This window comes from Pantoea cypripedii (assembly GCF_011395035.1).
GTDB classification, from domain to species: domain Bacteria; phylum Pseudomonadota; class Gammaproteobacteria; order Enterobacterales; family Enterobacteriaceae; genus Pantoea; species Pantoea cypripedii_A.
Map to the genome: position 1 here is coordinate 546487 of NZ_CP024770.1, position 56677 is coordinate 603163.

The window sequence follows — 56677 nt, forward strand, 5'->3', positions numbered from 1 at the left end:
TCACGGTGAGGCACCTCATATTCCGCTGGCCAGTCTCTCTCCGGCAATAAGGCAGAATACGGTTACCTGCACTTCACCATCCAAAGGCTTTAACCTTGCCGGGTTGCAAGTGGCCAATATTTTCTGCGCAAATTCGGCGCTAAGAAAGGACATCAACCGGTATATCAATATTCATGAAGTCTGCGATCTCAACAGTTTTGCAATTGAGGGGCTGATTGCCGCCTATACGGAACCGGAAAGCAGCCAGTGGCTTGAGGAGGTAAAAATATATATCCGTGACAATTACGCTTTTCTGGCAGAGACCCTGCGACGTATTTTCCCAGGGTTACATATCCTGCCTCTGGAGGCCACATACCTGGCGTGGATTGACTGTACTGCGACCGGACTCAGCGCTGATGAACTCACCAACCAACTGTACAGGGAAACCGGTGTACTGCTGAGCAGTGGCCATGAGTTTGGAGAGAATGGACGGCACTTTATTCGTGTCAATCTTGCCTGTCCCCGCAGCCAGTTATCAGATGGGCTGCAGAGAATGTCTGCATTTTTCTCTGCCCTGAACGGAAAAATCCTCACCTGCTAAGGCTGCACATTATTTTTGGGAGTGAAGTATGAAGTGGAACAGGTATTTTTCCCCGGCCCGTGCATTCCTGCCCGTCGTGATAGCCGCGTTATCCGTGTGTTTTTCCGGTCTGGCTCTTTCGCAGACGATGGAAAAGCCAGCCGTAGCCCCTATGAGGACACAAAAAATGACAGCACAGACAAAAATTAATATCGCGATCGCCGGACAGAATGTACATGTTGCTTTGGATGATACTCCTGCCGCCCGTGCGTTTATTGCGCAGTTACCCCTGACTCTGCGTTTTGAAGATTACGGCACCACAGAAAAGATCAGCTATCTGCCGAATAAACTGACAACGGAAGGAGAACCGCCCGGCTATACGCCGGTCACTGGCGATTTTTCATATTATGCGCCCTGGGGGAATATCGCTGTTTTTCTCAAAGATTTCAGTTATTCCCGTGGTCTGGTCAGGCTGGGGCACATTGAGTCCGGTCTGGAGGTGATGAACCAGAAAGGAGAGCACGAAGGCATCGTCACGTTGCTCAAATAATGAGGAGCCGCCGGATTCAGGTCGGTTCTACAGGCAATCCAGGTGCGATATCCTCTCCTCGGGTATCGCCGTTAATACTCTCTGACACTGGCCATACTAATGAAAAAAATGACAGGATTAAAAATGATGGTGCTGGGGCTGATGGCAGCAGGTGCCATGACTGCAACGGCCTCAGCCCAGACCGGTGAGTCACAACCGGAAAAAGTGAGTCCACTGATAGTTCTCGGAACATCGCAGGTCAGTAATGCAACGTTTGGCACATTCCTGCCAGTGTTGATGAATGACATCATTCACAGTCGGGATGAAAAAAACAATATTTCCTTTGAGCTTTTCACACCTGAAGATGGTACGCCTGATATGCTTTCAGTCGAACGGTGGACAGACCGTGCCGGTTTTGATGCTCATCTTGCCTATCCGTATGTACAAACCTTTATTGAAAAAGTACCCTCAGCCCTGAGAAAGGGGGGAACTCAGTCGGCATTGTTCATGAGAGACTTGTCTCCGGTTCCGGAGCAGGCTATTCCGTCGCCGCAGACAACCCGTAACAGTCTTACCGTTTTTATGATAAAACCGACAGCACTGGCCAGTGTGATAGATGCCACACTTAAAACCGCTGAAGCGGCCAGAGCCACGCACGGGAATCTCCGATATGACGTTTTCCAGGATATTTCACAACCGCGACGCCTGGCAATATTCCAGCGATGGGTATCATCTGATGCGCTTGAGGCATGGAACCTTCAGGATGCAGCGAAATCCTATGAGGCATTCCTGGCTGATTCGCGAGAAACGCCCGCCAGTCCACAACTTTGGCGCCCGGTGAAAGATATCGGCAGATAATAAGATCAATGTTAAACAAGAACCGGCTATGGGTCATATTACTATGGCAACATCGCCGGTTGACCTTAATGTTCAGCTCCCCTTATAGCGAAGGGTATTAACAAAAGCCATAAAGGCCGGTGAGCCCTGCCGTCTGTGAGGGTAGTACAGATGAAACCCCTGAAAGGTAGGGCTCCAGTCAGCCAGTACTTCCACCAGTTTACCGCTGATGAGATGGGGTTCGACCAGATAATCAGGAAGATACGCAATACCAATACCATCCAGCGCAGCATTCAACTGATGGATAGTGCTATTGGCTGTAAACTGCCCGGTCGTTTTCACGGTAAAATGACGATCGCCTTGTTCAAACTCCCAGGCATAAACTCCGCTGGACGCCGAGTGGCGTATGTTAATACAGTTATGCCGAATAAGATCCTGAGGTGTGTCAGGCGCAGGATGTTGTGCAAAATAAGCCGGTGTGGCGACAGCAGACAGCCTCCAGTCGCGGCTAATCCTGACAGCGATCATATCCTTGTCCACCGATTCTCCCAGTCGGATGCCGGCATCAATACGTTCACGAACAATATCCGTAAATCCGTAGTCAATGCTGACCTCCACCTGGATATCTGGATATGTTTCCAGAAACTGAGCGAGAATAGGCCGGATGAGATACTCGACAACATCATCTGAGCAGGTGAGGCGAATGGTTCCTGTGGGTTTCCCCCTGAGCGCACTCATTTTATCCAGTTCATAATGGATCTGTTCGTAAAGTGGTCCGATGGCATTCAGGAGTGTTTCACCCTCTTCAGTCAGGGCAACACTACGGGTTGTCCTCGTTAGCAGGCGGTAGCCGAGTTTCTCTTCCAGCGACTTGATGGTATGGCTCAGAGCAGAAGGCGTGACGCCAATGTCTGCGGCGGCACGGGTAAAGCTGAGTTGCCTGGCTACGCTCAGAAATGACTGGAGATCATCCATTTTGTTTTAACCTTTCATAACGGTGAGTCAGGTATGTTAAGGTAATTCCTGTACATACGCTATTTATCCGCATGATGAAATATTGACCGCCTTGTCACATATTAGAAAATTTTCCGATTACTGATTTTCTCTCATAAAGGAATCAACTTTTCTGCTATTAATGTTTCCCACTCCGGCCATTATAGTTATTCTCAACAAATATCTCTTTTTATATATTACTCTGGGAATTAAATATGTTGAGCAAGCTTACTGTCCTTTTCACACTGCTTTCATCCTTCTCTTTGCCGGCAATGGCTGCCAAAAACTCTGATATTTCTGCGGCATCACAGGAGAAGGGAGTGGTCAGCGTCAGCGGCGCCTCTACCCTGGAAGAGTTGACTCAGGCACTGGCCAGAAAAGCAGCAGCTGCCGGTGCCTCAGATTATCGTATTACCTCGGCTGGCGGAAAAAATAAACTTTACGGTACTGCCGTCATTTACTAATTAATGCAATAACAGGAACAATTTCCTGATGAATAATTTTAGTTTTTATAACCCAGTTCGTATTCATTTCGGGCGCGATCAGATTGACCAGATTGCTACGGAAATTCCGGCGAGCCAGCGCGTCATGATTGTCTATGGTGGCGGAAGCGTGAAAGCAAATGGAGTACTGAACCGGGTCAGGAGCACGCTGAGAAATGTGACGGTATTTGAATTCGGGGGAATAGAACCGAATCCTCATTATGAAACACTGCTCCGTGCAGTTGATGTAGTCAAAAGCGAAAACATTGATTATCTGTTGGCAGTAGGTGGTGGATCGGTGATTGATGGTACTAAATTCATTGCCGCTGCCTCCTGCTATAAGGGGAATGCCTGGGACATAATTGAGACTCAGGGGGTAATTATTGAAAAGGCCCTACCGTTGGGATGCGTCCTGACCCTGGCCGCAACCGGTTCTGAGATGAATGCCGGGGCATCAATCATGAAGGCTGCCACGGGAGACAAAATGTCATTTCATTCAGAGCATGTGCTCCCTCGTTTCTCTGTGCTGGATCCTACAATTACTTACAGCCTACCCCGTCGGCAGACAGCAAATGGCGTGGTGGATGCGTTTGTACATGTGCTTGAGCAGTATATTACCTGGCCCGTCAATGCAAAGTTGCAGGACAAAATGGCAGAAGGGATCCTCTGTACCCTGAAAGAAGAGGGACCAAAGGTACTGGTCACGCCGGAGGATTATAATGCCCGCGCCAATATTATGTGGTCTGCCACGATGGCGCTTAATGGGTTACTGGGTACTGGGGTTCCCGAGGACTGGTCAGCTCATACCATTGGGATGGAGCTGACGGCGCTTTACGGCTTGGATCACGCACAGACACTGGCGGTTCTCGTTCCGTCAATCTGGAAATACAAAATATCTGAAAAACAGCAAAAATTGGCTCAGTATGCTGAAAAGGTCTGGGGACTTTCTGGTGGAAACGACTCTGATATGGCCTCTGCCGCTATTGAAGCCACGGAGCGATTTTTTGCGTTAATGGGTGTAAAAACCCGCCTGGCCGATTATGGTCTCGGGAAGGAGGTGATACCGCCAGTGATAGCCAGGTTACGTGAGCACGGTAATATCGCGCTGGGTGAACACCACAATATCACACCAGAAGACGTCACAAAGATTCTGGAATTGGCACTTTAACCACCATGGCTATTTTTCGGCTCTCTATATAGCGACTGATAATAGGCCCGGTTAGCGCTGTTACTCCAACACTTTCGTTTTCCTTTAAACTCCGAACGGTGCCATGTCATTTGTCGATGCATATCCAGAAAGCTTGTCAGAGGTAATTTACTTCATGAACATCAAACAAAAAACAAAAGCCATTTTTATGGCGTTAATATTAACTTCAACGATATCCGGAGTCAAAGCTATGGCACAGAGCGCGATACCTTTCCCGACAGGCTATGCTAATTTTTATCACAGTCAAAATGTGGAAATTAAAAAAGTCCGCTTCAGGAACCCTTATGGCATTGAGATTGTAGGTAATCTGGTGTTACCAAAGGGGCATAAAACAGGTGAAAGATTACCGGCAATTATCATTGGTCATCCGATGGGGGCCGTGAAAGAACAGTCATCGATGCTTTATGCACAAGTACTGGCTGAACATGGTTTTGCTACCCTGGCTTTTGATATGCCGTTCTGGGGGGAAAGCGGTGGAACTCCTCGTCAGGCAGTAGAGCCTACGATGTTTGAAGACGCATTCAGTTCTGCAGTTGACTTTTTGAGCTCTCGCCCAGACGTCGATAAGAATAAAATTGGTGTACTCGGTATCTGTGCAAGTGGTGGCTACTCAATAGGTGCAATGAAAATCGATCCACGTATCAAAGCATTAGCTACCTCAGCCATGGTTGAAATGGGCACGGCATCCCGCACGATGCTGCTTGACGAAGCAGCAATCAAGGCAGGAGCGGCTCAGCGTGAAGTGGAGTTTGAAGGTGGCAAGCCGGTATACTCAGGCGGGACAGTGACAAAACTGACTGCTGATAGCAATCCGATGCAACGTGAATTCTATGAGTTTTATCGCACTAAACGTGGCGAGTATACTCCCGCAGGGGCAGATAAGAATCACACTACGATGCCATTATTAAGCCAAAATGCGAAGTTGCTTAATTTCTATCCCTTTAATGGCATTGAAAATATCAAGCGTCCAATGTTATTTATTACTGGCGATATTTCAATGTCGCGCGGATTCAGCGAGGAAGCCTACAAACTGGCTTCAGAGCCTAAAGAACTCTATCTCGTTAAAGGGGCTAATCATACTGATATGTATGATAATGCTGACAAAATTCCGTTTGCAAAATTGATTGCTTTTTTCCAGAGTAACCTGAAATAAAGAAAGCAGAGCAAGCAGACAACGGACCTCACCCATAAAGTTGGATTGTTTATATTAAGTGACTTTTCAGGGCCAGAGTCTGGTATTTAACCAGACCCTGGCTATCTCCTGGTTATCAAACACCGGGCGAATGGGTCGAGGTATAAGCCGCTGCGGGCACTTAAAAAAAATATAGCGAAATAATAAAGGGTATTTCATCGTTAAGTTGAATGTTGATTGCTATTTGATCTATATCTCATCTGTTGGGTTTGAATTTTTCAGAAAACTAAACGATTGTTGAATTTACCTCATTACGTTATGAAATATAATGTGGTAACAGGTATTGATATTTTAATATATGCTCACTTACCTGAGCGTATATATGCTCTTTACGACTAACTATCTTATCACCTTTCAACAGCAGTAGCAGTTTCCTCATTATGTTCAATTACAGCACCAAAAGGTAAAATTGTGCAAGACAAGATATTGACTTCCACCTATAACAATAGAAAAACATTGTCGAACTGGGGAGGCGTATTTGCGCTGTCTCTTGGGGCGTTCGCGCTAGTCGCATCGGAGTTTATGCCGGTGAGTCTGCTGACACCGATAGCTGCGGATCTTGGTATTACTGAAGGGCAGGCCGGGCAGACGATCTCTGTTTCCGGAGCGTTTGCAGTATTAACCAGCCTCTTTATTTCGGCCCTCGCAGGAAAGCTTGATCGTAAAATTCTGTTATCTGTATTAACAGTATTAATGATTGTATCTGGGACTATTGTTTCTCTGGCACCGAATTACGAAATATTTATGCTGGGTCGTGCACTAATCGGTATCGCTATTGGCGGCTTCTGGTCTATGTCTGGTGCTGCGGCGATGCGGTTGGTTAAAGATGCCCACGTTCCGCGAGCATTAGCTATTTTTCAGGGGGGGAATGCCCTGGCAACGGTTATTGCTGCGCCTTTAGGAAGCTTTCTCGGCGGCCTTATAGGCTGGCGCGGGGCTTTTTTCTTTGTGGTGCCGGTTGCCATTATCGTATTGCTATGGCAACTAATTAGCCTGCCGTCAATGAAGGCTGAAGAACGCAGCAGTGTCAGTGTAATTTTCAAGGTATTATCCCGACCCGTTGTTACCCTCGGTATGGCAGCCGCCAGCTTATCGTTCATGGGACAGTTCGCATTATTTACATATTTGAGGCCTTACCTTGAAAAAATAGTGCATGCCGACGTTTCAATGTTGTCGTTTATGTTATTGATAATGGGAACTAGTGGATTTGTAGGTACGGTAATAATTGGTGGATTCCTGAAAAACAATTTTAATCGCACTCTTGTGGCAATTCCACTCTTCATGGGTGTTGTGGCCGTCTTTATGATCCTCTGCGGTGGTAGCTTTATCTCGATATTCTCATTATTAGGTTTATGGGGACTGCTTGGCGCTGCTTCCCCTGTCGCCTGGTGGACATGGGTTGCCCGGACGCTGCCAAATGACGCGGAGGCTGGTGGTGGTTTGTTGGTTGCAGTTGTACAGCTTGCCATTACAACGGGAGCAGTTATAGGGGGGATTCTTTATGATTCAAGTGGTTATCAGGCAACTTTTGGGGTCAGTGCTGCTTTGCTTCTTACCGCGGGTTTGATGGCGTGGATGACGGCACGGAGCGCTCACTCGAACATTCGTTCAGCCTAAAAGGCAAACATATTGATGAATTTTTTCATCGTGAAAATCAACCCAGCTTTAATGAGGTAATAGCATGTCGATTCAGGCAATTGATGGTGTTCTGCAGCAGCTCCAACTGATATCGTCGCAGGCAAGCGGTCTGCAGAGTAGTGCAACGCAGCAGATGGATTTTGGTGCAACACTTAAAGCGTCACTGGATAAAATCAGCGCCAGGATGGACACCGCGGCTAGCCAGATTAAAGATTTCGACTTAGGTAAACCTGGCATCGGGCTTAATGATGTGATGGTTGATATGCAGAAAGCAGGGATTTCGATGCAAATGGGAATTCAGGTGAGAAACAAACTGGTATCAGCTTACAGTGACATCATGAATATGCAAGTGTAGAGACGGACTCGTGTGAGCTTGAGTTATCATCCGGGATATACTGTTATCAGGCTGATAATACACTTCTTAATTATTGATCGGTTATGCCGCCGTTCCGTAAATCTTTTTCTGTATTCGTTCACGATCATCCAGCGCGTTACCCTCCGGGGTAACGCGTCTTTTTTCGCTTTGTTTGCCAAACATGCAGTCGAAACCTGAACATCTGAGAGGGATGTGGTTGTACAGTACTATCGTTGAACGGTCGCAGGAGCGGCTTGCTGGAAATAAGGTTGATAATCTGGTGATAGATGTCATCATAGCTGCGGCCGGAAATGCCAGCCATAAAAATGTCAACGAACAATCCGTATTTCCGGGGCGGTCTGGTAAGGCAACGAGTTAAAATCGACAGAACGATCCTGTATGTTAAAGGTATAACGCGGTCTGCAATTTTATTCCCTCGCTGCCATTTCAGTTATGATATTGATTATTAATCCTGCCCCGGAACATCCATGTCCATAAAAAATAGACTATCTGACCAAATTGATTGGCAAGCGTTTATTTTAACTTAACATTAATTTCGGCAGGATGTTGTTTCAGGTGAATACTCTTTAATTTAAATGCATAATATCTGTCGCTGAAGTGAGTATGTTTTTGGCCTCTTCCAGAAAGTCAGGTGTCGAGTTATAAGAAGTGTGGATGAGATGAATAGCACCATTGATTGTCGCAACCCCAATGGTTTGTTCATCCTGAGTGCCAATTAAAACGTTCGGCCCCCATAATGACTCCAGGGTAAGTTCGCCAAAGTTTTGAGAGAAAGGAAGTACTCCAAGATTCGATATCAGAATATCGGGGGCACAGATTTCTCTGTCAAACTGTATCATTCCATTGAGGCCATTGTTTTTCATGGTGGGTCCAACAAGATTAATCAACTCCACCATGCCATGTTTTTCTCGATAAAGATTTAAGTCTTCAGTGACTGCCCGGGCAATATTCCAGAAATCATCGGTATTGCTGGCTTCATAACTGTAAGTTGGGAACAGAGCCAGAAAACTGAGACCATAATCTGATGCCGAATATTTTCTTGCATCGATTGGCGTACAAATGCGCACTGGCCTGTCACACCATGAAGATGATTGATATAGTGCTAAAGCAAAAGCTGCTGAAAGCGCACCGTGAACGGTTGTATTTTCCTGTTTCGCACGCTGGCGAATTCTGACTGAAAGCTCAGGTGACAAGCGTTGTCTGAGGATCTGAAGTTTCGCTAAACTTCTTTCAGTATAGGGAACCGGTTCCTCTGTGAAATGTGGTACTTTTATGTTACCAACTGACTCTTCATTAACTGAACATAAGTCTTCGAGAGAAGGTAATAAAGCCAGTTCAGGCAGGTTTTTTCCCGCTAATGTCTCAAGTAAATCATGGATAAAGTGCGCCAGAGACCGACCATCAGCAATCGTGTGATGTGCTGTGAAGATAATGACGCAGCGTTCCTCACTGTAAAGAAGCGCTGCTTTAAGCAGAGCCATATCACCTGTACCAAAAGGTGCAGAGAATTCTCTCTTAATCTCCTCTTCTATCGAAGAAATTTTATTGAGGCGAGCTATACGCAGCGGAATTTCGATTGTTTGATCATGGAAAAAGTACAGGCGATTATCACTATCGGCGTCAACACGGGCATTAATTAATGGGTGGCGTGACTGGACTTTTTTAAGCGCTGAGGACCAGTCATCTAAGCGAGTGACGCCATTTATTTCGGCACTCACAGTGAAATGTTTTGGACTGGTTGTATCGATATGCCATGCGTAACTCTCCAGAGCACCAAGTGGGCGAAGAGTTGTTTCGTTTTGAGATGTATTTTCCATTTATCTGTCCACAATTAATGTTTATGAAAAAACATACGGCAACTGTTGATTCTGGAAAAATAATTTAATATCGCTACCTTCCTCCTTATCATCTTAAACAGACTGTTAAGTACTATTAATTGATCGTGGTGGTGCTTGCAACTTATTTTTTACAACTAATTATCAAAGAACGTACAGAATTATTTCCTGGTAAATCAGCCAGACTTATCAGATCTTGAATATGGTTCATCCACATGATTTTCCTGTCAGAGAGCATAAAACAGGGGGAGAATAATCATAATAAAGTGACATAACATAAAAGGGGAATCTAAAAGTCTGTTAGTAATCATCTTTTAAAGTTCAGGATGTTAGCTACTGAGTCAATAAGAAATCTGAATTCATACATGCAAGTTTCTTAAATGGCGTATAGATCGCCATTATCTCTATCAGACTGTAGCACCAGCGTCAGACCCGAAGAGGGTATACGAGTGCCTGGCGGCGCTTGTCAGGACTACCTCTGTTGCTTCCTCACGCTGAAACATGGAGCACTTTACAGACACTCAGTAATGTACCAGCCCACCGTCTACAGCATATTGGCTGCCGGTCACATAGGATGCGTCATCGGACAGAAGGAAAAGTGCAACTGCAGCGGCCTCTTGTGCTGTTCCTGCGCGACCCAAAGGAACCTGGCTTACTACAAAATCTTCAAACTGCTGACGCGAGTCCTCTGGCATAAAGTGCCTGAAATTAGTTTCAATTGGACCTGGCACCAACGTGTTGGCGCGAATACCACGTTCGGCCAGCGCAGATGCCCAGCTTTTGACCATAGCGATAACGGCGCCTTTCGTCGCTGCATACAGGCTTGTCATAGCCGCACCTTCGTACGTAGAAGAGGATGAAGTGACCAGAACGGATGCACCCGGATTAAGTGATTTTGAGAGAGCGGCAAGCTGTAGCATCGGGCCACGCACATTTGCGTTCATCATGCGATTAAAAGAATCAGCCGTTACAGATTCCGGAGAGCTGACCTCCGCGAAGCCAGCATTAAGCCATAATCCATCAAGTGAACCCCAATCGCTAATAGCTTCTTTTAGCGCATTGATGTCAACTTCGCTTGCAGAATCGCTTTTCAAAATAAGCGATGTTTCAGGCAGCAGAGTGCGGGCGCGTTCCAGTCTTTCTTCACTCAGTCCTGTAATGGCCACATCACCACCTTCAGTGATAATGCGCTGCGCACCAGCCAGCCCCATGCCACTTGTACCACCCGTGATCAGTATACGTTTCCCCTGAAATCTGCCCATGCTTAGTCCTTTTGTTGGCTGCGGAATGAGCATTTACCTTACGTAAACAAAACACTGTTCGTCATCTATTTTATTGCGCAACTAAGGTATTGCTGATTGAACGTCTGCTCCTGGCACTGAGCCGTCACTACCCTTAATCGCCCAACGACATCGGCCGCTCCCCACCTGGCGGCAAACCAAACAACCTTCTCACCCAATTAAGAAATGCCCCATAAGGCCGTCCCAGAAGCAGCATCATTAATGCGGCACCAAATGTGCCGCGTACCAATCCACTGCCAGATGCACCGCTAAAAGCAATGATGGCCGCATAGACAGGTACCTGAAAACTAACCAGAGCAACACTGTCCCACAACAGCTTCGAAACCAGGCTCGATCCTGCATGTTGCATCACCCAATCGCGCCATATGCCGTAAGGACGAGCTACCGGCACCATCAGAACTGCACCAATTAAACGTGCATGCAGTACCTGATCCCACGCCATCCCGGCGATATATCGTTCATTAATAATGCCCGTTGTAGTGAAAAATAAAATTAGCGCAGTGGTATCCGCAATAAATGCAGTACGGTGCATGCTCGGGTCATGGGATTTAGGCAAAATACATTTCCTGTTTTGGCATGATGAGGCAGGTGTTTTCCACAGGCAGCACAACACTAAGAAGTTTATTGGTACAAGACCGTCCACACAGACTCTGGTGAATGGGTTAGGGCGATGAGCGGACGCCATTTTCACACTACTATTTAAGCAATCTTGTTGGCCGCTCAATGATTCTGGCCAGTTAAAGATAAACCACATTGCAGGCCGAATCTGCGTACCCAAAAATTCTATAGCCGGTTGAAGTTTCAATTCCGGGGAGATGAATAGCCCGAAGAATAGCCCCCACCACGGTGTGCTGTTCATCTGAATGCGTCAAAACATCAAGATACTGGATATCCGAATAACCACCTTCACTGAAATGGTAAAACCACTCGCCATCAACTGCGGATTTATAACCATTGAGAGAGGTAGTTTTCCATAGAGGAGGAGATGCCATGCCAACCATTGCCAGGCGGATCTCATTCCATTTTGTATTATTCATGCAGCTATAGAGCATTCAAACCTCCTGGAACCTGCCTCCTGCAGATTAACACATTACGCTTTTAGCCGCGTTCGCCAATGGCACAGAACTAACTGACGGCAGAATAATGATGTTGCTTCGCTCCAGACCTGCACAGCAGAGCCTGTGGAGGAACCCGGTGCGTGCGAAATGCATTTTACAGAGTGCAGATGCGAAAAAGGCCGCCCCAGGGGCGACCTCTTCCACTACTTCCGTTTGCAACAATCTGTTATTTGTACAGTTCAGCGGTCATGTGCACACGGTTATTGGTGTTGGCTTCGGTGATTTTGTACTGATCGCCATGCTGTGCAGCCTGAGCGGCAACCTGAGCTTCAGCGCCGTCCAGGGTATCGGCGGTAACGGAGATGCTCTGTGCGAAGCTTGCTGCTGACATCAGAGAAAGAGCGGCTGCGGCGGCGATGGTCATTGCTTTGATAGTTTTCATGGTCTTATTCCTTAGTTTGTATGGTGGAAGACAGTATGCCTTCGATGGAAATAATGATAACCATGGAAACCATTAGCATATTAACAATAAATGCGGGTATTGTGATCATGCTAACTATCACATCGATAGGGCATGCCTGCAGTCAGCATTTGGGCACCGCTTCAACAAAGCTGTTGTCTGTATGCTATTAACTAACTTTGTGTTCAGGCTTCAGCGATTTACGTCATCTGTAACCATAGCGTTGTGCCTTCACTTTCCCCTGGATGCTGGCTCCCGGGACAAGGTTCCGTTTCGTCTCTTGCGCCTGCTGCCCGGTTCGTTCATGCCCTCTGCTGTGGGCTGGTGATTGGGAGTGAGAGTTTTTGAGAGTGCGTCGATAGCAGAGGGACGCTATCAGTCGTATTCGTGAGCGGCGGCGGAGGGTCTCCAGTTATTGTTAGCTTTAGTGGAATAGTGGGTCTTCCGCAACCTGGGTGGAGTCGTTCATGCCAGAGGACTCATTACCGTCGCCTTAGTAGTTCGAATCCGGCTGCATATTCCGACCCAATTCGGTCACCAATACCTACATGCGGTGTAATTGCCTTTCCCTGCTCAGGTCCCCCCAACCACTCTGCGCAGTAGCGTATCAGCGCTTGTCCGGATACCGCTGGCTGTTGCTGCACGTTTACCGGCCTCACCAGCGGCAAGTAACCCCAGCTGTTGCTGCAACCCCTGAAGAGCCAGTGACGACTGCTGTTTCGAACCCGCAAAAGGGGCGAGTGATTCCGCAAAAACGTGGCACGTGCACGTTGGGTTGCGGCAGTACCAGTGGCGGATACGTATTTCAAATCCCACAGGAATTCTCTGCGGCCGTTATGAAATAGCTTGAGCTAAACCATGTGCAGAGTATTTCTTGCCTCAGCGCTACAGCGATAAGCGTGGATTTCAGCCTCAAAAAATGATGACAGAAACTACCTACAGAATCGGGACACTACATAACATAATTGATAAAAAGCGTCTGAAGAGTCATCTGTTAGCTATAATGACTTTGACACCAAATATTGTTGGAGGTTTATATGACCACTCAAGAAGGTAAAAAAGGGAGTGAAGGAAGCGCGTCTACGCCTGGAAAACTCCCGACAGGCAGTAAAGAATCAGCCAGGGAAAAAGCGACAAAGAGAGATAGAAATTCAAAGAGATAATATTTAGCCACCTCAAGGTGGCTTTTTATTAGATGTTTTTTTGAATAATGGTTTATGTAGACGGCATTCATAATAAAGAAAGGGTATTTTCTTCTTTAATCTCTTTACTCCGCTTAAATCACACATTCATTAGAAGTTGATAACTATACCCATGATAGCGCTAAAATTGAGATTACCAGCTACGCAACGTGGAGATGAGTATGTCAGAACGTCCAGATGATGTTAAGCCGCTTCCTGATGAGGGTGAGGTTCCTGATAGCCAGTTCCCGGATGAAGATGATGATGATCCGGATACAGAGTATCCTAATGACGAACCACCTAAGCGATAAACTGATAACCGCCTTTCCGAGGCGGTTTCACTTTTAAAAGCTCCAGGTTGTTAACTTTGTGCACTTTAACTAATTGTGCTAATTAAAAAGAGCCCCCGAAATAGGTGCCCTGGCGGGTGTTGCAGTGACGATAATATCCATACAACGAACCGCCTGCTCTGCGTTCGGTGCCGGTTTACATTGATACCCAGTTCTTCGGACATTTGCTGACAGAATGTTGCGGTTTTCACTGTGTCGGGAGACAATACCCGTACATTGCCACTATCAGGTACCTTTATTTGGGTTTCTTTATTGGCTTTAACAACGCCGCGAGAGATGCTGACGTTGCACCTGATGCATTTTTCTGAACAATTTTTGATGATGCAGACGGCGGCTTATCTGTAGTCATACGCTGCCCGGCAGCTTTATGCTCAACAACACGACTTGTTGGTATCTTTCTGTCAGGTGTGACCGATGGACGAGATATGCTTACTTTTTTTATTAGTCGGGCATCCTGGAGCTGGCGTCCCAGTTCATCTTCAGAGGCAAGTTTGTTCAGGTCATTTTCGAGCCCTGAAACTTGCATAACGGACAAGTATGCGCCGATTGTGACGCCAGCCCCTCCTGACTCAAGAGAACGTAGGGTCATTACAGACATACCTGCACGCTCCGCAACCTGCCTGGCTGTTAGTTTCCGTCGCAGACGAGCAAGCTTAAGCCTCTCACCGAAATCGGCAAGCAGCTGATTTATATCAGGAAGTAGTGGACCCGTTTTTTTAGCCATAGTGCTAATGTTATGGCAATAATGTGGTAAAAGAGCCAGAATAATTGCACTTTAAGGTGACTTTCGCTTCGTCTTTCATCAGGGTACGTAATGCATGATTGAGAGTCAGGAGATAAACGGCAATGATCGGTTTTCAGTGCGGCATTTGCTCCGTCATAGGCGGCAGGAGAGAGAGTATCGGAGTCAGGTAAATCTGGGTCTTTTCGCCAGATCCTTATTCATTCACTCTCCTGCGTTTCTTTCGTTATTTTATAGGCTACCCAGTTTACGGACTTCGTCTGATTATTATTGTTCAGTATGTAGGCAGCACGAAGCAGAGTTTGTTCACTTCCTCCAGGCAGGCATCCGACCCCACATTGCTCATTGTATTGGGGGTTTGTTTTTACCTGCGGATGTTCGCCAGGTAAGAGGTTTGATTCATTGAACGAGCAGGCAGACTCACCTGCGCAACTGGAACCACGGCAGTAAATTACGTGTCATAACCGCTCCTGATTCATCAGTTGACACGCAATAAAATAGTCACTATCGCAAAGAGATAGTCATGCGTAAGGATATAGGTATTAAAAGTAATCTCGTGCCTCATTTTCTGATTTCCATATCGATTACAGAGGAGCCTGAAAGTGAGATATTAGAAACTTTACTTTCATCTGTTGGCACAGATGAGTTTAACGCTCAGATCGCGTAGTGCACGACCAAACTGCGTGGTGCCGCTGCGGCGGGCCTTCATGCCGTTAACCCGGGAATACAGCGTGCTTATCGCTGTAGTATGCGACGAGTTTTCCATGCAAATCAATATTGCGGTACTATTTATCAATAAGAATCAGTAAGATATAAAAGATCGCAAAACATTTATTAAGTTAAGTAATAATTTTTTAAAACTGCTCTTCCTATTATTTCTCTATGACTGCAAAGTCAGGCGATTTTTTGGTGTATGAAGTACACGCACATGCAGACGTTGTGTTGTATGCATCGTCATCCGTTTTGCCTCCTCAACCAGCCGTAAATGAATTGCGCTACTCATGATATTGACTCATGAGGTGCCATGAGGAAGTTTAGCCTCAATATTGTTCATCCCAGGTCCATCAGATTATAGAGGTTAGCGCAGCTAACCCTGCAAATGTGTCCAGGATGATTGGCACAATTCATTTTAGGATTGACAAGGTTTACATAAATGATCAAATCTGTAAACCTTGTCATTTACAGGACAGCCCTAATGTCAGAAGCTCGTCGAACTCACATACTGAATGCATCTGTTATTGCCTTTTCCCATCACGGATACCGGAAAACCTCTCTGGAAGATGTGGCTAAGGAAGCGGGGATATCGCGTCAGGGGCTTTACCTGCATTTCTCATCCAAAGACGAACTTTTCAGTGCCACTATCGATTATGCATTGTCTATGCAACTTGAAGCCGCTGAAAAGGCATTAAGCAACGGGTCATCTATTCTCTCATCACTTTTAAAAGCCTGCGATGAATGGGCGGGGCGTCATATTGGCCAGGGTACATCGGATGCAGACGATCTGGCTGCCAGCAGTACCGCGATTTCCGGTGATTTAATGAAGCAGTTTACGGCACGCTTTGAAGCCTTGCTGACATCAGCTATTTCATCTTCCACCATGATGGCGAGCCTGAAAAATAACGGTCTGACAGCTTGTGATGTGGCAAAAACTATCTATTTGCTGACGGCTGGGATTAAAACGACCAGTCGCACGAGGGAAGAATTCCGTCAATCGTTGGCATCGGCTCTTTCCGTTTTGATTGCTCCCCATCTCAAAGAGAGAAAATAAGATGTCTTCACCGTTAAATGCGAAATCAACCGCCCAACAGGTTCTGGCTGGCCTGCAGCTGAAAGGCAAAACGATCCTTCTCACGGGAAGTAACTCAGGTATCGGGCTCGCTTCTCTGAAGTGTCTGGCTGAAGCAGGGGCGACAATGATTTGCCTTGCCAGAACAACTGAAGCAGCCCGACGGACTGTTCAATCCATCAGAGGCAATCATGTGCCTTTGGGCTGCGACCTGTCAGATCTAAATGATGTCCGCGATGCGGTCCAGAAAATACGCCAGTTGCAGCAACCGATCGATGTCATCATTACCAACGCCGGACTGGCTGCACCTTCCTCTCTTCAGGTTAAACACGGTGTAGAAGTGCAATTCCTGGTGAATTACCTCGCACATTTCTATCTGGTGACGGAATTGCTGGATAGGTTACCGGATAATGCAGGCAGAGTGGTCATTGGCAGCTCAAGTGCCAGTATTCAGCAGGCACCGAAAGAAGGCTTGATGTTTGATAACCTGGATGGCAGGCAATTTTATAGACCCTTCACATTATATGGACAATCTAAATTTGCTACGGCGTTATTTGCTAAAGAGTTGTCCCGTCGTGTCAGTTCACGTGGTATTAGCGTTAACTCTGTCCATCCGGGCGCAACGGCGGGAACAAAGCTGAACGATAATCTCTCGTTTCCACTTAAAATACTGATGAGCATTGCACGATATTTTATGAAAACGCCGGAGCAGGGCGCTGCAACCCAATGCCTGCTTGCTGCTCTGCCAGTGGGAAGGAAGGTGACTGGAGAGTACTGGGCAGATTGTCAGGTGGCAGAGGGAAATCCATTACTCGATGACCCATTACTGGCAAATGAGTTATGGCGAGTATCCGAACAGATTCTGCGGCGTGAATTACCCGCATAATGAGGCCGTTTGTCACCGCTATTGTACTGTCGCATAACAAAACGAGTTTTTCGGTTATCTGAATTTATCACCTGCCACGTTAGCCTAAGGTTTTCCAGTTATCAGGAATACACCTTATGCAAAGTGACAACGTTACCTCATCAATCACTCTTCCAGCCTCTTACCGAAAGTGGGTCGTAAGCGGAGCTACCGGTGCTCCGGATTTGAAAAAGGAACACTTCAGGCAGGTAGAATGTGAAATCCCCTCTCTTATGGATGGAGAAGCCCTGATCAGGGTGAAAATGATAAATGTCCATTCAGCCACCCGTCTGCGCATCCTGCGGGGAATGATTGCTACAGGTCAGACGGATTTAAACAATTATGCCTGCGCTGAAGTTGTGTCATCACGCGACCCGGCGTTCTGTGTGGGTGACGTCATCGCCTGCCAGGCTGGATGGCAGGAATATCAGGTGATCAGCAGCAGAGATCTGCCAGTGGGCTTTGCTGAACCGAATAATCTGGTGAAAGCTCTTAATGGAACCCATTCCCCCTGGGTTTATGTATTCAGGCCAGCAATGGTACAGATGTGGCCTGCTTCTACACTGATGGAAATTTTTGGTACCTCGGGTATGACAGCCTGGTTCGGACTTCAGCAGAATGGTCCGATGCTGACCCGTGACACTGTCGCAGTCGCAGCGACTACCGGTTCTGTCGGGTCCATCGTTGCACAGATTGCAAAGGCTGCTGGTTGCCGGGTAGTGGGGTTCGCGGGCGGTGCTGAACGCTGCACATGGGTGACCACCACGCTTGGGATTGATGACTGTATTGATTACACCTCACCCGACCTGGATAAAGCGCTGCGAAAGGTTTTTCCTGAAGGGATTGATCTATTTTCAGATGGCGTTGGCGGTGATCTGACCGAACGTGTCACCCGACTAATGAATCGTCATAGCCGCCTTTTTTCTTACGGTTCTGCGGCATCTTATTATGCACCCTCAATAGGTAGTGCACCTGAGGTAAGGCCGACTATGCGTCAGAACTTTGGCATTACTGAAGAAGTGGAAAGACGACTGTCTGAACGGCATATCCGCTCACATGTCTGGACGGTTGATCAGTTTTACCATCAACGACTTCAGGCTGAGGACGCGTTGTCCCAGTTGCTGCTTTCAGGTCAGTTGAAGCCAAATAGCCACACGGTTGATGGTTTTGAACATCTTCCCGCAGCCATAACCGGGATGTACCGCTCGCGCCAGCCAGGCAAACTGCAGATAGCGTTTAAATAAGGAGATGAACCCACGCCATGTCTGGCGTGGATTGAGATCAGATATCAGGAAGCCTTTCCAGGAGTGAATACGCTACGCATAAAAGTCATGTATTCTTCCTCTGTCGAACTCCGGCGTGCGTTAATAAACGGCTTAATGTCGTCGGTCAGCACATAACGTAACTGGTTACTGTCATCAGTGAGGGCATCAAAAATGCCTGCGGCCACTTTAATGACGGCATCGGCGTCAGCCCTGGAACGGAAACCCTGATAGAGAAGCGCTATCTCTTCGCGGAAATGGTTATAGTCTTCAATGACAGCATATTCAGCTGAACGCGCGCGGCTTTTGCGGGAAAATTCAGTGTCTGGAACAGCGCCGGGTTCAACGATTTTAACTCTGATTCCCAGCCCCTCCAGCTCATAAGAGAGAGACTCGGAGAAGCCCTCCAGAGCAAACTTGGAAGCGTTGTAGAGGGTGGCCAGTGGCAGGCCGAAGACTCCGACACCAGAGCTGACATTCAAAATGGTACCTTTTCTGTTCGCACGAAACTGGGGGAGTATGGCGCGGGTAACATCCATAACACCAAACAGATTCACATCAAAAATTTCCTGGATACTTTTACGGGGAACCTCTTCAAATACTGCGTTGATACCCCATCCGGCGTTGTTGATTACGGCATCAATGGTGCCGAAACGTTGCAGCCCGGCTGTAATTGCGGCGTCAATGGAATGTCTGTCCTGAACGTCCAGCCGGGTAATCAGGATATTTTCCTGTTCTTCAAGACAGGAGTCAGCGGGTTGACGCATAGACGCAATGACATTCCAGCCCCGGCTGGCGAGCAGTTGTGCTGTAGCCAGTCCGAAGCCGGACGAGCAGCCGGTAATAAGTGCTGTCTGAGACATAATATGGCCTCTGTATGGAAAGAGAAAACAATGTCAGCCAGTCGGGGCACTTGCCCCGGCTGACACAATCAGAGATCAGGTTGGTAGTATTCGGCGATCAGCCCGTCAGGATGAGCGAGGGTGGCATTTCTTCCCCCAGGAGCCTTCAGAGGTCCATGTAACAGCGTTGCACCCTGAGCGGAAAGCCAGTCCAGAACAGCATCCAGATCATCCACCACAAGCAGAGCCTGAGGTTCGCGTATTTCTTCCAGGGCAGATTCACTGCCCGCCAGCAGGATAAATGCGCCCACGATAGCAACATCGATGCCGCGCTCGGGAAAACTCAGAAGCTTATCGCAACTGGTCCCCTGCAGGGTTTCGTAGAACGCGATAGTTCCGGGCAATGCTTCTGCCGGAAGATAAAGACGGAAAGCGTGGTGTACGAGACGCATAAAGTTACTCCTGATGATTGATAACAACACATTGCAGACCGGTTGCCTGACGTGCGGCGTCCATTGCAGCCGGCACATTGTCGAGGCCGTAATTCAGGGCGGTAATGGCATCGGGTGGGATCAGTCCTGCACGGAAGAAATTGAGTACCTGCCGGTATGCTTCAGGCGGATACATAAAGTTACCGATGATGGCCCAGCTGTTTAGCATAAGTTCGGTATAAGAGAGGGGAAGCGGAACAGACATGCTTCCCATCAGTATCATGCGGCCACCGTGGCGCAGGCTGCGGAGGCTGGAGAGGGTCATCGCCGGATCGCCAGCATTGCCAACCATATCAAAAACCATATCTACTGCGCCGTCTGCCTGCTCCCGGATGAGTCGGGTATCAGTATCCATGCTGCCAGTGACGACGACGGGCACCACCCGCGGCCCCGCTATCTTCACCAGCGCATCGAGTCTGGCCGCATTTCGCCCGACAGCCACTACCCTGCGCGCACCCATTGCCAGTGCCAGCAGCACAGCAGCTGCACCATAAGCACCGGTCGCACCTGAAACCACGAGAGTCTCTCCTGCTGAAAACTGGCCGCGCAGCAGACCGCCATAAGGCACGGTAAAGCGCATGCTCATGGCCAGCTGTGCATCGCTCATAAAATCCAGGCCATCCGCCGGAGTAACCAGGCTTGCCGGCAGCACGGCGAATTCTGCCAGGGTGCCATCAGGCCAGTCATTAAGCATCCTGCCTGCGACATCTCCCTGACCGGTCACGCCCAGCAGGATCTGTCCCGGTGAACTGACGTTTTCATTTGTCACAAAGTGAGGGGAAATCACCACGCGCTGGCCGGGTTTGAGATGCCAGACGTTTTCACCGACAGAGTAAATCACCCCAGTTCCGTTACCACCGGGAGTAAATCGTTTATCGGGTGCACGGTATACCGGCAGCCGTCCTTCGACATAATCGCGCATATACGACATCAGTGATGAGGCGTGCATACGGATAACGACGCTACCGGCGCGTGCTTCAGGGGCAGGGATATCGTTCAGATTGAACGGGCCGCCAGGATAATCGAGTTGCCAGGCTTTCATGGGATTCTCCACAGTCTGCAGAGCAACAGGCTGCTCTGGATTTGTTGTCAGTGCTGTAGATTATTTCGACATCAGTGTGTATTTTAAATAATTAAAACACCGCAAAAGGTAATCAACAGTACAATGGATGCACTTTCTGACGTACTTTCCACCCTTAGGGTCAACAGCATGTTCTCCTCGCGCTTTGAGGGGAGTGGGCGCTGGGCGCTGCGTTTTCCCTCTTATAAGCACATCAAATTCGGTTGTGTACTGTCCGGGGAGTTCTGGCTGGGGCTGGCTGGGGCTGAGCCGGTGAGGATTCAGTCCGGTGACATTTATCTGCTGACCAGTGGAAACCCCTTCTTTTCCGCCAGCGATCCCGGGGCGCGACCGCTTGATGGGCCTGAAAATTATCGCCGTTATCGAAATGAAGATGGGGTGGTGCGTTATTGCGGCAGTCCGGATGAGTCCTGTCCGTCCGTCAGCCTTGCAAGCGGCCGTTTCACTTTTGAACATGACGCTGCTGATCTGTTACTGGATAACCTCCCGCCGTTGATCCATCTGCAAGCCAGTGAATCCGACACGTCAGAGTTGTCCCTGATGATGAGTCTGCTCAGGCTGGAGGTCAGTAAAGATCGCATCGGCGCAGAGGTAGCACGGAGCAGTCTGGCGGCATTGATTCTGGTCAATGTGCTGCGTGCATGGATAGCAGGTACCTCATCACCGACCGGGTGGCTCGGCGCATTGTCAGACACCAAAATTGGCCGTGCGCTGACAATGATGCACGCACAGCCAGAGAAAAAATGGACTCTGCAGGGGCTGGCAACGGAAGTCAGCATGTCCAGAACCGCGTTTGCCAGCCACTTCCGTCGGATGGTCGGTTATACGCCCCTTGACTACCTGTTTCGCTGGCGCCTGCTGCTGGCGAAAACTGCGCTGCGCCACAGCAGTGAAAGCCTCAGTGAACTGGCCTGGCGTATCGGTTATCAGTCAGATACGGCATTCAGCATTGCGTTTAAACGCGCCACCGGTTACAGCCCGGGTCAGTACCGGCAGTGCAGCCGCAGCTCACCGGCAGAGGATATCCCGGCGGATTAGGGGGCGCTGGATGCCTTTTTCAGCGCTTCAACAATGGTTTCCGCCTGCAGCAAATGCACCCCGATCCCCTGCAGCTCACGCTGGCCCTGTTCATAGAGTCCGGACAGTGCATCCTGCGCCAGCACTACGCGAAAATCGCGTTCGCTGGCCTGATAAATTGACGTTCGCGGGCAGTTGGGATAGTTACACCCGGCAAAGACCAGAGTGTCTATCTGCTGATCCGTCAGCCACTGTTGCAAGGGTGTCTGAAAAAACGCGCCCCAGCGCGGTTTGTAGATAATGATTTCATCAGGACCGATGTGCTGGATACCACCGCCAAGCAGGGTTTCAGTGTCGAAGCGAATATCGCGCTGTGGCAGCAAATCTTCTGCCAGTTCACAGCCTTCACTTCCTTCCAGCAGGATCTCCGCTCCGCCTTCTACGGCTTCACGCCGGCAGAGGTCCACATTGCTGCCATTGCGCTGATAGATACGCACGATATGCACCACAGGTAATCCTGCTTCTCGCCAGGCCTGAGCCAGTTTGACGATATTTGGCAGTGCTGCGCTGGTGCCGGGAATTTCCAGCGGCTGTCCGTCAAGGGTATCGCGTTGCGTATCAATGGTAATCAGTGCCGAGCGGCGATAGTCCGGCAGGGTGTAGTGGCTCATATGTTCTCCTGTAACTGAAAGCACCCGTTTCATGGGCAGAAAATATTGCAGGTAGACATAATGTACTAAATGTCTATATTGGACAATAAATACATAATGAGGAGTCAACATGTCTGTTTGTTCAGAAGTCTGCCAGTCCAGCCAGCTGGCACATTCCGCACTGCGTCCCCAGGTGCGTATCACCCCTTTCGACAAAAGTCACAGTCTCTCAGCCCGCTATGGCTGTGAACTGTTTCTGAAAGCGGAACATCTTCAACATACCGGGTCATTCAAATTTCGGGGTGCCAGCAATAAAATACGCCTGCTGACTCCGCAGCAGTGCGAGCAGGGCGTGATCACCGCATCTTCCGGCAATCACGGGCAGGGCATGGCTTTCGCCGGTGCACTGGCTGGTGTGCCAGTCACTGTTTATGCAGCGTCCAGTGCCTCGCCGCTGAAGCTCGATGCGATTCGTGCTTATGGTGCTAAGGTCATCACGCTGGATACTGATGCACTCAGTGTGGAACTGGAGGCTGCACGCGCGGCAAAGCAAGCAGGGATCACCTTTGTTTCCCCCTACAATGATATCGATGTCATTGCAGGCCAGGGAACCATAGGCTGCGAGATGCTTGAACAGGAGGCCCCGCCTGATGCGGTGTTTGTGGCAGTCGGCGGCGGAGGGCTGATTTCCGGTATTGGTTCAGTGATGAAACAGCTGTCTCCCTCTACGCGAATCATCGGCTGTTGGCCAGCAGCATCAACCGCTATGTTTGCATCCCTTCGTGCTGGAGAAATCATCGAACCGGAAGAACTGGAGACGCTTTCTGATGGGACGGCAGGGGGCCTGGAACCCGGCACCATCACTTTCCCGCTTTGTCAGCAGGTGATTGATGACTGCGTGCTGGTCAGTGAAGACGAAATCCGCCAGGCAATGCAGACTCTGGCGCGTCATGAACGCTGGATGGTGGAAGGTGCTGCGGGCGTAGCGATGGCGGCGTTTATGCAACAGGCAGAGCGCTGGCGCGGCAAGCGGGTGGCGGTAGTTTTATGCGGAAGAAATATCACCCTGGAGAAGTTCACTGGGGCAGTGCAATGAAAGTGCTCAGCGAACTGGAGATCCGCGCGCTGTATCATGAAGAAAATGCGCTGGCAAAAGTCAGAGAGGGATTTCTTGCCTGGTCTCGTGGCCATGTTCAGATGCCCCCGGTACAACAGTTTCTGTTTGATGAGGCGGGCGGTGACTGCTGTATCAAGTCAGCCTGGATTAGCGGCAGCGACAGCTTCAGCGTTAAGATTTCCACCGGATTTTATCGTAACCCACAGCGTGGGCTAGCCAGTAATGACGGACTGATTATGCTGTTATCGGCCGTCACAGGACAGCCACAAGTATTGCTCAGCGATCATGGCTGGCTGACGGCAATGCGTACCGCGCTGGCAGGACGTATTGTAGCCGGTTACCTGATGCCCGCGCGGGTTGAACGTATCGCCATTTTTGGTGCGGGTCTCCAGGCAGAGCTGCAACTCAGGCAACTGCTGAAAATCACGTCCTGCCGCCGCGTGATGGTATGGGGGAGGAGCACTTCGTCGCTCGAACGTTTCCTGCAAAGTGTGTCTGATCTCGATGCGGATATCCGGGTCACTCAGGATGCAGAAACCGCCGCGCGTGGCAGCCAGCTGATTGTTACGGCAACGCCATCCACCACCCCGCTGATTCACAGGTCCTGGATAGCTCCCGGAGCGCATATTACTGCCGTAGGTGCTGACGCACCGGGTAAGCAGGAACTGGATGCATCGCTTCTTGAAGCTGCTCAATGTGTCATGGTGGACTCAGCCACCCAGTGTCGTGCCTATGGTGAGTTGAGCCAGGTGGACCGGGAATTACCGTTGAGGGTCATCGAGATTGGGACATTACTTGCCCACCCCGGGCTTTATCAGCGGAAGGATGACGATATCACCGTCGCGGATCTGACCGGTCTGGGTGTGCAGGATCTGCAGATTGCGCTCAGTATTCTGGAACAGTTGCAGGCCTGATAAATGCCCGGTTCTCAACCGGGCTTATTGTTACATCAGAAATGCATCAGCAATTTGCCTTTCCGGCGATCGGCCAGCGGCGAACCTCCGGCAATCAGTGCCACCCGCTGACCGGTCCTGACCAGTTTCATCAGAGGCTGAACGAGGATGATGCCATCAATCGGGCTGATAATTGGGAGGCGCTGGCCGGATGAAACCGACTCCATAACCACAATTTCGCCAATCGTTTCGCCGCAGGTGGCCCATTCTCCCGGCTTTTTCTTCCAGACAACCAGACCATTGCCTGGTGCCGCAAGATGCGTGGCACCTTCAAGTGGAAAACTGCTGATATTATCTCGTATCAGTTCTTCGGCTGGTTCCTCCCGGCAGGTAATGATCTGCTCCGATTCCAGAAAGCGTATTATCCGGCGGGCGTCTTGTGCAGCCAGCTCGTCGCTGACATCCGCCTGACCACGCAACTCCAGCGACACGGAAAAGGGGATTCGTGAGGCGGGTACAGCTCCTCTGTCTGCCAGCCACTGCCAGCCAAGCGTGCAGGCTTCATCAAACGCCCCACCGCCAGCGAAGCTCTCCAGTAACACAACCGGGGCGCCGATCGCGGCAGCCAGTGTTACTGCACGTTCCGGGTAGCGCTCATGCGTATACAGGTGCAGGATACCTGCGGTATCGCAGTGCAGATCGAGAATGACGTCGTGTCCGATAGCCTCACGAAGTAACGCTTTTTTCGCAGCCGTGATGACATCATCGTGCGCCTTTTCCTGCAGTATCTGAGTAAAAAGAGATTCGGGATTGGCGTGATGCACGCCTTCCTCAACGGATAATGCCTCCAGCCCGGAGACCACATCGGGAAAGTTTCGGTTAAAATTTTCACCATTTGACAGACTAAACCGTCCGGTCCAGCAGCCCAGAACATTCTGCATCATGCCGATGGGGTTGGCGTAAGGAACCAGCGTAATTTTTCCGTTGATAGACCCATGCTGATGAAGTTCTCCGAGCTGAGCCAGCAGGTGCTGGATAACCAGCATCCCCGGATGCTCATCCGCATGTAGTCCCGCCTGAATGTATACCGCACGTTCACTTTTTCCACCGGAGATAACATGCATCAGCGTTTCGGCCTGCATACCTGTGCCGGTCATGGCGCTGGAAAGCACCCGGGTTTCAATGGTCATAATATTTCCTGTTTCCGGATTCAGTAGATGTCAAAAGGAAAGTAACGGGCATTGAGCTTTTGCCATGTCCCGTCCTGTCTCAGCTGGTTAAAGGCGTTATTGATCGCCTGTTTAAGTGCTTCATCACCTTTACGCAGCCCCATACCAACGCCAACACCGAATATCTGCTCATCGGTAACCGCCGGACCGGCAAAAGCAAAGTCACGGCCTGATGGTTGCTTCAGAAAACCAAAGCTGCCAGCCACTTCATCCTGGAAGGCGGCATCAAGCCGTCCTGCAATCAGGTCTGCGTAAATATCATCCTGGGACGGGTAAGACACCACGTTGACGCCATAGGGGCGCCAGTATTTACCGGCATAGGTTTCCTGGATCGACCCCTGGAGAACACCAATACTTTTATTTTTCAGAGCAGTAGCCGTGGGAAGAATCGATGAATTTCTGGCAGCGATCAGGCGGGCTTTGGCGGAATAGAGCTTCTCAGTGAAGTCAATTTCCTTCAGACGTGCCGGAGTAATCGACATTGAAGACATGATGGCATCGATCTTTCGTGCTTTCAGCGACGGGATCAGAGCATCAAACGGTGATTCAACTACCACGCATCGGGTGTTCATGCGTTTACACAACGCGTTCATCAGGTCGATGTCGAATCCTGTGACCTGCCCATCCGCAGCCTTGCTTTCAAATGGCGCATAACCGGGATCAGTCCCGATCCGCAGCGTGGTCGGGAGTTCCGTTGCCTGTGATGACAGACTCAGCATTAACAGGAGGGAAGAGAGAAAAGGTAATGCGCGCATAAAGGCCTCCGATGTGGGTGTGCGCTTAACCCGGTAATCATCTCTGGACACTTTGTCTCAAAGTTACCGTTATGTAGACTTATATTCCATAATGTACTTTTTGTATATTGCTCAATCAGGAATGAATGATGCACCATCAGCATGGGATGTTTATCAGGTATATGATTATTAAGTATTAAGACAAATGATAATGGGGTATACGGAATTGATCTGACTAAGTACAGGAGTCCCTGGTATGTGTGACATAGACTAAATGTCTTTATTAATGGGGGAATTCAGCCGCCATATGGGCTACATTAACGGCACGACTCTCACCAGGAGCAACATGTGAATACACCGGGCCTTATGTCTGGCATCAAAGCGGAACATTTCAGTACCCTGCAGTCGATTGCTGACGGCATTGCTGCACTTTTCTTTCCGTCGGTTGAAGTGGCAATCCACGATGTCAGGGACGGTAAAATTGCCTATCTGGCGAATAACCTTTCCAAACGAAGCATAGGTGACGATGCGGGCCTGGAGGAGCTCAGCCTACATGATCTGGAGCGTCTGACCGGGCCGTATGAAAAACTGAACTGGGATGGTAAGACAATGCGCTCTGTCAGTATCAGAGCCAATATCGCAGATGATCCGGGCTACATTTTCTGCATTAATTTCAGTACTTCACTGCTGGACGACGCGAAAAATGCGCTGGAACTTTTCCTGTCAGTGAACAGACTGCAACCTCAGCCTGCTCAGCTTTTTAAGCATGACTGGCAGGAAAAAATAAACACCTTCCTGCATCAGTGGCTGGCCGAACATCGCACTTCTCTTTCTACCCTGACGCGTGTTGAGAAAAAAGTGCTCGTCACTGAGCTTTACCACCAGGGGGCTTTCAACGTGCGCAATTCGGCAGACTATATTGCCAATGTGCTCTCGATGGGCCGTGCAACGGTGTATAAGCATCTGAAGGAAATCAAAGAGTAGGAATCCGGCATAAGTGACGTCCTGTTTAATTCCAGACCGATCATTCCGAAAAGCATCCACGGTTAAACCCTGACATGACGAAACCGCGTAAATTTTACGACGGCGACCCGGAGAAAGAGCTGATGGCACGAACTAAAGCATTTGAGCGTGAAGAAGTACTGCATCATGCCATCAGAGTATTTGCTGAGCATGGCTTTGCCGGTACCTCAATGGAGATGTTATTAGAGGCCATGGGACTGAGCAGACAGAGCATTTACGACACATTTGGCGATAAGAAGCAGCTTTATACCGCTGCATTGGGTTTGTATGTCAACGACAGTATCGGTGAAATCGTTGCTTCACTGGTACGTAGTGACTCGCCAGCACGGGCCATCGAAGAAGCGATTGAGCAATTTATTGCTCGTCCTGCCGCGCAGGGATGTCTTGGCATACTGTCGGTATGTGAATTTGGTATCCAGGACGACGAAATCAGCCGCATTAATGCCGTTGCCGGAAAGCGGCTGCTACGCGCTCTGGAAGGAACTCTCCTGCGTGGTCAGGCGCATGGCGACTTTACTAAAGAACAAACGGCGGAACAGATGGCCGGATATCTTGCTGTACTGCTTAATGGCCTGCGGGTCGCCAGCCGGGCGGGTGCCAGCCAGGACGAATTATTGGTTATGAAGACGATAGCCTTACGTGCCCTGAGATAATCGGGCATTCAACAGGACTAACTGCATTTTATTCTGGAATGATCATTCCGGTAAGGAAAAAAATGAAGGGCAAACTGGAGGGTAAAACCGCGCTGGTGATTGGCGGTTCACGGGGAATTGGTCACAGTATTGTCGGTGAGCTTAACCAGCTGGGGGCCAAGGTGGTGTACACCTCAAGGCAACCTGCATCGGAGCTATTCAGGGGGAATAACACACCTCTGTTTATTGCCGCAGACAGCGGTGATACAGAAGCACTGGTACGGGCGGTCGGGCAGGCCGGTGAACAGTCTGGAAGTATTGATGTCCTGGTATATAACGCAGGCATCCTGGTGACCGGCATTATTGATGATTTCAGTATTGCCGATCTCGACCGGATGCTGGCTGTCAATGTACGTGGCCCGTTTGTCGCAATAAAGGCGGCGCTGCCTTATTTGAATCGGGGAGGGCGTATTATCACTATTGGCAGTATCGCGGGAGATGCTGCCAGAGGGCCGGGTTCTACGGTCTATGGTATGACGAAAGCTGCTGTTGAACGTATGGTGCGTGGACTGGCATGGGATCTTGCCTCACGCGGTATTACCATCAACGATGTGCAGCCTGGCCCTGTCGCAACAGATATGACCCCGGCACAGGGCGAGCTGGCAAAACGACTCCGGGACATGCACCCTCAGAGTCGGCTGGGAGAGCCGGATGACATTGCCGGGATGGTTGGCTGGCTGGCAGCTGAAGCGTCTTCGTATGTGAATGGTGCGGCCCTGCGTATTGATGGCGGATTCAGTGCATAACATAAACAACCGGCTTCGATTGAGAAGCCGGTAAACACTCACCGTAAAAGGTTGGTTTTTGCCAGCTCAATAACTTCGTCCGTTCGTCCGTTCAAAACGGCTTTTACCATATAAAGCGTAAACCCCTTTGCCATCTGAGCGGTGACTTTGGGTGGCATAGCCAGCTCCATCCGGCTGACTACGGCATCGATCACGACCGGACCGGGGTGGTTCAGGGCTTCTGCAATCCTGCTTTCAGCCTCTTCCGGTTTCTCAATTCTTACTCCTTTGATCCCCACCGCTTCAGCCATAGCAGCAAAATCGGGATTCTTCAGCTCTGTACCGGTATCAATGAAGCCTGACGCTTTTTGTTCAAGTTCTATGAACCCCAGTGCGCTATTGTTGAACACGATGACTTTTACCGGGAGGCCCAGCTGTGACAGGCTCAGCAGGTCTCCCATCAGCATGGTAAAACCGCCATCACCTGCCAGCGCAATAACAGGGCGACCAGGGCTAGCGGCCTGTGCTCCGATAGCCTGGGCCAGAGCATTGGCCATCGAACCATGCCAGAAGGAACCCAGTAAACGTCGGCTGCCATTCATAGTGAGATAACGCGCTGCCCAGACGGTAGGAAGACCGACATCACAGGTAAAAATGGCGTCTTCTCCCGCAGCATTATCGACCAGATGTGCAATATATTGCGGATGCAGCCTTCCTCCTGTTACGCCTTTTGCCAGATCATCCAGACCAGCACGAGCATGGGAATAATGCTTCAGCGCAACGTCAAGATGGTTCCTGTCCTGTTTTTCATTCAGCAGTGGCAGAAGTGCTGTCAGTGTCGGGCCAATGTGGCCAATCAGCCCCAGGTCTACGGCAACCCGTCGGCCCACGGCGGATGCATCAATATCAATCTGCACGACCTTTGCATTGTCAGGCAGGAACTGCCGGTACGGAAAATCCGTCCCCAGCATCAGTAACAGATCGCAGCTCTGCATGGCATGGTAACCAGATGAAAATCCGATAAGGCCCGTCATGCCTACGTCAAATGGATTGTCCCATTCGACATGTTCTTTACCGCGCATAGAATAAACTATCGGTGCTTTGACTGTTTCAGCAAGCTGCATAAGTTGATCGTGGGCACCGGCACAGCCGCTGCCACACAGCAATGTAATACGCCGTGAGTCATTGATCAGAGAGGCCAGGTCACGAAGTGAAGAGGGCAACGGCACAGTGGCGGAAGCAGAAGGTAAAAGGCCCGCCGGAGGCGCCGCGGTAGTTTCACTTGCCTGCTTCAGTGCAACATCTCCGGGGATAACAATCACGCTGACACACCTCTCGGATAGTGAGCGACGCACCGCAATTTCAAACACCCGCGGCATCTGTTCGGGGGTTGATACCAGCTCACAGTAACCGGAACACTCCCGGAAAAGCTGTTCGGGGTGTGTTTCCTGAAAATAGCCTGTGCCGATTTCCGGCGAGGGGATATGGGCCGCGATGGCAACAACCGGAACGCGGGAACGATGGCAGTCAAAAAGACCATTAATGAGATGCAAGTTGCCCGGTCCGCAACTTCCCGCACAGACTGCAAGCTCACCTGTTACATGGGCATCAGCCCCCGCCGCAAAAGCGGCGACTTCTTCATGACGGACATGCAACCACCGGATACTGCCCTGACGTCTGAGGGCATCGGTAAGGCCATTCAGGCTGTCACCGACGATCCCGTAAATACGCTTTACACCGGCGTTATGAAGCGTGCTGACCATTTGGTCTGCCACAGTTCTGGCCATGATAAGCTCCTTAAATGAGATGCATTTTTCTGGCAGCGCGGGTCAGCTCATCTCTGAAGTCGGGGTGAGCCAGTTCAATAATGCGTAAGGCACGCTCTGTCGATGACAGACCTTTCAGGTTGGCGCTGCCATACTCGGTTACAATGAAATGGGTATCAATTCGCGGTGTCGTGACCGGGCCATCAAGGCGGGGGACAATACGGGATACGGTTCCTTTTGCAGCAGTGGATCGTGCCGCAATAATTGACCGGCCGCCTTTTGAAGCGTAAGCACCTCTCACGAAATCCAGCTGACCGCCGGAAGCACTGTATTGATGCCCGAGCATATGCTCCGAATTACATGCACCAGTCAGGTCAATCTGCAGTGTCGCGTTAATCGAGACGACATTATCGTTCTGTGCAATAACCCGAGGGTCATTAACATAATCGACCGGTCGGCTGAAAACAGAAGGGTTATCATCCAGATAGTCATACATGGCTCTCTGGCCCATCGCGAAGGTGAATACTGACTTCCCGCGGTCAATATTTTTACGCCGATTGGTTACCACCCCGGCCCGGACCAGTTCGACCAACCCGGGATTGAGTGCTTCAGTATGAATACCGAGGTCGTTTCTTGCTCCCAGTGCGGCGCAGACAAGATTTGGCAGCGCACCAACCCCCATTTGCAGACAGGCACCATCCGGAACCAACCCCGCAATGATCCTGCTGATCGTTTCGTCTTCCGGACTGGCGGCTCGTGTAGGCAGTTCAATGAGTGGAGCATCATTCTCGACTATCACATCCACCTCGGAAATATGGATCGCTGCACCATCACCCTGCACGCGTGGCATGTGGCGATTCACTTCGAGGATCAGCCGTTGTGCGGAACGGGCAATGCGGGTGGAATAGTCATTACCGGTGCCAAAACTGAAATAACCGTGCTGATCCATTGGGGAAACAGTATGAACAAAGGTATCGATGCCAATTTCATCAGCAAGCAGGCGAGGAGCCTGATGGAAATTTGATGGCACATAGTTAACCACCTTACGTCCGTCATCCTCCATACCACGGCGGATAAGTGCACGCTCAACCCCAGTAATAAACATGCTGTAAGGCTTAATCCGATCATTAAGTTCATATCGCAGAATGGAATCTCCGGCGATGCGCGCGGTCTCATAATAATACACTCTGAGATCACCTACTTCACCCTGTTCAGCCCGCTGTGCCAGAGCATTCAGTAAAGCGGGAGGTTCTCCTGCATACATTCCCATAGAGAGCCGTGAACCCGAAGGAATGGCCGAAACGGCGTCGTCAGGGGTGGTTAATTTCTCTGCATAAAGTGCGCTAATATCCATGACTCAACTCCTCAGTATCCGGTTGATTCTTCTGGCGAGTGGCCCCGACGATAAACCAGCATGGTGCGTTCAAAACTCATCACCTCTTTGCCATCCTGGTTAATGCCGCGCGTCTGTACCGTCACAATTCCCTGGCCGGGGCGACTTTTTGACAAGCGTTTATTCAGCACCGTGCTTTCGGCATAAAGCGTGTCACCGGCAAATACAGGATGTGTAGCTTTCACGTTGTTCCAGCCGAGATTAGCCACCACTTTGGCACTGACCGTGCGGACGCTCATTCCCGTCAGTAATGCGAGGGTGAAGGTTGAATCGACAAGCAGCTTTTGCCATTCCGTCTTACTGGCATACGCTGCGTCAAAGTGAACCTGCTGAATATTGAGGGTAAGAAGGGTGAACCACACATTATCAGTGTCCAGCACTGTCCGGCCAGGACGATGTTCAAATACATCACCGGGATTGAAGTCTTCCCAGTAAAGGCCTGAGGTTTCGCGGTAGCGACGTTCGCCCAGCGCCTTATAAGCAGGTAGTAAAGAGTCCATAACGTTCTCCGGTTTGACATTGTTAATCAGGCAGAAAGACCGGCGCGGGCAAGCGTCCGCCGCGCCTGGCGGGCAACCGCTTCATCAATCATCATGCCGTTCAGAGTGCCGACACCTTTGGCGTTCTCAGCAAGGATCGAACGTGCTCGTGTGATTTCTGCTTCTGTGGGAGTGAAAAGTGTATTGATGACGCTTATCTGGGCAGGATGAATGCTGGCCTTGGCCGTAAAGCCATAAACGGCAGCTTTAAGGGCTTCAGCCTCAAGAGCATCCTGATCATGAATATCAAAGAATGGTGCATCGATAGCGGCGATACCGCAGGCGGCACAGGCGTTGATTATCCGGCACCGTGTCTGAAGCAGCGGTTCCCAGCTGATACTGGCACCGATATCTGCGGCCATATCTGCGGCACCGAACATCAGTCCAGCCAGTCTGGGGGTGGCTCCTGCAATCGTTTCAACTACATTGAGACCCCGCAGGGACTCGATCAACCCGATAAGCGAGGTTTTTGCCCCGGCAGCGGTCAGAAGACGGTCGAGTATCTGTAGATGGCTAGCTGACTCCGTTTTCGGGAGGATCAGATAATCCGGCTGAGCGCCGCAATCAAACAACATACAGAGATCCTCAATACCTGCCGGGGTATCGAGACCATTGATCCGCAGGGCCAGCGGCAGCTTGTCAGACTGGCGTGAGGTAATGAATGAAACGGCATTTTGTCTGGCAGACTCTTTGTCCGGTGGGGCAACGGAATCCTCAAGATCAAGAATGGCAATATCCGTTCCGCTTGCCGCTGCGCTGGCAAAGCGGTCTGGTCTGGTGGCTGGTGTAAATAACCAGCTGCGCATGGGGTGTTTAACAAAGTCAGACATAACGTTCCTCCTGTGACGTTCAGTCTGCGCTCGCGGTTAACATCTATCCAATATATGATGCTGGGATTGTTAATAGCTTTTAGAGATGATGATGGAACTTCGCCACATTCGCTATTTTCTGGCAGTTGCAGAAGAACGCCATTTCACGCGTGCTGCGGCAAGACTGGGGATTGGTCAGCCGCCCCTCAGCCAGCAGATTAAGGATCTGGAAAATGAACTGGGCGCTCTTTTGTTCCGGCGTATGCCCTATGGTGCGGAACTGACAGAAGCAGGAGAAGCGTTCCTTGCTGTCGTCAAAGAGATGCCAGCGACCGCTGAAAGGGCCTCCCGTGCGGCACAGCGGGCTGTCCGGGGTGAGCTGGGACAATTGCGAGTGGGTTTCACCGCTTCAGCTACGTTTAACAGCGTGGTTCCGGCGGCAATCAGAGCTTTCCGGCGGGCTTATCCGGATGTCAGGCTCCAGCTGGAGGAGGGCAATACCACCCGACTGGTTGATGGGTTGAGTGAAGGTTCCCTGGATGCCGTATTCCTGCGCCCGGGTTTTGCGGGCAGTGATCGCTTTCAGCTGCGCCTGCTTTCTGAAGAATCAATGGTCCTGGTATTGCCAGAAAATCATCCCGCTGCCGTGCAGGAGTCGATAGCGCTTGGCGAACTTCATAACGAAGATTTTCTGCTGTTTCCACGAGATATTGGTCCCACGTTGTATGATTCTGTCATTGATGCATGCCGAAATGCGGGATTTGAGCCAAACATCGCGCAACTTGCCCCACAGATAGCTTCTGTTATTAATCTGGTTGCGGCGGAAATGGGGGTGTCTGTGGTACCTGCTTCAATGGGACAGGTAAAAGTAAATGGCGTTGTGTTCCGCCAGATTGCAGATGAAGCACCGACAGCAAAGCTGGCACTGGCATTCAGACGAAGTGACACCTCGCCAATACTGCGTAACTTTGTTATGCAGACACTTATCTGAAGCATTACTGTCGCTGTACAGCCCAGTCCTGAAGGGCTTGCAGAGCGGGCTGGAGTGCGCGCCCCTGTTCTGTCAGCCGGTATTCCACTTTCGGTGGTACTTCAGGGTAAACAGTCCGGCTGACAATCCCTTCCTTTTCAAGGTCACGCAGTTGCTGAATAAGCATCTTCTGGGATACCTCAGGAATAGCTCTGCGCAGTTCAGAGTTACGCATCACTGGTGCTTTAAACAAATGGTAGATAATTAACGTTTTCCAGCGTCCTTCAAGTACACGCAGTGCGTCGGTCAGCTGCTGTGCGGAACATTGCGTCTTTTCCATCATCCAGACCTATGGTTACTTTTTGGTGAGTATATAACGAAATAGTGCATTCTTGTCTGATATATACCATGCCGCTAACATCCCAAAACACCCGAGGGCACTGTGTCTTCAGGATTCTCATATGAAGGAAATCAGCATGTCTGACTTACTAGTGAATGCAGGGCTGTTGCAATATTTGCTCGATCGTCTGGATATTCAGGACACCATTTCGCGTTACTCATTAGGCCAGGACAGCCACCAGGGGGAAGATTCGGATATTCTGAAGCAGTGGGATGACACGTTTACCCCTGAGGGAAAAGTCGATTACACGGCTGCCGGTGGTCCGGCGGGAACTTATCTGGAGCTTGCAGCCTGGATGCGCGGAAAAGATGGTCAGCCTGGCAGCATGAGTAGTTTTTCAAACTGGCAGCATATGCTGAGCCTGCCCATCGTCAGTGTTGAAGGGAATCGGGCACAGGCCAGGACAGATTTCTTTGCAACACATCGGGGTCGTGTTGATCTGGGTGCAAACATCCATTTCAATGCAAATGGTGCATTTCATGATGAGCTGGAAAGAACGAAGAAAGGATGGCGGATTTCGTTTCGGCGGCTGGAGTTGTATTTTGCAGATTCACTTGCAATAAAAAGTTAATTTTCCAGGGGTTATATGGCTGATAATGCGATATCACGTACGATATCAATATGAGGGAAGAAAGAAGCCTCTGGGGAAATTTAAAACTGACCCGAACATCATGTTTTATCTCCTTTGATTAACCTTATAGCTGTTGGCGTCGCCAATCTAACTCTAAAAGTTATTCTACATTGTGGCAAAAACCTGGAATCACACATCCGTTCCAGGTTGCAGCAGATAGCAGGTGCTGGTGAAGTGTTCAGCACCTTGCGGTTATTCGATGAGCACACAAATACTCATTTACTCAAAGTATCATTTGTAATGCTTTACTTTGGAGGTTGATCCGTGGTGGTCGGCGTATTCAGGTACTGTGAATAATACAGTTTTGCTGTCGAGCGGCTTATGAGTGGGATCGGCGAGTATAATTGTCACCTTGTGTTTTCCTGCTGGCAGTCCGACCAGGATTACGGGTTCACCGCTTGTGTCTGCCCAGTGCCACGGATTGTTATCGACAATGACGTGAATATGCCCAATACGTGGTGTAATTTTCAGCGCCTCAGGTCCAAATACTGGCTCAATGCGCAGATTCTCAGCGCGATACTGAATAAATACCGCCCCTTTACGCAGCGGGCCAGCCAGTGGAGCGTCAACAATCAATTTTACCGGGGGTTGAGGATTCTCAAGTGGCGCGACGGCTGCCGGGCCAAGTACATCGCTGGCGCTCAGGTCTCCGAGTCTGTCGGCCCAGGCGCAGGTCGCCGAAGCGCCTATCAGTAAGGATGAAATCAGCAGTCGGGTTAACATCGGGGGGTATCTCCAGGTTGTTGTTTGATGCACCCAGAAGAACACGGCAATGTACCGGTGATGTGTGCCGAATGGTGAGTTATGCAACTATGTGTATGAGTCAAATAGACAGATACAGTGCGATACAAAATTACCTCCAGCTGGAATACCATCAAATAGGGTCCACCTGGAGGCAGGACGTTTTTTCGGGAAACGTCTCAAAAGATCCAGATACTGGATGAGAGTGGGCAATTCAGGCAGGAGAGTGCTACTGCTATAAGTGGGGGTGTCTCCAGCAGTCGAACTTTGACCCACCTTTATTTAACAACAGAGACGTGTGCAGAATTCAGCGCATCAGGCAGGATTACGGCCTTCATTATGTTTCGCGAATTCGGGGAAGGCATATTTAATGCCGGAACGGGAAGAAATAAAAATACCTGACGGGAGGCTTTTCTTCGCATCAACCACAATTTCGCTGGCCATGCCTTGAAAGAACGGGATTCTGTTCCTGAATAGCGCAGGTTTCAGATCAGGATCACAGGATAATACATTCCCCTCACACGCATCAGCGGGAAGTTCAGTCAGTCTCATCGTCTATGCTTTAGGTTCACATGACCTGAAGAAGGAAACCCATGATGAGCATGAAAACCAGCGACTTCTTTGTGCAGCGCCTGAAAGAATGGGGTGTGACTCGCATATATGGTTATCCGGGTGACGGTATAAATGGCGTACTGGGGGCTATCCAGCGTGCAAACGAAAAAGGAGAGGGGATCGAGTTTATCCAGGTACGCCATGAAGAAATGGCGGCCTTTATGGCCGCCGGACACGCCAAGTTTACCGGCGAACTGGGCGTTTGCCTCTCTACCGGAGGTCCGGGAGCAACGCATCTCCTGACGGGATTGTATGATGCAAAAATGGACCATGCTCCCGTGCTGGCCATTGCAGGTCAGGCAGAAGCGACAGCCAGAGGAGCCAGCTATCAGCAGGAAATGAATTTAGATCGCGTTTTCTCGGATGTGGCGAACTTTGTACAGGAGGCTGCATCATCTGCACAGGTACGTCACCTTATCGATCGGGGCGTGCGCATTGCCAAAGCGCAGAATGGCGTGGCGGTAGTGATTATTCCTAAAGATATTCAGGATGAAGAATGGCAGTCTCCCCCGCATCTTCATGGTTTCACCCACTCCGGGAGCGGATACCAGCCGCCAAAGGTCATTCCCTATGATGCAGACCTGAAACGTGCGGCAGATGTACTCAATGCAGGAAAAAAGGTCGCCATTCTCATTGGCTCAGGCGCACGGGGTGCCGCAGTTGAGGTTGTACAGGCAGCGAATGTACTGGCCGCTGGTGTTGCCAAAGCTTTACTCGGCAAAGATGTGCTGCCGGATGATGCCCCTTTTGTCACAGGCTCAATTGGTCTGCTGGGGACGGAACCTTCCTGGGAGATGATGCAGCATTGCGATACCCTGCTGATGGTTGGCAGTGGTTTCCCCTGGACAGAATTTCTGCCAAAAGAAGGACAGGCGCGTGCCGTGCAGATTGATATCGATCCGGCCATGCTTGGGTTACGTTACCCCTGCGAGGTCAATCTCCACGGCGACGCAGCCGAAACCCTTCGTGCATTGTTACCTCTCCTGTCTCATAAAGACGATCGCAGATGGCAGGAAAGCATCGCACTTCAGGTCCGGGAGTGGTGGAAACAAATCGAGGAGCGCGCGCTTGCCTCAGCTAACCCTGTTAATCCTCAGCGTGTCGTCTGGGAAATGTCCCCGCTGTTGCCTGAGAATACCATCGTCACATCAGACTCCGGTTCCTGCGCCAACTGGTTTGCGCGCGACTATCGCGTCAAGCAGGGACAACGTGCCACGTTGTCAGGCGGCCTTGCCTGCATGGGGGCAGCTGTTCCCTATGCCATAGCGGCAAAATTTGCCCATCCTGAACGCCCGGTCGTGGCACTGGTAGGGGATGGGGCGATGCAGATGAATAACATGGCGGAACTGATCACCATCCAGAAATACTGGCAGCAGTGGGCGGATAAGCGCCTCATCATATGCGTGTTTAATAATCAGGATCTGAATCAGGTAACCTGGGAGCAGCGCGTGATGGAAGGTAATCCCCGTTTTGAAGCTACACAGCAGCTGCCAGACGTTAAATATGCTGAATTTGCCGAGTCGCTGGGGCTGAGAGGCATCTACGTTGACGATCCGGAGCAACTAACCAGTGCCTGGCAGCGTGCCCTCAGCGCTGACCGTCCTGTATTGCTCGAAGTCAAAACGGATCCGGAAGTGGCCCCTCTGCCACCGCATATTACTTTTAAACAGGCTAAAGCGTTTATGTCATCCATGGCTAAAGGCGACCGCGGCGCATCTCAGGTCATTCGGGACACTGCCAGCCAGTTGTTCTCAAAAAAACGAGATCAATAAGCGCATTGCCTCCGGAGTTGCAGGATAATTTGCCGGAACTTATCGGAGAGTGCGCAAAACTGGAGAAAATGATCCTGAGGGAGGGAACCGGGGCTGGCGGGTAAAAAATAGTAAACCGCCTCTCGGCGGTTTAACTATCAGTCAGGTTGTTTGTCGCCTGACTCCGGTGCATTTTTTTCATCATCTTTTAGCTTTTTATCAGGCGATTTTTTTTGCGGATTATAGTCAGGATGGTCACCTTCCAGAGGACGATCAGTCATGATATTCACCTCCTATAAGCTGAATGGTAAGTTAGCCATGGTAAACCAATCGCTCTTACCGCTTTGCCTCCACTCCAGGCTCTTCACTTCGTATAAGAAATTGCTGGGTGAGTTCAGGCAGATAACTCACCAGCCAGTCAGACATAGCCAGTTCCTGTTCGCATATTTGCTTCAGGAGAGGAATGCTTTCATCATCACCCACCTGAGCTGCCGCTTCGATAAGGCTCATATAGCTTGCTATTTCCGCATTTTCAAAAACATACCCAGTTATTGCACCCTTCACCACCTCATCCTCGGTAAATATGCCGCCAAAAGCTTGTCCCATCGCGGCCATTTTTCCCATCACGTCCTTAATGCTTGAATGGGCAATACCCTGTCGATCAAGAATGGTTTCAAGCAAAGTCTGCTGCTGTCGGGTTTCTTCCAGATGCTGTTCAATGCGAATCCTCAGTTCAGGGTAGTTTTCCAGTCGTTTAGCCATTTGCTCAAGCATGGATTCGGCCTGTTTTTCCATTGCATGCGCATCTTTCAGCCAGTCATGATAATGAGAAAGTGAAGAAGACATAATTTACTCCTTGTGAGCAACAGATTATTGCTGTTCGGCTATTTCGGTTAATTTAACATCCGTATTTTTTTCTTCTTCAAGCGTTTCGGCGAGTAACGTAGCTGCTTTGTTCAGTCCCAGTTTTTTGGCCATCGCGATGAGTGTTCCATACGTAGCAATCTCATAATGCTCAACTTTTTGTGCCGCTCCAATAAGGCCGGCATCTCTTACCGGACCTGCGACAACACTTTCAATAATTTCCTGAGCTTCTTCGGCTAAACCTTCGAGCGCATGGCATTTCATTCTCCTGATGCGTAATTCTTCATGGCTTTCGACAACGTTATCAAGCCGTTCTATATGTCCCTGCGTTTCTTCCAGATGCAGCTGAAAAGCATTAATAAGGTCAGGGTCAGTTGCCGCTCGTGCCATTTTAGGTAAGGCGCGGGTAATTTGCTTTTCAGCGCTGTAAATATCTGAAAGGTCATGAATGAATAGTTCTATTAATGTTTCCACTTTCATATTAAGTGACTCCAGAGAAATAATACAGGTAATATATTTGTGAAGTATGGCAACCAATCAGGGACGAAATATCTGGTCCTGAGAGAGGATAGTTTATATTTTATGTTGGAGGACAACACATTGAAAAAGAGAGTGTCGCCATAAGGCTTTCAGCATCCCTGCCGAAATCTGAACATTACCAGAGCGGTAAATTTATTCAGGAGCCACGGTTACTGTTCTGACCGCCTTTTTTACCGGCTTCAGACGCTTTTTCACGGTCATTTTTGAAATTACCGCCGCTGTGCTGTCCACCTTTCTTACCTGCTTCAGACGCTTTCTCTTTGTCTTCTGCAAAATTTCCTGAACCGCCTCTGTGCTGAGTCATAATAATTCCTCTTCATGAGTGTAATTTACATGACAATAAATATTCTTTTTGTCATGTGCGTCGTTCAATTTAAAGCCTAACTAAGAAGTGATAATGCGCAAGTAAAATACCTCATTTATTTTGTTTGTTTCTCATATTATGCCAGGCTTGATTTTTAATAGGTTGTGTGTACGGTATTTTTTGCTTTGTAAAGATCTTCGCTCCGCTTGTTAATTTATAACGTGAATTTGAATGAATCATCCAATGAGGAACATAATTTATGAAAGCAATTGTCTATAACGGGCCTTATGACGTAACGGTAAAAAATGTACCGGATGCGAAAATCGTCCGTCCTACGGACGTCCTGGTACGTATTACCACCACCAATATTTGTGGTTCTGATCTCCATATGTATGAAGGAAGAACCAGCTTTGAAGAAGGGAAAATATTTGGTCATGAGAATCTCGGCCAGGTCGTTGAAATTGGTAGTGGTGTTGAACGGATTAAGGTGGGCGATTATGTCTGTATGCCCTTCAATGTAGGGTGTGGTTTTTGTGAAAACTGTGAAAAAGGACTGACCGGTTTTTGTCTCACGGCTAACCCGGGTGCCGCAGGCGCTGCTTATGGTTTTGCTGAAATGGGCCCCTGGGACGGAGGGCAGGCTGAGCTGTTGCGGGTACCTTTTGCCGATTTCAATTGTCTGGTGTTGCCACAGGATGCAGCCGAAAAGGAAGAGGACTATGTCATGTTGTCCGACATTTTCCCCACCGGCTGGCATGCTACCGAGCTGGCAGGGTTACGTCCCGGTGAGAGTGTGGCGATTTATGGTGCCGGACCCGTTGGTTTAATGGCTGCACATTCAGCCATGATCAAAGGGGCTTCGCAGGTTTTTGTGATTGATACCCATCAGGACCGCCTGGCGCTGGCGGAAAAAATGGGAGCCATTGCGATCAATGCGCCAGCTGAAGAGGCCGTACAAAAAATTCTGGATCTGACCGGGGGGCGCGGTACCGACTGCGGCTGTGAATGTGTGGGGTATCAATGCTGCGATAAGCATGGGCATGAGGATAATTCGGTGACAATGAACTGCCTGGTTGCCTCCACCAAAGCCACCGGCGGAATTGGCGTGGTGGGGGTGTTTGTCCCTCAGGATCCTGGCGCGGCAACTGAACTGGCTAAGCAGGGGAAAATGCCATTCGATTTCGGCAGCTTCTGGTTTAAAGGGCAGGCCATTCGCACCGGGCAGGCCAATGTTAAGGCATATAACCGCCAGCTGGCACGGCTGATTTCTCAGGATAAAGCACACCCGGGGCAGATTATTTCCCACCGGCTGGCGCTGGCAGATGCACCTGAGGGTTACAGACATTTCGATGACCGCTCTGAAGGGTGGACCAAAGTGATCCTTAAGCCATGATCCGTTCCCCTGGTGGTCGCTGCTTTTGGTCGTGACCGCCACAACATCATCACTCCAGTATCCGCCGCAATTCCTCCAGACAAAAAAGTGTTGCCTGATGGACTACCGCTTCGCTGCTTCCTGCAAATTGTCGGCAGGCAGTATGGACCTGGTCGTCGGCTAAGTACCACGCAAACCAGACTGTACCTGGCGGGGTGCCATCTTCACCGCCATCTGGCCCTGCATAGCCACTCACCGCTATACCGATGTCATCACCTGCGCGCTGTTTTGCCCCCTCAGCCATCTCATGGACGACCTGCCCACTCACGGCGGTATAGCGACGCAATGTATCGCTGCTCACGCCCAGAAGACGCTGTTTAGCCCGATCGGAATAGGTAATAAATCCGCTGCAGTAAAAACGGCTACTGTCAGCTACAGCGGCCAGAGATGATGCCACCCAGCCGGAGGTGCACGACTCCGCGGTGGTGACTGTCAGCCCCTGGGATAACAGTGTCTTACTTAAGGCCGTTGCAGCTTTGATTAATTCCTCATTCATAGTTCACCGGAATAATTTCCCTTTTACCTATACGTAAGGAAATTATAGATAAAAACTGAATCCGCAGCCTGAAATAAGCGATACGGCAAAAGGCAGACTATTCCTGGTTATCATTTTTGCAATGTCTCGTTACCTTCTGATTTTCTTCTTCTTATTTCATTACGTTAAGAAAATGCCAGTCCTACCAAATAAAATAACCGAAACGGTCTGGATGGAAACTCGCTTCATTACGACTAGAATTCAAAGATCCACATTAAATAATTAAGATATAAGCCTGTCTACTGGCCTTTTGCATTGTCGTGATGAGGCATTCAATGAGCGAAACGAGTTGCAGTATTTTATTCAATGGTGAGCGATTAATGGGTGAGGCAAATCAACCCTTAATTGATTTTTTACAGGCCAGCGGGAAAAAACTTCCTCATGTTTGCTATCACCCGGCATTACCACCACTGAAAAGTTGCGATGTATGCTGGGTGGACGCCAATGGAGAACGTGTCCGGGCTTGCACGCTGACCACCCATGATGGACTTGTCATCAGCAGTGAAAGTGATGATTTACGGGCTGCGCAGCAGGAAGGAATGGATCGCCTTTTGAACCGGCATGAACTTTACTGCACGGTATGTGAACACAACACAGGCGACTGCACTTTGCATAATACCGTCGCTGATATGCATATCCCGATTCAGTATTATCCCTACCAGCCTAAACCTGACGATAAAGACAATTCCAATCCGTTTTATACCTACGATCCGGATCAATGTATTCTCTGCGGCCGCTGCGTCGAAGCCTGCCAGAATGTCGAGGTTAATGAAACCCTGTCGATTGATTACACCGATGCCCATCCACGGGTGCTATGGGATGGCGGCACGCAGATTGCGGGATCCAGCTGTGTCAGCTGTGGTCATTGCGTCACGGTGTGCCCCTGCAATGCATTACTGGAAAAAACCATGCAGCCAGACGCCGGACCCTTTACTGCGATGGATGAAGGATTAAAACGTCCGCTGATTAATTTTATTAAAACGCTCGAACCCAGCATTGGTATGGAACCGATTACCGGTATTTCCCTGATTGATAATGCCCTGCGCCAGGCGGAGATCAGGAGAACCAAAACCGTCTGCACCTATTGTGGGGTAGGCTGCAGTTTTGAAGTCTGGACGCGTGACCGCCATATCCTGAAAATACAACCTGTGGCGGAAGCACCGGCAAATGGCATCTCTACCTGTGTAAAAGGGAAATTTGGCTGGGATTTTGTCAATAGCCCTCATCGACTTACCACGCCGCTGATACGTGAAAATGGCCGTTTCCGCCCGGCATCCTGGCAGGAGGCGCTGCAACGCGTCGCTGAAGGGTTACGCAACGTTGAGCTTCGTTATGGTGGTGATGCCATTGGTTTTATTGGCTCCAGTAAAGCAAGTAATGAAGAAGCGTACCTGACTCAGAAAATAGCCCGCTTAATCTTTGGCACTAACAACGTCGATAATTCCTCGCGTTACTGTCAGAACCCGGCCACCGAAGGATTGTTCCGCACGGTGGGGTATGGGGGTGATGCCGGGACCATCAGGGACCTGCAACAGGCTCAGCTTATTATCACCGTTGGGAGTAACCTGGCGGAAAACCATCCTGTCATTGCGACCCGTATCAAACAAAGCCACAAGCATCACGGGCAAAAGCTGATGGTCGTGGATCCGCGCCGCCATGAAATGGCAGACAGGGCGGATTGCTTTTTGCGTATTCGCCCCGGCACCGACATGGTGTGGGCATCGGCGATGGCGAAATATATGTTTGATCACGGCTATGCTGACCAGGCCTTTCTTGCACAACGTGTAAACCAGGTGGAGGAATACCGGGCATCGCTTGCGCCCTTCACGCTGGAGTTCGCCAGTAAAATCACCGGACTGACGCTGCAGCAACTGACAGAAGCAGGGGAGATGATTGGGCAGGCGGACAGCGTCTGTCTGCTCTGGGCGATGGGTATTACGCAGCATAGTCACGGTGCTGATACCAGTACTGCGCTTTCCAATCTGCTGCTGGTCACCGGTAATTATGGCCGTCCGGGTACCGGCGGCTACCCCATGCGTGGTCACAATAATGTGCAGGGGGCCAGCGATTTTGGCTGTCTGAGTAACCTTTATCCGGGGTATGAGAAAGTCAGCGATCCGAATATCCGTGCTAAGTGGGCACAAGCCTGGGGTGTTCATCCTCAGGTCTTATCGGATAAGCCAGGCGCGGATAACTTTATGATGGTACAGCATGCGTATGAAGGGAAGCTGCGCGCGATGTATGTCATTGGTGAAGAAACCGCTTTTTCAGACGCGGATGCAACCAAAGTTCACGAAGCCTTCAGCCGCCTGGATTTTATGGTGGTGCAGGATATCTTCATGAGCCGTACTGCGGAATTTGCCGATGTGGTGTTACCCGGGTGTCCGTCCATTGAGAAAGAGGGCACCTTCGTTAACACCGAGCGGCGAATCCAGCATTTTTTACCTGCGATGAATCCGCTGGGTGACTGCCGACCCGACTGGCAGATTCTCACCGAACTGGCGGCGCAGCTCGGGCATGACTGGCATTACCCGAATCCCGGCGCGATTATGGCGGAAGCAGCGAGCATCGCGCAGATTTTTGCGGGTGTAAGTTATGAGCGTCTGGTGGGCTGGCAATCGCAAATCTGGCCGGTCACGCCACAGGGAGAGAGCACGCCACTGCTCTATACCGAACAATTTCACTTCCCCGACGGCAAAGCAAAACTTCACCCGCTGGAATGGCAGCCGCCCGTGGAGCAGGCGGACGGACAATACGATTTAATACTGGATAACGGGCGTATGCTGGAGCATTTCCAGTCGACTAATCAGACCGGGCAGGGTGGACGCATTATGTCCCTGTCACCTAACTGGTTTGTCGAGATCTCCCCCGAGCTGGCGGAACAGAGAGGTTTACAGCAGGGAGACTGGGTGCAGCTGCGATCCCGCCGGGGCGAGCTGGATGTGCCGGTGGTAGTGACAACACGCGTTAAAGGCAATGTGCTGTTCATACCCATTCATCACGGTAAACCTGGCATCAACGGCCTCACCGGTGAACACCATGATCCCGACGTTAATACACCCGCCTATAAAGAAATTGCGGTCAGTTTGACCCGACTGTCGCGCCGCCCGCAGCCTGATCCCATTCCTCAGCACAATTTCCGCAACGGCAGCCGCACGCCACTTGATCATCTGCCCATCGAGGATAAATGGCAGCAGGAAGGCTATTGCCAGCCCCCGTATCACAGCGAACATCCGGAGAAATATTAATGGCTGAACGACTTGAGTATCAGGTTCCGCCAACGCGAACCGAAGCCACCGCTCAGGAGGCGCTTGATGAACTGATTGAAAACCTGCATCAGCATGGTTTTCTGCGTCTGGCCAACGATGCGGTCAAAGCCAACAGCGATATCGGGAAGATTCTGGTTGCCGGACTGAATCGGCCAGCGACACAAAACGCGATACAAAACTTCTCATTGCTGCTGATGGCGATCGGAACCATACCGCCGGAACGTTTTAACCATATTTTGCTGGCATTACGCGAAGCAGCAATGGCACTCAAGCCCGCCAGTGACGACGCAGAACAGTCGGCCGCACCGGGCGTTCGCGGTGTACTGAAGCTGCTCAATGATGACGCACTGTGGCAAAGTCTGAGGCCATTTTTCGCTGCCGTCGAAACCTTCAGTGAACAGATGCGCCAGGATGAACAGCCGCCGGTGACCCGCTATAGCGGTAAAAGCACCCATGAGTAGCGCTGACTGGGTGCTTTTAATTGCACGCGTTCAGTTTGGGCTGACCATGAGCATGCATATTACCCTGGCAGCGCTGACGCTGGGGCTGGCACCTTTTCTCGTCTGGTTTGAGGCCCGCTGGTTGTGGGGAAAACACAACGGTGCCCGCGAGGCGCTGCACTTCTGGCTAAAAATTTTCTCGCTGACTGTCGCGGTGGGAGCCGTGTCAGGCGTAGTGATGGAATTTCAGTTTGGCACGCATTGGGCAGGTTTTGCTCGCCAGGTGGGAGGCATGATCGGTCCGCTGTTGTTTTATGAAGTCCTGGTGGCTTTTTTTCTGGAATCGGCACTGACCGGCGTAATGTTATTTGGCATGGGAAAAATCCCGCCGAAGCTCCATTTTGCCATCACCTGCCTGGTTGCCGTTGGGGCTTTTCTGAGCGCGTTCTGGATCCTGGCAGCAAATTCCTGGATGCAGACACCGGGCGGGTTCTCCAGGGATGATGCCGGACATTTTTTACCTCTGAATGGATGGATGCTGCTGGCGGCTCCTTCATTTCCCTGGCGTTTCATGCATATGGCACTGGCTTCATTAATCAGCGTGGCTTTTTTGCTGATGGGGGTGGCGGCCTGGCGGCTACTCCGGTCACCCCATGAGACAGCATCCCGGCTGATGCTTTCAGGCGCACTGGCCCTTTCGCTCTTCGCGCTGCCCTTGCAGATGGTGACGGGGGATTTGCATGGAGAAAATACGCTAAGCTATCAACCCGCCAAACTCGCGGCTATCGAAGGGGCCTGGCATCCTCCGGGAAACGGTGAAGGTGAACCACTGAGGTTATTTGCCATCCCGGACCAGCAATTTCAGAGCAACCATTTTGAAGTCAGCATCCCGGATATAGGTTCACTGTATCTGCGGCACAATATGACCGGCCACATCAAAAGCCTGAGCGAATTCCCCCGTGACCAGTTGCCTCCGGTTGCCCCTGTATTTATCGCCTTTCGGATCATGGTTGGGTTCGGCATAGTCATGCTTATGACCAGCTTCGTGGTCGGATTACAGCGCTGGCGGGGAAAACTCTGGCACGCCCGCCGCATGCTACGCGGGCTGGTGTGGATGTCACCGGCAGGGTTCGTCGCATTACTCTCGGGATGGATGGTGACAGAAATTGGCCGGCAGCCGTGGACAGTTTTCGGCATGCTGCGCACCAGCGACAGCGTCTCTCCCCTGTCGCTCAGCGCGACCCTCGTCATCTTTTTGCTGGTTGTGATGACCTATGGTCTGGGTTTCTCGCTCGGATTGCGCTATCTCCTGCGGCAGGTGGCATCACCGTTACCTCAGGAAGAAGAAACGGTGGTACTAATCCTGAAAACGCCAAACTGAGGAGGATAGGTATGCAACCTGCTGAACTGTCTGGCCTGATACTGTGCTTCTCTCTGCTGATGTATGTGTTACTGGATGGCACCGATTTAGGGGTGGGAATGCTGTTCTTCTGGTTCAGTGAAGAAAAGCAGCGGGAGCTGATGTCCCACAGCATTCTGCCAATCTGGGATGCGAATGAAACCTGGCTGGTACTGTTTGCAGGGGGCATGCTCGCATTATTCCCTGGCGTGTATAGCCTTGTCTTTAGTTCGCTGGCTGCGCCGGTGTTTCTTATGTTGCTGTCATTGTTTTGGCGCGCACTGGCGCTGGAGTACCGCGCTGAAGCTACAGTCAGGCTGCGACGCTGGCTTGACCGCCTGATGGCAGCTGGCTCGGCCCTGGCTGCGTTTACTCAGGGCTGGTGTGCGGGTGTCATCATCACCCCACAGCCGGATGGCGGCATAAATCTTGCTGCCATAATAAGCGGACTTGGCACCATGACGATTTATATGTTGCTGGCGAGCTGCTGGCTACGCTGGCGGATCGGGGATTCAGTGTTTCCTCTGGCAGGCGCACATGCCTGGATGTGGTGGGTCATAACGTTACTGATATCTATCGTTCTGTTGCTGCTCAACCCGTCACTCTGGTTGCAGTGCTGGCAGCGTCCGTTCGGTAAATTCATCATTTTGATTATGGGGCTGTTCTGGTTTTTACAGCTCGTCACGCTCTGGCGCGGTAATGCCATCTGGCTGTTAATCATGACCCTTATGCTTATTACCACGACGTTAACAGGTATCATCTGCGCTGTTTATCCCTGGATAATTCCAGGTCAGGTTAATTTATATCAAGGCGCGGCTTCCATTGTTACCCAACAGGTCGTTCTGGTCGGGGCTGCAGTCATGATCCCGCTGACGCTGATTTATCACACCTGGTCGTTCTGGATAATGAAAGGCCATCATCCGAAGTAAGACATCTTTAACGTTCACGAGGTTTCTACTCTATGAATAAAGATGAATTCAGCAGCCGGGATTACCCGATAAAAGAAAACATCATCTGGTTACGCAGAGAGTCTTTGATTCAGCGCATCGGGGAATACATTCTCATTGCCATTGTCATTCTTGGAGCATGCGGCCTGTTTTCCAAAGGTTTTTTAAGTAATGGCCTGGTGCAGTCACCTGATGGTTCGGTAAATGTTGAATATGAACGCTTTGGTCGGGTACAGAGCAATATGGAAATGAGTATCAGGATTACTACGCCACCCGGTGAACAGTTTACTGTCACAATAGGCAGTGGGGCACTTAATACCTTGCAGATACAAACATTACAGCCCCAGCCAGTCCAGGCCCTTTCGGATGGAAGTGATATGCGGCTGACTTATTCATCCCGTAATACAGGAGGGAGCCATACGGTATGGCTGGGACTCCAGCCACAGCAACCGGGGCGGGTAGCAATCAGTGTCAACGCTGATAACCATCAACCGGTCCACTTTACCCAGTGGATATACCCCTGAAGGAGTGTGATATGGAAACCGTATTGCGAGCGACTGGCATCTATCTTGTGCTGATGGTGGTATTTAAAATTGCTGGCAGACGCACACTCTTACAGATGACATCCTTTGATCTGATTCTTTTACTGATTATCAGTGAAGCCACACAGCAGGCGTTGCTGGGTGATGATTTCTCTGTAACGGGTGCTGCACTGACTATTATCACCCTCGTGACGATTGATATTTTGCTTGGCAAACTTAAAACACGATTCCCTTCGCTGGAACAAATGGCAGAGGGCGGACCGATTATTCTGGTTGAGAATGGCAATCTGCTGGAAAAACGTATGAAGATGGCGGGCATAAGTAAGGAGGATATTCTGGAGTCGGCCCGGTCGTCACAGGGGCTTGAGCGATTAGACCAGATAAAATATGCCGTATTTGAAGTGAATGGTCATATTTCCGTCATACCTGCGGCAGAAAAATAAATAGACTTATGATGAAACGCTGGACCGGTAAAGAATGCCCGGTCATGAGCCGGGCGTCTTCGGTCAGGACTGAGGTTGTCCAACAGGACCGGAACCCAGAGTCCCGCCAGGTGTGGCCTGCCCGCTCGGCGCATGGGGACGTCCATCATCGCGGACTGCTTCACTTCTGTGCATACATCCTGTTAAAGCGGCAATACTTAAAGCGATACAAGTTACTTTAGTAAATAGTTTCATAGCGTTCCCACCTCATTGAATGAAAGAATGTTTTCTGATGCAATAAATATATCCTGCATGATGTCAGGAAACAGCCATGTAAAATTGTAGAGCATGTATGATGATTATTCTTATATCGGGGTGATTTAACGGTGAAATTCATCCTTATTCAGTTAATTCTTAATCATGAATAAGCGAGTCCGCTAAAAGAAATTTCACGCCACTACTTGTTATTTAGCATTTTACCGATTACATCTGGCGAGATTGCTCTACAGTTAATAAGGTGATATTTCACTGGAGACTTTCGCAATGTCAAAAGATACAGAAGGAAAAAAACTCACCCATCGGGCACCACATAAAGGCCCTGAAACCGCTAAACCTGGCCTGGGCAGCCTGGCTCCGGCTGATGGCTCACATCAGTCATCAGCCAGACCGACGCCGCCGGGTAAAGAACCCACCGCACCGGGCAGCCTGAAAACCCCCGACACCCACAGTGCCAAAACCGATCAACTCGAACCCTTTCGTAAAAATGGGGCGCAGCAGGACCTGACCACCAATCAGGGCACCCGTATCGCCAATGATCAGAACTCACTGCGTGCCGGGACTCGCGGACCGACGCTGCTGGAAGATTTCATCATGCGTGAAAAAATCACGCATTTTGACCATGAGCGTATTCCCGAGCGTATCGTGCATGCCCGGGGTTCCGCGGCACACGGCTATTTCCAGCCGTATCGTTCACTGAAAGAGTTAACCAAAGCGGGATTCCTCAGCGATCCGGATACCGTCACCCCGGTGTTTGTGCGTTTCTCGACGGTACAGGGCGGGGCAGGCTCTGCCGATACGGTACGGGATATTCGCGGTTTCGCCACCAAGTTCTACACGGAAGAGGGCGTATTCGATCTGGTAGGGAATAACACGCCAGTGTTCTTCATTCAGGATGCCCATAAGTTTCCGGATTTCGTGCACGCGGTAAAACCCGAGCCGCATAATGAAATGCCACAAGGTCAGAGCGCACACGACACCTTCTGGGATTATGTTTCGCTGCAACCGGAGACCTTACACAATGTGATGTGGGCGATGTCCGATCGCGGTATTCCCCGCAGCTACCGCACTATGGAAGGTTTTGGTATTCATACCTTCCGTCTGATTAACGCGGAAGGTAAAGCCACCTTTGTCCGTTTCCACTGGAAACCGGTGGCCGGTAAGGCGTCGCTGCTGTGGGATGAAGCGCAGAAACTGACCGGCCGTGACCCGGATTTTCATCGTCGCGATCTGTGGGAAGCCATTGAAGCGGGTGACTACCCCGAGTATGAGCTGGGACTCCAGCTGATCCCCGAGGAAGATGAATTCAGCTTCGATTTCGATATTCTGGACGCCACCAAGCTGATCCCTGAAGAACTGGTGCCGGTGGAGCTGGTGGGCAGGATGGTGCTGAACCGTAACCCCGATAACTTTTTTGCTGAAACCGAGCAGGTCGCTTTTCACCCCGGCCATATTGTGCCGGGACTGGATTTCACCAACGATCCGTTGTTGCAGGGGCGACTCTTTTCCTACACCGATACCCAAATCAGCCGCCTCGGTGGGCCGAACTTTCATGAAATACCGATCAACCGGCCGGTCTGCCCTTATCATAATTTTCAGCGTCAGGGGATGCACCGGATGGACATCGATGCCAATCCGGCCAACTACGAACCCAACTCAATCAATGATAACTGGCCCCGGGAAAGCCCCCCGGCTGCGGAGAAGGGCGGTTTCGAAAGTTATCAGGAACGGATTGAAGGGCAAAAGGTACGTGAGCGCAGCGACTCGTTTGGTGAATATTATTCCCAGCCAAAATTGTTCTGGCAGAGTCAGACACCGGTTGAGCAGCAGCATATCATCGGCGCCTTCTCATTTGAGCTGAGCAAAGTGGCGCGGGCCTATATCCGGGAAAGGGTGGCTGATCATCTGCTGCATATCGATCCCGATCTGGCGCAGGGCGTGGCAGACAATCTCGGCATTGAGTTCAGTAAAGAACAGCTGAAAGTTACTACCGCGAAGGATGTGAATGGACTCACTAAGGATGCAAGCCTCAGCCTGTATGCCGTGCCGGGTGGGGATATCAAAGGGCGGCAGGTTGCCTTGCTGGTCAGCGATGGCGTGAAAGCGGCGGATGTGCTGGCGGTGTTGCAGGAACTGAAAGCGAAAGGCGTTCACGCCAAACTGCTGGCGGCCCATATGGGGCAGGTACGCGCTGATGATGGCTCGGTGTTGCCGATCGATGCGACTTTCAATGGTCTGCCGTCGCTGACGTTTGACGCGGTGCTGGTGCCGGACGGCAATATCGATGCGTTGCTGCTGAGTGGGGATGCGCGTTACTTCCTGCTGGAAGCCTATAAACATCTGAAGGTCATTGGTCTCAGCGGTGATGCGCGCCGCTTCAAAGCGCAGTTCAGCCTGAAGGACAGTGAAACCGAAGAGGGGCTGGCAGAAGGAAGCAAAGCTGAGGGTGCGCTGATGACAGATTTTCTTGCTGCCATGGCGGCCCATCGCGTCTGGTCACGCAGCCAGAAGGCGGCAACAGTGGCGGCATAACCCTGCAGGCGGACTTCGGTAGTCCGCCTTACTGCGGGTTCTTCCCTGACCATTGCCAGTTGCGCACTTCGGGAACGTCTTCGCCATATTCCCGGACATAGCGATGGTGTTCTGCGATGCGTTCCTGCAAATCATCCAGTAATTCAGGATGGCGATCGGCCAGCCCCGGGACACGTAAAATTACCTCCTGTGCCAGATGGTAACGATCCAGTTCGTTCAGTACCGTCATATCAAATGGCGTGGTCGTGGTGCCTTCTTCATTAAAACCCCGCACATGAAAGTTGCGGTGGTTGTTACGCTGACAGGTCAGCCGATGGATCAGGCTGGGATAACCGTGAAAAGCAAAAATCACCGGTTTATCCGCCGTGAACAATGCATCGAATTCGGCGTCGGATTTACCATGCGGATGCTGCTCACAGGATTGCAGTGCCATCAGGTCCACCACGTTCACCACACGAATACGCAGGCCGGGCAGACAGCCACGCAGTAAATCCACTGCTGCCAGTGTTTCCATCGTCGGCACATCGCCCGCACAGGCCATCACCACCTCAGGATCCTCACTGGTGCTCGCCCAGCGCCATTCACCCATGCCGGCTTCACAGTGGGCAAAGGCGCTTTCACCATCGAGCCACTGCGGCGCAGGTTGTTTACCTGCCACAATCACGTTGATGCGATCCCAGGTCTTCAGGCAATGATCGCCCACCCACAGCAGGGTATTGGCATCCGGTGGCAGATAGATACGCACAATGTCGGCCTTTTTATTGGCGACATGATCGATAAAACCCGGGTCCTGGTGACTGAAGCCGTTGTGATCCTGATGCCAGACGTGAGATGACAACAGGTAATTCAGCGAGGCGATGGGCTGACGCCACCCCAGTTTGCGCGTAACCTTCAACCACTTGGCATGCTGGTTGAACATCGAATCGACGATGTGAATAAAGGCTTCATAACAGTTGAAGAGACCGTGGCGGCCCGTCAGCAGATAACCTTCGAGCCATCCCTGGCATTGATGTTCGCTGAGGATTTCCATCACGCGCCCGTCGCGCGCCAGTTGTTCATCATAAAGTCTGATTTCGCCCATCCAGCTGCGGCTGGTGGCATCAAAAACCGGTGACAGCCGGTTTGACGTGGTTTCATCCGGGCCAAACAGCCGGAAGTTATCCTGATTTCGCTGAAATATCTGGCTCAGGTAGCGGCCAAAATGTTCTGTCGCCTGGGCGCTGTCGGCACCGGGAGCGGCGATCTGCACGGCAAACTCGCGAATATCAGGCACGTTAAGTTCGCGACGCAGCAGACCGCCGTTGGCATACGGCGAAGCCCCCATACGTTTATCCCCTTGCGGGGCCAGTGCTTTTAGTTCCGGTTTGAGACAGCCAGAGGGGTCAAACAGGTCGTCTGGCTGGTAGCTACGCATCCACTCTTCAAGAATCTCCCGATGCCCGTCATCTTCCCGACAGGATGCGACGGGGACCTGATGAGCGCGCCAGAAATCCTCAACTTTTTTACCGTCCACCGCCGCTGGCCCCGTCCAGCCTTTCGGGCTGCGCAGAATGATCATTGGCCAGCGCGGCACCTCGTTTCCTGCCTGTCCCGTGCGTGCCGCCTGCTGGAAAGCGGCAATTTTATCGAAAGCGTTATCCAGGGTATCTGCCATCTGCACATGCATTTTCTCCGGTTCATGACCACTGACAAACAGCGGCTCATAGCCGTAGCCGCTGAACAATTGCCAGAGATCGTCATCGCTGTTGCGTCCCAGCAATGTTGGATTGGCGATCTTGTAGCCATTGAGATGCAGAATCGGCAGTACCGCGCCATCACGTTGAGGATTGAGGAATTTGTTGCCGTGCCAGCTGGCGGCCAGCGGCCCGGTTTCTGCTTCGCCGTCGCCAATCACGCAGGGTACGATGAGATCGGGGTGATCAAAGGCGGCACCGAAGGCATGAGCAAGTGAATAGCCCAGCTCACCACCTTCATTAATCGATCCCGGGGTTTCGGGTGCGGCATGGCTGGGGATCCCGCCCGGAAATGAGAACTGTCTGAACAGTCGCTGCATGCCTTCGGCATCTTCACTGATGTGGGGATATATCTCGCTGTAGCTCCCTTCCAGCCAGGTGTTCGCCACCATACCGGGACCACCGTGGCCGGGACCACACACGTAGATAAGATTCAGGTCACGCTGGCGAATGATGCGATTGAGGTGTGCATAAATAAAGTTCAGCCCCGGCGTGGTTCCCCAGTGGCCAAGCAGGCGGGGCTTGATATGTTCCGGACGCAGGGGTTCACGCAGCAGTGGATTGCCCATCAGATAGATTTGGCCGACGGATAAGTAATTGGCCGCGCGCCAGTAGCGGTCGAGAAGGGTGAATTCGTTAGCGGAAATTGATGGGATCATGCAGATTCCTCCAGCGACGAATGGGGGTTATTAAACCTGACAGAGCCGGGCCTGGCGACCATATGGGAGGCGCTATGGGAATCAGAGTGACACCATGCAGGCGACCGAATCTTTAAGAATGGATTGATCAGGGCCGCAGAGCATCACCGGGTATCCGGACTCTCTTTCGTACAGATACTGGCTCATCCTGCTGCTGCTGATGCCTGCGCCACACCACATCAAATGATGTTGATGATGCTTCGCAGGGAGCTGCCCGATGTTCGTTCCGGGACAGACCTCGACGCAGAATCCCTGTGCGGTCAGGCGAATGGCTTCCAGCCAGATTTCAGTGCGATCTTTTGTGCTGACAGCTTCAAGGTAAAGCGGGATGGAGTCTTTTCGCTGAGAGGCCCGGCTGGTCGTTTCGGCATGAAACCGGACCGAGTCATGGAAGCGCTGACGTCGCTGAGGCGATGTTTTATTGGCATCCTGCATCAGCCAGAAACTTAACGGACGCATCAGGCGGTTAATAAAATCATCACCACTGAAATCACCCGCCAGAATGCGAACGATACGTGAAAGCGAACGCAGGGATCCGTATTCGAGTTCGAATAGCACTTCTCCCCGCCGTGCGGACCAGCCCCCGGTAACCTGGGGAATTCACTGTCCGATATTGATCGCTAACTCTCCGGGTCTAATACCGTTTGCGGTAGCAGCCAGAATGCCCTGTACCTGTTCCATATGGACGCTATCCCATAATTCACCAGGATGCTGCAGTGAGAGTAATCCACTCCGATTCCAGCGACGAAGATTTGCCGGGTGCGCTCCGGTGAGTGCACAAAGTGTGTCAGTGGTATAGCTAATCATGATGCCCCCTGATGGGGAAATTAATGGCGTGAATACAAAGAGAAAACAAAAAGATCGGCTATCCGATTGCTCTCACCGCTGTTGATGAAAACGGAATAATCTGGAGATGAGGGAACTGAATATTCGCGTTTAAAATCTGATGCAGATTACCGAGGCTGTTTTTCCACAATTCTGGTCATTTTCTTGCCGGTTTTGCTACTGGCTGCAATATCTCTTTCCAGATTATTCTTAAAGTAATTCTTTTCAAACCTGACTTCTGTTTGACTTTCGTCGTTTAACAGGGCTCTTAAATCGTGTATATGTCCTGCGTCTTTTCTGTGATTTTTCATAAGAATTCCAGATGCATTAACTTAATGAAATTTAAAAGTAACATTTAAAATGTAGCTTATGACATCATTAATGCAAGCGGTAAAGTGAATAAATGCAAAATTAAAAATAGTTGAATAAGTAAATTAATCCCGCGCTTCGCCTATCATTCCTGGTTTGTCTGGTTGCTATTCGAATAATCAGGGTTAGACTTAATTCATTCATATTAAATTTCCCCGATGGAGGCTGTTTTGCAGAGACGATTACTTATTTCTCTCTTTAGTGTTCTCATAACTATGTCATTTCAGGGATACTCCGCTGAAAAGGGTGGATTTAATCCTGATGGACAGCCGCCTGCACCGCATGAGCAAAAAGATGGCTATCGGGGAATTACGGATGGGCAACACCAAATAACGACTAAAGAACTGGAAAAATTACCTGACCGGACATGGGTCTCACTGAAAGGAAATATCATAAAGCAGAACGGTAAGAATGAGTATCTTCTGCGTGATGAGCAGGGCAGTATTGCTCTCATTATCAAAGATAATGTCTGGCAGGGGCAGGAAGTGAAACCTGATGATCTTGTCTCGGTTAATGGTCAGTTGATGCATGAACAAACGCATTCGACAATCATCGTGCGGGAGATTCGACGACTTTAAATACCGTTATCAGCCGGTTGGTTGTAATTAACCTTCACAGTGCTCTCCGCCTTTCTGTGAAGGTTTTTTTTGGTTAACTTTCGGGATCGTCGGGTGTGCCTGCCACGACAATCTCTAAAGCGTTACGTAGTGCATCCTGCTGCAATGCATCATGGCTGGTTTCGAGTTTAGCGA

Annotated in this window: 60 protein-coding genes and 1 pseudogene (2 of these 61 running past the window's edge); 30 read left to right on the top strand and 31 right to left on the bottom strand. The window is 50.4% G+C overall.

Annotated elements, in window-relative coordinates; all coding sequences use genetic code 11:
* From CUN67_RS25830 to CUN67_RS25840, 3 genes are all read left to right on the top strand, one after another.
* A protein-coding gene (locus tag CUN67_RS25830; RefSeq protein ID WP_208718320.1) for a MalY/PatB family protein crosses the window boundary here: on the top strand, positions 1–580 show its final stretch. It extends 611 nt beyond the left edge of the window; the window shows 580 of its 1191 coding nt (coding positions 612–1191); the start codon falls outside the window, past its left edge; the stop codon is at positions 578–580.
* 166 nt (positions 581–746) lie between these two features.
* Positions 747–1109 (top strand): cyclophilin-like fold protein, encoded by a 363-nt coding sequence (locus tag CUN67_RS25835; RefSeq protein WP_208718321.1) that lies wholly within the window; start codon positions 747–749, stop codon positions 1107–1109.
* A 99-nt stretch (positions 1110–1208) separates the two neighbouring features.
* Complete coding sequence (locus tag CUN67_RS25840; protein ID WP_208718322.1) at positions 1209–1946, top strand: putative quinol monooxygenase; 738 nt, start codon at positions 1209–1211, stop codon at positions 1944–1946.
* Between the two features lie 72 nt (positions 1947–2018).
* Here the strand turns inward: CUN67_RS25840 and CUN67_RS25845 are convergent, their stop codons facing one another.
* The gene (locus CUN67_RS25845) at positions 2019–2900 is read right to left on the bottom strand and encodes a LysR family transcriptional regulator (protein WP_208718323.1); all 882 of its coding nucleotides are present in this window, start codon (positions 2898–2900) and stop codon (positions 2019–2021) included.
* 233 nt (positions 2901–3133) lie between these two features.
* Here CUN67_RS25845 and CUN67_RS25850 point away from each other — a divergent pair, with 233 nt between their 5' ends.
* The 5 genes from CUN67_RS25850 to fliE all read left to right on the top strand — a co-directional run bounded on the left by CUN67_RS25850 (position 3134) and on the right by fliE (position 7792).
* On the top strand, positions 3134–3382 hold the full coding sequence (locus CUN67_RS25850; RefSeq protein ID WP_208718324.1) for a YdgH/BhsA/McbA-like domain containing protein: 249 nt from the start codon (positions 3134–3136) through the stop codon (positions 3380–3382).
* Positions 3383–3410: 28 nt separating this feature from the next.
* The gene (locus tag CUN67_RS25855; protein WP_208718325.1) at positions 3411–4568 is read left to right on the top strand and encodes an iron-containing alcohol dehydrogenase; all 1158 of its coding nucleotides are present in this window, start codon (positions 3411–3413) and stop codon (positions 4566–4568) included.
* Between the two features lie 154 nt (positions 4569–4722).
* The gene (locus CUN67_RS25860; protein ID WP_208719501.1) at positions 4723–5760 is read left to right on the top strand and encodes an alpha/beta hydrolase; all 1038 of its coding nucleotides are present in this window, start codon (positions 4723–4725) and stop codon (positions 5758–5760) included.
* 450 nt (positions 5761–6210) lie between these two features.
* The gene (locus CUN67_RS25865; protein WP_302882821.1) at positions 6211–7416 is read left to right on the top strand and encodes an MFS transporter; all 1206 of its coding nucleotides are present in this window, start codon (positions 6211–6213) and stop codon (positions 7414–7416) included.
* Positions 7417–7480: 64 nt separating this feature from the next.
* Positions 7481–7792: a flagellar hook-basal body complex protein FliE gene (gene fliE, locus CUN67_RS25870; protein WP_208718326.1), complete on the top strand. Its 312-nt coding sequence runs from the start codon at positions 7481–7483 to the stop codon at positions 7790–7792.
* Positions 7793–8379: 587 nt separating this feature from the next.
* Here the strand turns inward: fliE and CUN67_RS25875 are convergent.
* The 6 genes and pseudogenes from CUN67_RS25875 to CUN67_RS30490 form a co-directional block, all read right to left on the bottom strand.
* Complete coding sequence (locus CUN67_RS25875; RefSeq protein WP_208718327.1) at positions 8380–9630, bottom strand: condensation domain-containing protein; 1251 nt, start codon at positions 9628–9630, stop codon at positions 8380–8382.
* A 539-nt stretch (positions 9631–10169) separates the two neighbouring features.
* The gene (locus tag CUN67_RS25880) at positions 10170–10910 is read right to left on the bottom strand and encodes an SDR family oxidoreductase (RefSeq protein ID WP_208718328.1); all 741 of its coding nucleotides are present in this window, start codon (positions 10908–10910) and stop codon (positions 10170–10172) included.
* Positions 10911–11043: 133 nt separating this feature from the next.
* Positions 11044–11481 (bottom strand): L-alanine exporter AlaE, encoded by a 438-nt coding sequence (alaE, locus tag CUN67_RS25885; protein WP_208718329.1) that lies wholly within the window; start codon positions 11479–11481, stop codon positions 11044–11046.
* A 205-nt stretch (positions 11482–11686) separates the two neighbouring features.
* Positions 11687–12001, bottom strand: coding sequence for a DUF6678 family protein (locus CUN67_RS25890; RefSeq protein WP_208718330.1), 315 nt, complete (start codon positions 11999–12001; stop codon positions 11687–11689).
* A 232-nt stretch (positions 12002–12233) separates the two neighbouring features.
* The gene (locus CUN67_RS25895) at positions 12234–12449 is read right to left on the bottom strand and encodes a YdgH/BhsA/McbA-like domain containing protein (protein ID WP_084872098.1); all 216 of its coding nucleotides are present in this window, start codon (positions 12447–12449) and stop codon (positions 12234–12236) included.
* 551 nt (positions 12450–13000) lie between these two features.
* Positions 13001–13265, bottom strand: a pseudogene (locus tag CUN67_RS30490) (ISL3 family transposase); the annotation flags it as partial.
* 565 nt (positions 13266–13830) lie between these two features.
* Between CUN67_RS30490 and CUN67_RS30495 the strand changes: the two are divergent.
* Positions 13831–13959: a hypothetical protein gene (locus tag CUN67_RS30495; protein ID WP_254711489.1), complete on the top strand. Its 129-nt coding sequence runs from the start codon at positions 13831–13833 to the stop codon at positions 13957–13959.
* Between the two features lie 274 nt (positions 13960–14233).
* On the opposite strand, the gene CUN67_RS25905 is transcribed toward CUN67_RS30495, so the two are convergent.
* Entirely contained in the window at positions 14234–14722 is a 489-nt protein-coding gene (locus CUN67_RS25905; RefSeq protein WP_208718331.1) for a helix-turn-helix domain-containing protein, read from the bottom strand.
* Positions 14723–15935: 1213 nt separating this feature from the next.
* Here CUN67_RS25905 and CUN67_RS25910 point away from each other — a divergent pair.
* The 3 genes from CUN67_RS25910 (at position 15936) to CUN67_RS25920 (ending at position 18674) form a co-directional block, all read left to right on the top strand.
* Positions 15936–16508 carry a TetR/AcrR family transcriptional regulator gene (locus CUN67_RS25910; protein ID WP_208718332.1) on the top strand — a complete coding sequence of 191 codons (573 nt, stop codon included), beginning with the start codon at positions 15936–15938 and terminating at the stop codon, positions 16506–16508.
* 1 nt (position 16509) lies between these two features.
* The gene (locus tag CUN67_RS25915) at positions 16510–17412 is read left to right on the top strand and encodes an SDR family NAD(P)-dependent oxidoreductase (RefSeq protein WP_208718333.1); all 903 of its coding nucleotides are present in this window, start codon (positions 16510–16512) and stop codon (positions 17410–17412) included.
* A gap of 116 nt (positions 17413–17528) precedes the next feature.
* Positions 17529–18674, top strand: coding sequence for an MDR family NADP-dependent oxidoreductase (locus CUN67_RS25920; protein ID WP_208718334.1), 1146 nt, complete (start codon positions 17529–17531; stop codon positions 18672–18674).
* A gap of 44 nt (positions 18675–18718) precedes the next feature.
* Here CUN67_RS25920 and CUN67_RS25925 read toward each other — a convergent pair whose 3' ends face one another.
* From CUN67_RS25925 to CUN67_RS25935, 3 genes are all read right to left on the bottom strand, one after another.
* The gene (locus CUN67_RS25925; RefSeq protein ID WP_208718335.1) at positions 18719–19555 is read right to left on the bottom strand and encodes an SDR family oxidoreductase; all 837 of its coding nucleotides are present in this window, start codon (positions 19553–19555) and stop codon (positions 18719–18721) included.
* 68 nt (positions 19556–19623) lie between these two features.
* Entirely contained in the window at positions 19624–19986 is a 363-nt protein-coding gene (locus tag CUN67_RS25930; protein ID WP_208718336.1) for a VOC family protein, read from the bottom strand.
* A gap of 4 nt (positions 19987–19990) precedes the next feature.
* Positions 19991–21067 carry a zinc-binding dehydrogenase gene (locus tag CUN67_RS25935; RefSeq protein ID WP_208718337.1) on the bottom strand — a complete coding sequence of 359 codons (1077 nt, stop codon included), beginning with the start codon at positions 21065–21067 and terminating at the stop codon, positions 19991–19993.
* A gap of 123 nt (positions 21068–21190) precedes the next feature.
* On the opposite strand from CUN67_RS25935, the gene CUN67_RS25940 reads away from it, so the two are divergent.
* A complete protein-coding gene (locus CUN67_RS25940) occupies positions 21191–22144 on the top strand; it encodes an AraC family transcriptional regulator (protein WP_208718338.1) in 954 nt (317 codons plus the stop codon).
* Here the strand turns inward: CUN67_RS25940 and CUN67_RS25945 are convergent.
* Complete coding sequence (locus CUN67_RS25945; protein ID WP_208718339.1) at positions 22141–22794, bottom strand: cysteine hydrolase family protein; 654 nt, start codon at positions 22792–22794, stop codon at positions 22141–22143. The genes CUN67_RS25940 and CUN67_RS25945 overlap by 4 nt on opposite strands.
* A gap of 109 nt (positions 22795–22903) precedes the next feature.
* Between CUN67_RS25945 and CUN67_RS25950 the strand changes: the two genes are divergently transcribed.
* Positions 22904–23869 (top strand): threonine/serine dehydratase, encoded by a 966-nt coding sequence (locus CUN67_RS25950; RefSeq protein ID WP_208718340.1) that lies wholly within the window; start codon positions 22904–22906, stop codon positions 23867–23869.
* Positions 23866–24804 (top strand): ornithine cyclodeaminase family protein, encoded by a 939-nt coding sequence (locus tag CUN67_RS25955; protein ID WP_208718341.1) that lies wholly within the window; start codon positions 23866–23868, stop codon positions 24802–24804. Before CUN67_RS25950 ends, CUN67_RS25955 begins: the two co-directional genes overlap by 4 nt.
* A gap of 35 nt (positions 24805–24839) precedes the next feature.
* On the opposite strand, the gene CUN67_RS25960 is transcribed toward CUN67_RS25955, so the two are convergent.
* Both CUN67_RS25960 and CUN67_RS25965 read right to left on the bottom strand, forming a co-directional pair.
* A complete protein-coding gene (locus CUN67_RS25960; RefSeq protein WP_208718342.1) occupies positions 24840–25973 on the bottom strand; it encodes a M14 family zinc carboxypeptidase in 1134 nt (377 codons plus the stop codon).
* A gap of 20 nt (positions 25974–25993) precedes the next feature.
* Positions 25994–26731, bottom strand: a complete 738-nt coding sequence (locus CUN67_RS25965; protein ID WP_439332300.1) for an ABC transporter substrate-binding protein — start codon at positions 26729–26731, stop codon at positions 25994–25996.
* A 381-nt stretch (positions 26732–27112) separates the two neighbouring features.
* Here CUN67_RS25965 and CUN67_RS25970 point away from each other — a divergent pair, with 381 nt between their 5' ends.
* The 3 genes from CUN67_RS25970 to CUN67_RS25980 all read left to right on the top strand — a co-directional run bounded on the left by CUN67_RS25970 (position 27113) and on the right by CUN67_RS25980 (position 29207).
* On the top strand, positions 27113–27730 hold the full coding sequence (locus CUN67_RS25970; protein ID WP_208719507.1) for a helix-turn-helix transcriptional regulator: 618 nt from the start codon (positions 27113–27115) through the stop codon (positions 27728–27730).
* 74 nt (positions 27731–27804) lie between these two features.
* Positions 27805–28422, top strand: coding sequence for a TetR/AcrR family transcriptional regulator (locus CUN67_RS25975; RefSeq protein WP_208718344.1), 618 nt, complete (start codon positions 27805–27807; stop codon positions 28420–28422).
* 62 nt (positions 28423–28484) lie between these two features.
* A complete protein-coding gene (locus CUN67_RS25980) occupies positions 28485–29207 on the top strand; it encodes an SDR family NAD(P)-dependent oxidoreductase (protein WP_208718345.1) in 723 nt (240 codons plus the stop codon).
* Positions 29208–29245: 38 nt separating this feature from the next.
* On the opposite strand, the gene poxB is transcribed toward CUN67_RS25980, so the two are convergent.
* From poxB to ripC, 4 genes are read right to left on the bottom strand one after another with little or no spacing between them, the layout of a single operon-like run.
* Positions 29246–30973, bottom strand: coding sequence for a ubiquinone-dependent pyruvate dehydrogenase (poxB, locus tag CUN67_RS25985; RefSeq protein ID WP_208718346.1), 1728 nt, complete (start codon positions 30971–30973; stop codon positions 29246–29248).
* Positions 30974–30983: 10 nt separating this feature from the next.
* Positions 30984–32306: an acetyl-CoA hydrolase/transferase family protein gene (ripA, locus tag CUN67_RS25990; RefSeq protein WP_208718347.1), complete on the bottom strand. Its 1323-nt coding sequence runs from the start codon at positions 32304–32306 to the stop codon at positions 30984–30986.
* Positions 32307–32317: 11 nt separating this feature from the next.
* Positions 32318–32845 carry a (R)-specific enoyl-CoA hydratase RipB/Ich gene (gene ripB, locus CUN67_RS25995; RefSeq protein ID WP_208718348.1) on the bottom strand — a complete coding sequence of 176 codons (528 nt, stop codon included), beginning with the start codon at positions 32843–32845 and terminating at the stop codon, positions 32318–32320.
* A gap of 26 nt (positions 32846–32871) precedes the next feature.
* Positions 32872–33714 (bottom strand): itaconate degradation C-C-lyase RipC, encoded by an 843-nt coding sequence (ripC, locus tag CUN67_RS26000; protein ID WP_208718349.1) that lies wholly within the window; start codon positions 33712–33714, stop codon positions 32872–32874.
* A gap of 91 nt (positions 33715–33805) precedes the next feature.
* On the opposite strand from ripC, the gene ripR reads away from it, so the two are divergent.
* Entirely contained in the window at positions 33806–34684 is an 879-nt protein-coding gene (gene ripR, locus CUN67_RS26005) for a LysR family transcriptional regulator (RefSeq protein WP_208719509.1), read from the top strand.
* A 4-nt stretch (positions 34685–34688) separates the two neighbouring features.
* Here the strand turns inward: ripR and CUN67_RS26010 are convergent, their stop codons facing one another.
* On the bottom strand, positions 34689–35006 hold the full coding sequence (locus CUN67_RS26010) for a winged helix-turn-helix transcriptional regulator (RefSeq protein ID WP_208718350.1): 318 nt from the start codon (positions 35004–35006) through the stop codon (positions 34689–34691).
* Between the two features lie 118 nt (positions 35007–35124).
* On the opposite strand from CUN67_RS26010, the gene CUN67_RS26015 reads away from it, so the two are divergent.
* Entirely contained in the window at positions 35125–35634 is a 510-nt protein-coding gene (locus CUN67_RS26015; RefSeq protein ID WP_208718351.1) for a nuclear transport factor 2 family protein, read from the top strand.
* Between the two features lie 291 nt (positions 35635–35925).
* Here the strand turns inward: CUN67_RS26015 and CUN67_RS26020 are convergent, their stop codons facing one another.
* The gene (locus CUN67_RS26020) at positions 35926–36417 is read right to left on the bottom strand and encodes a DUF6130 family protein (RefSeq protein WP_208718352.1); all 492 of its coding nucleotides are present in this window, start codon (positions 36415–36417) and stop codon (positions 35926–35928) included.
* A 333-nt stretch (positions 36418–36750) separates the two neighbouring features.
* Entirely contained in the window at positions 36751–36987 is a 237-nt protein-coding gene (locus CUN67_RS26025; RefSeq protein ID WP_208718353.1) for a hypothetical protein, read from the bottom strand.
* Between the two features lie 44 nt (positions 36988–37031).
* Here CUN67_RS26025 and CUN67_RS26030 point away from each other — a divergent pair, with 44 nt between their 5' ends.
* Entirely contained in the window at positions 37032–38819 is a 1788-nt protein-coding gene (locus CUN67_RS26030) for a thiamine pyrophosphate-requiring protein (protein ID WP_208719510.1), read from the top strand.
* 137 nt (positions 38820–38956) lie between these two features.
* Here the strand turns inward: CUN67_RS26030 and CUN67_RS30615 are convergent, their stop codons facing one another.
* The 4 genes from CUN67_RS30615 to CUN67_RS26045 all read right to left on the bottom strand — a co-directional run bounded on the left by CUN67_RS30615 (position 38957) and on the right by CUN67_RS26045 (position 40506).
* Positions 38957–39079 (bottom strand): hypothetical protein, encoded by a 123-nt coding sequence (locus tag CUN67_RS30615; protein ID WP_302882840.1) that lies wholly within the window; start codon positions 39077–39079, stop codon positions 38957–38959.
* A 55-nt stretch (positions 39080–39134) separates the two neighbouring features.
* Positions 39135–39644, bottom strand: a complete 510-nt coding sequence (locus CUN67_RS26035; protein WP_208718354.1) for a ferritin-like domain-containing protein — start codon at positions 39642–39644, stop codon at positions 39135–39137.
* A 24-nt stretch (positions 39645–39668) separates the two neighbouring features.
* Complete coding sequence (locus tag CUN67_RS26040) at positions 39669–40142, bottom strand: YciE/YciF ferroxidase family protein (protein ID WP_208718355.1); 474 nt, start codon at positions 40140–40142, stop codon at positions 39669–39671.
* A gap of 196 nt (positions 40143–40338) precedes the next feature.
* On the bottom strand, positions 40339–40506 hold the full coding sequence (locus CUN67_RS26045) for a general stress protein (RefSeq protein WP_021185151.1): 168 nt from the start codon (positions 40504–40506) through the stop codon (positions 40339–40341).
* Between the two features lie 259 nt (positions 40507–40765).
* On the opposite strand from CUN67_RS26045, the gene CUN67_RS26050 reads away from it, so the two are divergent.
* Complete coding sequence (locus CUN67_RS26050) at positions 40766–41899, top strand: glutathione-independent formaldehyde dehydrogenase (protein WP_208718356.1); 1134 nt, start codon at positions 40766–40768, stop codon at positions 41897–41899.
* 49 nt (positions 41900–41948) lie between these two features.
* On the opposite strand, the gene CUN67_RS26055 is transcribed toward CUN67_RS26050, so the two are convergent.
* Positions 41949–42434, bottom strand: a complete 486-nt coding sequence (locus CUN67_RS26055; RefSeq protein WP_208718357.1) for a CinA family protein — start codon at positions 42432–42434, stop codon at positions 41949–41951.
* 314 nt (positions 42435–42748) lie between these two features.
* On the opposite strand from CUN67_RS26055, the gene fdhF reads away from it, so the two are divergent.
* From fdhF to katE, 7 genes are all read left to right on the top strand, one after another.
* Positions 42749–45721 carry a formate dehydrogenase subunit alpha gene (fdhF, locus tag CUN67_RS26060; protein WP_208718358.1) on the top strand — a complete coding sequence of 991 codons (2973 nt, stop codon included), beginning with the start codon at positions 42749–42751 and terminating at the stop codon, positions 45719–45721.
* Entirely contained in the window at positions 45721–46203 is a 483-nt protein-coding gene (locus tag CUN67_RS26065; RefSeq protein ID WP_208718359.1) for a DUF1641 domain-containing protein, read from the top strand. The genes fdhF and CUN67_RS26065 overlap by 1 nt, the downstream gene beginning before the upstream one ends.
* Entirely contained in the window at positions 46196–47563 is a 1368-nt protein-coding gene (locus tag CUN67_RS26070) for a cytochrome ubiquinol oxidase subunit I (RefSeq protein WP_208718360.1), read from the top strand. Before CUN67_RS26065 ends, CUN67_RS26070 begins: the two co-directional genes overlap by 8 nt.
* A gap of 11 nt (positions 47564–47574) precedes the next feature.
* Positions 47575–48510, top strand: a complete 936-nt coding sequence (locus CUN67_RS26075; RefSeq protein WP_208718361.1) for a cytochrome d ubiquinol oxidase subunit II — start codon at positions 47575–47577, stop codon at positions 48508–48510.
* Between the two features lie 32 nt (positions 48511–48542).
* Positions 48543–49052, top strand: a complete 510-nt coding sequence (locus CUN67_RS26080) for a hypothetical protein (RefSeq protein ID WP_208718362.1) — start codon at positions 48543–48545, stop codon at positions 49050–49052.
* Between the two features lie 11 nt (positions 49053–49063).
* The gene (locus CUN67_RS26085; protein ID WP_208718363.1) at positions 49064–49513 is read left to right on the top strand and encodes a DUF421 domain-containing protein; all 450 of its coding nucleotides are present in this window, start codon (positions 49064–49066) and stop codon (positions 49511–49513) included.
* A gap of 522 nt (positions 49514–50035) precedes the next feature.
* The gene (gene katE, locus CUN67_RS26090; RefSeq protein WP_208718364.1) at positions 50036–52300 is read left to right on the top strand and encodes a catalase HPII; all 2265 of its coding nucleotides are present in this window, start codon (positions 50036–50038) and stop codon (positions 52298–52300) included.
* A gap of 28 nt (positions 52301–52328) precedes the next feature.
* Here the strand turns inward: katE and CUN67_RS26095 are convergent, their stop codons facing one another.
* From CUN67_RS26095 to CUN67_RS26110, 4 genes are all read right to left on the bottom strand, one after another.
* Positions 52329–54692, bottom strand: a complete 2364-nt coding sequence (locus tag CUN67_RS26095) for a phosphoketolase family protein (protein WP_208718365.1) — start codon at positions 54690–54692, stop codon at positions 52329–52331.
* 81 nt (positions 54693–54773) lie between these two features.
* The gene (locus tag CUN67_RS26100) at positions 54774–55289 is read right to left on the bottom strand and encodes a MerR family transcriptional regulator (RefSeq protein ID WP_208718366.1); all 516 of its coding nucleotides are present in this window, start codon (positions 55287–55289) and stop codon (positions 54774–54776) included.
* 42 nt (positions 55290–55331) lie between these two features.
* A complete protein-coding gene (locus CUN67_RS26105; protein WP_208718367.1) occupies positions 55332–55538 on the bottom strand; it encodes a hypothetical protein in 207 nt (68 codons plus the stop codon).
* 146 nt (positions 55539–55684) lie between these two features.
* The gene (locus CUN67_RS26110; protein WP_208718368.1) at positions 55685–55867 is read right to left on the bottom strand and encodes a hypothetical protein; all 183 of its coding nucleotides are present in this window, start codon (positions 55865–55867) and stop codon (positions 55685–55687) included.
* Between the two features lie 228 nt (positions 55868–56095).
* Between CUN67_RS26110 and CUN67_RS26115 the strand changes: the two genes are divergently transcribed.
* Positions 56096–56503, top strand: a complete 408-nt coding sequence (locus tag CUN67_RS26115) for a YgiW/YdeI family stress tolerance OB fold protein (protein ID WP_208718369.1) — start codon at positions 56096–56098, stop codon at positions 56501–56503.
* Between the two features lie 73 nt (positions 56504–56576).
* Here the strand turns inward: CUN67_RS26115 and CUN67_RS26120 are convergent, their stop codons facing one another.
* Positions 56577–56677: the 3' end of a biofilm development regulator YmgB/AriR family protein gene (locus CUN67_RS26120; protein WP_208718370.1), read on the bottom strand. Its footprint extends 160 nt past the window's final position; the window shows 101 of its 261 coding nt (coding positions 161–261); its start codon lies beyond the right edge, outside the window — the gene reads right to left on this strand; it ends in the stop codon at positions 56577–56579.

Coding starts and splice junctions, on each gene's coding strand:
- CUN67_RS25835 (WP_208718321.1), top strand. CDS start 747: ATGACAGCACAGACAAAAATTAATATCGCGATCGCCGGACAGAATGTA.
- CUN67_RS25840 (WP_208718322.1), top strand. CDS start 1,209: ATGAAAAAAATGACAGGATTAAAAATGATGGTGCTGGGGCTGATGGCA.
- CUN67_RS25845 (WP_208718323.1), bottom strand. CDS start 2,900: ATGGATGATCTCCAGTCATTTCTGAGCGTAGCCAGGCAACTCAGCTTT.
- CUN67_RS25850 (WP_208718324.1), top strand. CDS start 3,134: ATGTTGAGCAAGCTTACTGTCCTTTTCACACTGCTTTCATCCTTCTCT.
- CUN67_RS25855 (WP_208718325.1), top strand. CDS start 3,411: ATGAATAATTTTAGTTTTTATAACCCAGTTCGTATTCATTTCGGGCGC.
- CUN67_RS25860 (WP_208719501.1), top strand. CDS start 4,723: ATGAACATCAAACAAAAAACAAAAGCCATTTTTATGGCGTTAATATTA.
- fliE (WP_208718326.1), top strand. CDS start 7,481: ATGTCGATTCAGGCAATTGATGGTGTTCTGCAGCAGCTCCAACTGATA.
- CUN67_RS25875 (WP_208718327.1), bottom strand. CDS start 9,630: ATGGAAAATACATCTCAAAACGAAACAACTCTTCGCCCACTTGGTGCT.
- CUN67_RS25880 (WP_208718328.1), bottom strand. CDS start 10,910: ATGGGCAGATTTCAGGGGAAACGTATACTGATCACGGGTGGTACAAGT.
- alaE (WP_208718329.1), bottom strand. CDS start 11,481: ATGCACCGTACTGCATTTATTGCGGATACCACTGCGCTAATTTTATTT.
- CUN67_RS25890 (WP_208718330.1), bottom strand. CDS start 12,001: ATGCTCTATAGCTGCATGAATAATACAAAATGGAATGAGATCCGCCTG.
- CUN67_RS25895 (WP_084872098.1), bottom strand. CDS start 12,449: ATGAAAACTATCAAAGCAATGACCATCGCCGCCGCAGCCGCTCTTTCT.
- CUN67_RS30495 (WP_254711489.1), top strand. CDS start 13,831: ATGTCAGAACGTCCAGATGATGTTAAGCCGCTTCCTGATGAGGGTGAG.
- CUN67_RS25905 (WP_208718331.1), bottom strand. CDS start 14,722: ATGGCTAAAAAAACGGGTCCACTACTTCCTGATATAAATCAGCTGCTT.
- CUN67_RS25910 (WP_208718332.1), top strand. CDS start 15,936: ATGTCAGAAGCTCGTCGAACTCACATACTGAATGCATCTGTTATTGCC.
- CUN67_RS25915 (WP_208718333.1), top strand. CDS start 16,510: ATGTCTTCACCGTTAAATGCGAAATCAACCGCCCAACAGGTTCTGGCT.
- CUN67_RS25920 (WP_208718334.1), top strand. CDS start 17,529: ATGCAAAGTGACAACGTTACCTCATCAATCACTCTTCCAGCCTCTTAC.
- CUN67_RS25925 (WP_208718335.1), bottom strand. CDS start 19,555: ATGTCTCAGACAGCACTTATTACCGGCTGCTCGTCCGGCTTCGGACTG.
- CUN67_RS25930 (WP_208718336.1), bottom strand. CDS start 19,986: ATGCGTCTCGTACACCACGCTTTCCGTCTTTATCTTCCGGCAGAAGCA.
- CUN67_RS25935 (WP_208718337.1), bottom strand. CDS start 21,067: ATGAAAGCCTGGCAACTCGATTATCCTGGCGGCCCGTTCAATCTGAAC.
- CUN67_RS25940 (WP_208718338.1), top strand. CDS start 21,191: ATGGATGCACTTTCTGACGTACTTTCCACCCTTAGGGTCAACAGCATG.
- CUN67_RS25945 (WP_208718339.1), bottom strand. CDS start 22,794: ATGAGCCACTACACCCTGCCGGACTATCGCCGCTCGGCACTGATTACC.
- CUN67_RS25950 (WP_208718340.1), top strand. CDS start 22,904: ATGTCTGTTTGTTCAGAAGTCTGCCAGTCCAGCCAGCTGGCACATTCC.
- CUN67_RS25955 (WP_208718341.1), top strand. CDS start 23,866: ATGAAAGTGCTCAGCGAACTGGAGATCCGCGCGCTGTATCATGAAGAA.
- CUN67_RS25960 (WP_208718342.1), bottom strand. CDS start 25,973: ATGACCATTGAAACCCGGGTGCTTTCCAGCGCCATGACCGGCACAGGT.
- CUN67_RS25965 (WP_439332300.1), bottom strand. CDS start 26,731: ATGCTGAGTCTGTCATCACAGGCAACGGAACTCCCGACCACGCTGCGG.
- CUN67_RS25970 (WP_208719507.1), top strand. CDS start 27,113: ATGTCTGGCATCAAAGCGGAACATTTCAGTACCCTGCAGTCGATTGCT.
- CUN67_RS25975 (WP_208718344.1), top strand. CDS start 27,805: ATGACGAAACCGCGTAAATTTTACGACGGCGACCCGGAGAAAGAGCTG.
- CUN67_RS25980 (WP_208718345.1), top strand. CDS start 28,485: ATGAAGGGCAAACTGGAGGGTAAAACCGCGCTGGTGATTGGCGGTTCA.
- poxB (WP_208718346.1), bottom strand. CDS start 30,973: ATGGCCAGAACTGTGGCAGACCAAATGGTCAGCACGCTTCATAACGCC.
- ripA (WP_208718347.1), bottom strand. CDS start 32,306: ATGGATATTAGCGCACTTTATGCAGAGAAATTAACCACCCCTGACGAC.
- ripB (WP_208718348.1), bottom strand. CDS start 32,845: ATGGACTCTTTACTACCTGCTTATAAGGCGCTGGGCGAACGTCGCTAC.
- ripC (WP_208718349.1), bottom strand. CDS start 33,714: ATGTCTGACTTTGTTAAACACCCCATGCGCAGCTGGTTATTTACACCA.
- ripR (WP_208719509.1), top strand. CDS start 33,806: ATGGAACTTCGCCACATTCGCTATTTTCTGGCAGTTGCAGAAGAACGC.
- CUN67_RS26010 (WP_208718350.1), bottom strand. CDS start 35,006: ATGATGGAAAAGACGCAATGTTCCGCACAGCAGCTGACCGACGCACTG.
- CUN67_RS26015 (WP_208718351.1), top strand. CDS start 35,125: ATGAAGGAAATCAGCATGTCTGACTTACTAGTGAATGCAGGGCTGTTG.
- CUN67_RS26020 (WP_208718352.1), bottom strand. CDS start 36,417: ATGTTAACCCGACTGCTGATTTCATCCTTACTGATAGGCGCTTCGGCG.
- CUN67_RS26025 (WP_208718353.1), bottom strand. CDS start 36,987: ATGAGACTGACTGAACTTCCCGCTGATGCGTGTGAGGGGAATGTATTA.
- CUN67_RS26030 (WP_208719510.1), top strand. CDS start 37,032: ATGAGCATGAAAACCAGCGACTTCTTTGTGCAGCGCCTGAAAGAATGG.
- CUN67_RS30615 (WP_302882840.1), bottom strand. CDS start 39,079: ATGACTGATCGTCCTCTGGAAGGTGACCATCCTGACTATAATCCGCAA.
- CUN67_RS26035 (WP_208718354.1), bottom strand. CDS start 39,644: ATGTCTTCTTCACTTTCTCATTATCATGACTGGCTGAAAGATGCGCAT.
- CUN67_RS26040 (WP_208718355.1), bottom strand. CDS start 40,142: ATGAAAGTGGAAACATTAATAGAACTATTCATTCATGACCTTTCAGAT.
- CUN67_RS26045 (WP_021185151.1), bottom strand. CDS start 40,506: ATGACTCAGCACAGAGGCGGTTCAGGAAATTTTGCAGAAGACAAAGAG.
- CUN67_RS26050 (WP_208718356.1), top strand. CDS start 40,766: ATGAAAGCAATTGTCTATAACGGGCCTTATGACGTAACGGTAAAAAAT.
- CUN67_RS26055 (WP_208718357.1), bottom strand. CDS start 42,434: ATGAATGAGGAATTAATCAAAGCTGCAACGGCCTTAAGTAAGACACTG.
- fdhF (WP_208718358.1), top strand. CDS start 42,749: ATGAGCGAAACGAGTTGCAGTATTTTATTCAATGGTGAGCGATTAATG.
- CUN67_RS26065 (WP_208718359.1), top strand. CDS start 45,721: ATGGCTGAACGACTTGAGTATCAGGTTCCGCCAACGCGAACCGAAGCC.
- CUN67_RS26070 (WP_208718360.1), top strand. CDS start 46,196: ATGAGTAGCGCTGACTGGGTGCTTTTAATTGCACGCGTTCAGTTTGGG.
- CUN67_RS26075 (WP_208718361.1), top strand. CDS start 47,575: ATGCAACCTGCTGAACTGTCTGGCCTGATACTGTGCTTCTCTCTGCTG.
- CUN67_RS26080 (WP_208718362.1), top strand. CDS start 48,543: ATGAATAAAGATGAATTCAGCAGCCGGGATTACCCGATAAAAGAAAAC.
- CUN67_RS26085 (WP_208718363.1), top strand. CDS start 49,064: ATGGAAACCGTATTGCGAGCGACTGGCATCTATCTTGTGCTGATGGTG.
- katE (WP_208718364.1), top strand. CDS start 50,036: ATGTCAAAAGATACAGAAGGAAAAAAACTCACCCATCGGGCACCACAT.
- CUN67_RS26095 (WP_208718365.1), bottom strand. CDS start 54,692: ATGATCCCATCAATTTCCGCTAACGAATTCACCCTTCTCGACCGCTAC.
- CUN67_RS26105 (WP_208718367.1), bottom strand. CDS start 55,538: ATGATTAGCTATACCACTGACACACTTTGTGCACTCACCGGAGCGCAC.
- CUN67_RS26110 (WP_208718368.1), bottom strand. CDS start 55,867: ATGAAAAATCACAGAAAAGACGCAGGACATATACACGATTTAAGAGCC.